This is a genomic window from Corynebacterium uberis (assembly GCF_020616335.1).
GTDB lineage: Bacteria > Actinomycetota > Actinomycetes > Mycobacteriales > Mycobacteriaceae > Corynebacterium > Corynebacterium uberis.
On record NZ_CP085051.1, the window covers coordinates 1 to 57,671 of the forward strand.

At 63.5% G+C, this 57,671-nt stretch carries 49 protein-coding genes and 3 tRNA genes (1 of these 52 running past the window's edge); 34 read left to right on the plus strand and 18 right to left on the minus strand.

Going from position 1 to position 57,671, the window contains the following annotated elements; all coding sequences use genetic code 11:
* Complete coding sequence (dnaA, locus tag LH390_RS00005; protein ID WP_227281189.1) at nt 1–1,668, plus strand: chromosomal replication initiator protein DnaA; 1,668 nt, start codon at nt 1–3, stop codon at nt 1,666–1,668.
* Between the two features lie 590 nt (nt 1,669–2,258).
* Here the strand turns inward: dnaA and LH390_RS00010 are convergent.
* Nucleotides 2,259–2,930 (minus strand): helix-turn-helix transcriptional regulator, encoded by a 672-nt coding sequence (locus tag LH390_RS00010; protein WP_227281188.1) that lies wholly within the window; start codon nt 2,928–2,930, stop codon nt 2,259–2,261.
* Nucleotides 2,931–3,030: 100 nt separating this feature from the next.
* On the opposite strand from LH390_RS00010, the gene LH390_RS00015 reads away from it, so the two are divergent.
* From LH390_RS00015 to gyrB, 5 genes are all read left to right on the plus strand, one after another.
* Nucleotides 3,031–3,876, plus strand: coding sequence for an alpha/beta fold hydrolase (locus LH390_RS00015; protein WP_227281187.1), 846 nt, complete (start codon nt 3,031–3,033; stop codon nt 3,874–3,876).
* A 736-nt stretch (nt 3,877–4,612) separates the two neighbouring features.
* A complete protein-coding gene (gene dnaN / locus LH390_RS00020; RefSeq protein WP_227281186.1) occupies nt 4,613–5,800 on the plus strand; it encodes a DNA polymerase III subunit beta in 1,188 nt (395 codons plus the stop codon).
* A 225-nt stretch (nt 5,801–6,025) separates the two neighbouring features.
* The gene (recF, locus tag LH390_RS00025) at nt 6,026–7,234 is read left to right on the plus strand and encodes a DNA replication/repair protein RecF (RefSeq protein WP_227337375.1); all 1,209 of its coding nucleotides are present in this window, start codon (nt 6,026–6,028) and stop codon (nt 7,232–7,234) included.
* Nucleotides 7,227–7,883, plus strand: a complete 657-nt coding sequence (locus LH390_RS00030) for a DciA family protein (protein ID WP_227281184.1) — start codon at nt 7,227–7,229, stop codon at nt 7,881–7,883. Before recF ends, LH390_RS00030 begins: the two co-directional genes overlap by 8 nt.
* A 153-nt stretch (nt 7,884–8,036) precedes the next feature.
* Nucleotides 8,037–10,106 carry a DNA topoisomerase (ATP-hydrolyzing) subunit B gene (gene gyrB / locus LH390_RS00035; protein WP_227281183.1) on the plus strand — a complete coding sequence of 690 codons (2,070 nt, stop codon included), beginning with the start codon at nt 8,037–8,039 and terminating at the stop codon, nt 10,104–10,106.
* A 517-nt stretch (nt 10,107–10,623) separates the two neighbouring features.
* Here gyrB and LH390_RS00040 read toward each other — a convergent pair.
* From LH390_RS00040 to LH390_RS00050, 3 genes are all read right to left on the minus strand, one after another.
* Nucleotides 10,624–11,070: a DUF6918 family protein gene (locus tag LH390_RS00040; protein WP_227281182.1), complete on the minus strand. Its 447-nt coding sequence runs from the start codon at nt 11,068–11,070 to the stop codon at nt 10,624–10,626.
* Nucleotides 11,071–11,255: 185 nt separating this feature from the next.
* Entirely contained in the window at nt 11,256–11,531 is a 276-nt protein-coding gene (locus LH390_RS00045; protein ID WP_227281181.1) for a TetR family transcriptional regulator, read from the minus strand.
* On the minus strand, nt 11,528–11,731 hold the full coding sequence (locus LH390_RS00050; RefSeq protein ID WP_227281180.1) for a CopG family transcriptional regulator: 204 nt from the start codon (nt 11,729–11,731) through the stop codon (nt 11,528–11,530). The genes LH390_RS00045 and LH390_RS00050 overlap by 4 nt, the downstream gene beginning before the upstream one ends.
* Nucleotides 11,732–11,832: 101 nt before the next feature.
* Between LH390_RS00050 and gyrA the strand changes: the two genes are divergently transcribed.
* The 10 genes from gyrA (at nt 11,833) to LH390_RS00100 (ending at nt 19,705) form a co-directional block, all read left to right on the plus strand.
* On the plus strand, nt 11,833–14,436 hold the full coding sequence (gene gyrA / locus LH390_RS00055; RefSeq protein WP_227281179.1) for a DNA gyrase subunit A: 2,604 nt from the start codon (nt 11,833–11,835) through the stop codon (nt 14,434–14,436).
* A gap of 64 nt (nt 14,437–14,500) precedes the next feature.
* Entirely contained in the window at nt 14,501–14,836 is a 336-nt protein-coding gene (locus tag LH390_RS00060) for a DUF3566 domain-containing protein (RefSeq protein WP_227281178.1), read from the plus strand.
* Between the two features lie 68 nt (nt 14,837–14,904).
* Nucleotides 14,905–14,981: transfer RNA gene (locus LH390_RS00065), tRNA-Ile, on the plus strand.
* Nucleotides 14,982–14,990: 9 nt separating this feature from the next.
* Nucleotides 14,991–15,063, plus strand: a tRNA-Ala gene (locus LH390_RS00070).
* Nucleotides 15,064–15,217: 154 nt separating this feature from the next.
* On the plus strand, nt 15,218–16,108 hold the full coding sequence (locus tag LH390_RS00075; RefSeq protein ID WP_227281177.1) for an ABC transporter ATP-binding protein: 891 nt from the start codon (nt 15,218–15,220) through the stop codon (nt 16,106–16,108).
* Nucleotides 16,105–16,863, plus strand: a complete 759-nt coding sequence (locus LH390_RS00080; protein ID WP_227281176.1) for an ABC transporter permease — start codon at nt 16,105–16,107, stop codon at nt 16,861–16,863. The genes LH390_RS00075 and LH390_RS00080 overlap by 4 nt, the downstream gene beginning before the upstream one ends.
* Entirely contained in the window at nt 16,847–17,974 is a 1,128-nt protein-coding gene (locus LH390_RS00085) for a sensor histidine kinase (protein ID WP_227324320.1), read from the plus strand. Before LH390_RS00080 ends, LH390_RS00085 begins: the two co-directional genes overlap by 17 nt.
* Entirely contained in the window at nt 17,971–18,588 is a 618-nt protein-coding gene (locus tag LH390_RS00090; RefSeq protein ID WP_227281174.1) for a response regulator transcription factor, read from the plus strand. The genes LH390_RS00085 and LH390_RS00090 overlap by 4 nt, the downstream gene beginning before the upstream one ends.
* A 173-nt stretch (nt 18,589–18,761) precedes the next feature.
* Nucleotides 18,762–18,986, plus strand: a complete 225-nt coding sequence (locus LH390_RS00095) for a hypothetical protein (protein WP_227281173.1) — start codon at nt 18,762–18,764, stop codon at nt 18,984–18,986.
* Between the two features lie 29 nt (nt 18,987–19,015).
* Entirely contained in the window at nt 19,016–19,705 is a 690-nt protein-coding gene (locus LH390_RS00100; RefSeq protein ID WP_227281172.1) for a hypothetical protein, read from the plus strand.
* 70 nt (nt 19,706–19,775) lie between these two features.
* Here the strand turns inward: LH390_RS00100 and LH390_RS00105 are convergent, their stop codons facing one another.
* A complete protein-coding gene (locus LH390_RS00105) occupies nt 19,776–20,798 on the minus strand; it encodes a zinc-dependent alcohol dehydrogenase family protein (RefSeq protein WP_227281171.1) in 1,023 nt (340 codons plus the stop codon).
* Nucleotides 20,799–20,924: 126 nt separating this feature from the next.
* Here LH390_RS00105 and LH390_RS00110 point away from each other — a divergent pair, with 126 nt between their 5' ends.
* From LH390_RS00110 to LH390_RS00125, 4 genes are all read left to right on the plus strand, one after another.
* A complete protein-coding gene (locus tag LH390_RS00110) occupies nt 20,925–21,944 on the plus strand; it encodes a zinc-binding dehydrogenase (RefSeq protein WP_227281170.1) in 1,020 nt (339 codons plus the stop codon).
* A gap of 88 nt (nt 21,945–22,032) precedes the next feature.
* Nucleotides 22,033–23,046 carry a substrate-binding domain-containing protein gene (locus LH390_RS00115; RefSeq protein ID WP_399524925.1) on the plus strand — a complete coding sequence of 338 codons (1,014 nt, stop codon included), beginning with the start codon at nt 22,033–22,035 and terminating at the stop codon, nt 23,044–23,046.
* Nucleotides 23,043–24,008 (plus strand): ABC transporter permease, encoded by a 966-nt coding sequence (locus LH390_RS00120; protein WP_227337376.1) that lies wholly within the window; start codon nt 23,043–23,045, stop codon nt 24,006–24,008. Before LH390_RS00115 ends, LH390_RS00120 begins: the two co-directional genes overlap by 4 nt.
* Nucleotides 24,005–24,778 carry an ATP-binding cassette domain-containing protein gene (locus tag LH390_RS00125; protein ID WP_227281168.1) on the plus strand — a complete coding sequence of 258 codons (774 nt, stop codon included), beginning with the start codon at nt 24,005–24,007 and terminating at the stop codon, nt 24,776–24,778. The genes LH390_RS00120 and LH390_RS00125 overlap by 4 nt, the downstream gene beginning before the upstream one ends.
* Nucleotides 24,779–25,462: 684 nt before the next feature.
* Here LH390_RS00125 and LH390_RS00130 read toward each other — a convergent pair.
* Nucleotides 25,463–26,467, minus strand: a complete 1,005-nt coding sequence (locus LH390_RS00130; RefSeq protein ID WP_227281167.1) for a hypothetical protein — start codon at nt 26,465–26,467, stop codon at nt 25,463–25,465.
* A gap of 87 nt (nt 26,468–26,554) precedes the next feature.
* Between LH390_RS00130 and LH390_RS00135 the strand changes: the two genes are divergently transcribed.
* Nucleotides 26,555–27,085 carry a peptidylprolyl isomerase gene (locus LH390_RS00135; protein ID WP_227281166.1) on the plus strand — a complete coding sequence of 177 codons (531 nt, stop codon included), beginning with the start codon at nt 26,555–26,557 and terminating at the stop codon, nt 27,083–27,085.
* 117 nt (nt 27,086–27,202) lie between these two features.
* Nucleotides 27,203–27,880: a rhomboid family intramembrane serine protease gene (locus tag LH390_RS00140; RefSeq protein ID WP_227281165.1), complete on the plus strand. Its 678-nt coding sequence runs from the start codon at nt 27,203–27,205 to the stop codon at nt 27,878–27,880.
* Nucleotides 27,881–28,265: 385 nt separating this feature from the next.
* On the opposite strand, the gene crgA is transcribed toward LH390_RS00140, so the two are convergent.
* The 8 genes from crgA to LH390_RS00180 all read right to left on the minus strand — a co-directional run bounded on the left by crgA (nt 28,266) and on the right by LH390_RS00180 (nt 38,380).
* A complete protein-coding gene (gene crgA / locus LH390_RS00145; protein ID WP_227282680.1) occupies nt 28,266–28,541 on the minus strand; it encodes a cell division protein CrgA in 276 nt (91 codons plus the stop codon).
* Between the two features lie 128 nt (nt 28,542–28,669).
* Nucleotides 28,670–30,733: a Stk1 family PASTA domain-containing Ser/Thr kinase gene (gene pknB / locus LH390_RS00150; protein WP_227281164.1), complete on the minus strand. Its 2,064-nt coding sequence runs from the start codon at nt 30,731–30,733 to the stop codon at nt 28,670–28,672.
* Nucleotides 30,734–30,737: 4 nt separating this feature from the next.
* Nucleotides 30,738–32,480: a serine/threonine-protein kinase gene (locus LH390_RS00155; protein ID WP_227282679.1), complete on the minus strand. Its 1,743-nt coding sequence runs from the start codon at nt 32,478–32,480 to the stop codon at nt 30,738–30,740.
* Between the two features lie 133 nt (nt 32,481–32,613).
* Nucleotides 32,614–34,053 (minus strand): peptidoglycan D,D-transpeptidase FtsI family protein, encoded by a 1,440-nt coding sequence (locus tag LH390_RS00160; RefSeq protein WP_227281163.1) that lies wholly within the window; start codon nt 34,051–34,053, stop codon nt 32,614–32,616.
* Nucleotides 34,050–35,471, minus strand: a complete 1,422-nt coding sequence (locus LH390_RS00165) for an FtsW/RodA/SpoVE family cell cycle protein (RefSeq protein ID WP_227281162.1) — start codon at nt 35,469–35,471, stop codon at nt 34,050–34,052. Before LH390_RS00165 ends, LH390_RS00160 begins: the two co-directional genes overlap by 4 nt.
* Nucleotides 35,472–36,986: a PP2C family protein-serine/threonine phosphatase gene (locus LH390_RS00170; protein WP_227281161.1), complete on the minus strand. Its 1,515-nt coding sequence runs from the start codon at nt 36,984–36,986 to the stop codon at nt 35,472–35,474.
* On the minus strand, nt 36,983–37,453 hold the full coding sequence (locus LH390_RS00175) for an FHA domain-containing protein FhaB/FipA (RefSeq protein ID WP_227281160.1): 471 nt from the start codon (nt 37,451–37,453) through the stop codon (nt 36,983–36,985). Before LH390_RS00175 ends, LH390_RS00170 begins: the two co-directional genes overlap by 4 nt.
* A gap of 27 nt (nt 37,454–37,480) precedes the next feature.
* On the minus strand, nt 37,481–38,380 hold the full coding sequence (locus tag LH390_RS00180; RefSeq protein ID WP_227281159.1) for an FHA domain-containing protein: 900 nt from the start codon (nt 38,378–38,380) through the stop codon (nt 37,481–37,483).
* Nucleotides 38,381–38,774: 394 nt separating this feature from the next.
* Here LH390_RS00180 and LH390_RS00185 point away from each other — a divergent pair.
* From LH390_RS00185 to bsaP, 5 genes are all read left to right on the plus strand, one after another.
* Nucleotides 38,775–38,859, plus strand: a tRNA-Leu gene (locus tag LH390_RS00185).
* 262 nt (nt 38,860–39,121) lie between these two features.
* Nucleotides 39,122–39,442 carry a CHY zinc finger protein gene (locus LH390_RS00190; protein ID WP_227281158.1) on the plus strand — a complete coding sequence of 107 codons (321 nt, stop codon included), beginning with the start codon at nt 39,122–39,124 and terminating at the stop codon, nt 39,440–39,442.
* Between the two features lie 480 nt (nt 39,443–39,922).
* Entirely contained in the window at nt 39,923–40,366 is a 444-nt protein-coding gene (locus LH390_RS00195) for a hypothetical protein (protein ID WP_227281157.1), read from the plus strand.
* 194 nt (nt 40,367–40,560) lie between these two features.
* Nucleotides 40,561–41,556 carry a biotin synthase BioB gene (gene bioB / locus LH390_RS00200; protein WP_227281156.1) on the plus strand — a complete coding sequence of 332 codons (996 nt, stop codon included), beginning with the start codon at nt 40,561–40,563 and terminating at the stop codon, nt 41,554–41,556.
* Complete coding sequence (gene bsaP, locus LH390_RS00205; protein ID WP_227281155.1) at nt 41,556–41,840, plus strand: biotin synthase auxiliary protein BsaP; 285 nt, start codon at nt 41,556–41,558, stop codon at nt 41,838–41,840. The genes bioB and bsaP overlap by 1 nt, the downstream gene beginning before the upstream one ends.
* Here bsaP and LH390_RS00210 read toward each other — a convergent pair.
* Nucleotides 41,800–43,167 carry a M20/M25/M40 family metallo-hydrolase gene (locus LH390_RS00210; RefSeq protein WP_227281154.1) on the minus strand — a complete coding sequence of 456 codons (1,368 nt, stop codon included), beginning with the start codon at nt 43,165–43,167 and terminating at the stop codon, nt 41,800–41,802. The two genes, bsaP and LH390_RS00210, sit on opposite strands and share 41 nt — an antisense overlap.
* Nucleotides 43,168–43,192: 25 nt before the next feature.
* Between LH390_RS00210 and LH390_RS00215 the strand changes: the two genes are divergently transcribed.
* Nucleotides 43,193–43,696, plus strand: coding sequence for a DinB family protein (locus tag LH390_RS00215; RefSeq protein WP_227281153.1), 504 nt, complete (start codon nt 43,193–43,195; stop codon nt 43,694–43,696).
* A gap of 602 nt (nt 43,697–44,298) precedes the next feature.
* Here the strand turns inward: LH390_RS00215 and LH390_RS00220 are convergent.
* Together LH390_RS00220 and LH390_RS00225 are read right to left on the minus strand one after the other, a co-directional pair.
* Entirely contained in the window at nt 44,299–45,792 is a 1,494-nt protein-coding gene (locus LH390_RS00220; RefSeq protein ID WP_227324323.1) for a peptide MFS transporter, read from the minus strand.
* A gap of 261 nt (nt 45,793–46,053) precedes the next feature.
* Entirely contained in the window at nt 46,054–47,643 is a 1,590-nt protein-coding gene (locus LH390_RS00225) for a succinic semialdehyde dehydrogenase (RefSeq protein WP_227281152.1), read from the minus strand.
* 122 nt (nt 47,644–47,765) lie between these two features.
* On the opposite strand from LH390_RS00225, the gene LH390_RS00230 reads away from it, so the two are divergent.
* The 5 genes from LH390_RS00230 (at nt 47,766) to LH390_RS11630 (ending at nt 54,365) form a co-directional block, all read left to right on the plus strand.
* Nucleotides 47,766–48,518: an SDR family oxidoreductase gene (locus LH390_RS00230; RefSeq protein ID WP_227281151.1), complete on the plus strand. Its 753-nt coding sequence runs from the start codon at nt 47,766–47,768 to the stop codon at nt 48,516–48,518.
* Nucleotides 48,519–49,153: 635 nt separating this feature from the next.
* Complete coding sequence (gene amn, locus LH390_RS00235) at nt 49,154–50,608, plus strand: AMP nucleosidase (RefSeq protein WP_227281150.1); 1,455 nt, start codon at nt 49,154–49,156, stop codon at nt 50,606–50,608.
* A gap of 207 nt (nt 50,609–50,815) precedes the next feature.
* Nucleotides 50,816–52,030, plus strand: coding sequence for a hypothetical protein (locus LH390_RS00240; RefSeq protein WP_227281149.1), 1,215 nt, complete (start codon nt 50,816–50,818; stop codon nt 52,028–52,030).
* A gap of 1,822 nt (nt 52,031–53,852) precedes the next feature.
* Entirely contained in the window at nt 53,853–54,038 is a 186-nt protein-coding gene (locus tag LH390_RS11625; RefSeq protein ID WP_353057200.1) for a hypothetical protein, read from the plus strand.
* Nucleotides 54,039–54,251: 213 nt separating this feature from the next.
* Nucleotides 54,252–54,365 (plus strand): transposase, encoded by a 114-nt coding sequence (locus LH390_RS11630; RefSeq protein WP_227288309.1) that lies wholly within the window; start codon nt 54,252–54,254, stop codon nt 54,363–54,365.
* Between the two features lie 119 nt (nt 54,366–54,484).
* On the opposite strand, the gene LH390_RS00255 is transcribed toward LH390_RS11630, so the two are convergent.
* Nucleotides 54,485–55,156, minus strand: coding sequence for a hypothetical protein (locus LH390_RS00255; RefSeq protein ID WP_227326830.1), 672 nt, complete (start codon nt 55,154–55,156; stop codon nt 54,485–54,487).
* A gap of 2,426 nt (nt 55,157–57,582) precedes the next feature.
* Between LH390_RS00255 and LH390_RS00260 the strand changes: the two genes are divergently transcribed.
* Nucleotides 57,583–57,671, plus strand: partial view of a transposase gene (locus tag LH390_RS00260; RefSeq protein WP_227281146.1) — the beginning only. Its footprint extends 169 nt past the window's final position; 89 of the gene's 258 nt are visible here — the first part of the coding sequence; it begins with the start codon at nt 57,583–57,585; its stop codon lies beyond the right edge, outside the window.

Genomic DNA, 57,671 nt, shown 5'->3' on the forward strand with positions numbered 1-57,671 from the left:
GTGGCGGACCACCAAGACCCGGTTGACCCTCTCCACCAAACCTGGGCACACGTCGTCGACGAACTCCTGCGTCGCTCCAACGACCCCGCCTCCGACGTACCCCCCGTCAGCCACCGCATGCTCGCCTTCCTGCGCCTGGCCCAACCCATCACCATCGTCTCCGGATACGTCGTCCTGGCCACCCCACACCAGATGGCCAAAAACGTCGTCGAAGTCGAACTCGGCCCCCACATCGCCCACATCTTCTCCGAGCAGATGGGCCAGCCCTGCGGCCTGGCCGTCAGCATCGACCCCAACGCCGGCCAACACCCCGCAGCAGCTACTGCACCCGCCACACCGCCCGCCAACCCAGAACCGGACAACCCACCCGCACCGCTGCCTCCCGCCGTCACCACCCAGACCGCCGAAGCGCCGGCACCGAGCGTGACCCCCGGGGCGTCGATAAGCCAACCCGCACCACAACTGCCCGCCCAACCCGTCATCGATGCCGAACCCGCCGTTCCCGCCTGGGCCACCACCCACGGGCCCGCGCAACCCGCCGACGACGACCAACCCACCCCCAGCCAACCTGACCTGCGGCCCGCCAGGCGCATGCCGCGCGAACAACCCGCGCACGACCCCAACCGCCAAACCTCACTCAACCCGAAATACACCTTTGAGACCTTTGTTATCGGCTCCTCCAACCGCTTCGCCAACGGCGCAGCAGTAGCAGTCGCCGAAAACCCCGCCCGCGCCTACAATCCACTGTTCATCTCCGGAGGATCCGGGCTAGGCAAAACCCACCTCCTCCACGCCGCCGGACACTACGCCAAACAACTGCAACCCTCGCTGCGCATCCAATACGTCTCCAGCGAAGAATTCACCAACGACTACATCAACTCCGTGCGCGACGACCGCCAGGAATCCTTCAAACGGCGCTACCGCAACCTGGACATCCTCATGGTCGACGACATCCAATTCCTCCAAGGCAAAGAAGCCACCCAGGAAGAGTTCTTCCACACCTTCAACGCCCTACACCAAGCCAACAAACAAATCATCCTGTCCTCCGACCGGCCCCCCAAAGAACTGACCACCCTGGAAGACCGCCTGCGCACCCGCTTCCAAGCCGGCCTCATTGCCGATATCCAGCCACCAGACCTGGAAACACGCATCGCCATCCTGATGAAAAAAGCCGAAGCCGACGGCACCCGTGTCGAACGCGACGTCCTCGAACTCATCGCCTCACGCATCGAATCCTCCATCCGCGAACTCGAAGGCGCCCTCATCCGCGTCTCCGCATTCTCCTCACTCACCCACGAACCCATCACCATGGCCATGGCCGAAGCGGCACTCCACGACATCATGCCGGACGCCGATGACGTAGAAATCACGCCCAGCACCATCATGGAAACCACCGCCGACTACTTCAACATCACCCTAGAAACCCTGTGTGGCCAGGGAAAAACCCGCGCAGTCGCCCACGCTCGCCAGCTGGCCATGTACCTGTGCCGCGAACTAACCGACCTGTCGCTGCCGCGCATCGGCGAACAATTCGGCGGCAAAGACCACACCACCGTCATGTACGCCGAACGCAAAATCCGCAAAGAAATGCAAGAAAAGCCGGACACCTACAACGAAATCCAGCGCCTGACCCAGACCATCAAGACCCGGGGGCGCACCGGCGCCTAGAAACCACGGGGCTGGTGCGGCGCTGCGGTGCTGCGCCTGTGTTGCGGCCGGCGCTGCGGCGCTGCGGTGCTGCGGTGCCTGGCTGCGGTGCCGGAATTTTTCGAACATGTCGTAACCTGCCGCGGAAACTAAATTCTGACCTGCGAAAACGCCGGCGCCGAAAAATCCGTGCAGACATCAGATGACCGCATGACCGCAGTGCCGCACGTTGTGCTGGGTGCGGCGGCCGGGGCGGCGTCGATATGCGGCAACCCGGCACAACAGCCGCCGCGCAGTGCCAGATATTCGAACATGTCGTAACCTGCTGCGGAAACTATTTTCTGACCTGCGGAAACGCCGCCCCCGGAAAATCCGTGCAGACATCAGACGACCGCATGATCACAGTGCCGCACGTTACGCACGGTGCGCAGCCCCGGGGCGGCGTCGATAAGCAGAAAAGCGACCGCGCGCCGTGGCCGACCGTGACCGGTGAAAACAGTTATCCACAGTCTCCACAGGTTTGTCCACAACTGTGTAATTACACAAATGTGACTACATGTTGCACGTCGCCAACGTGGCTCCTGCACTACGAAGAAATGCGCGCCCACAACTCACCGCGAAACCTCCTGTGCACTGCGCGCACCCGCAGGTGGAACGCCAATTTCTGCGATGCTGTGGCCGGCGCAGTGCACCCGGGTAACTGCCGCTGCGCGCACTCGCGACAGAGCGAACCAGCGGATGGCGTTGCGCATGCGACACCACGCGACGAGGTACCAGCACCCGCCGGTGGCGGCAAAGATGATCGGCTCGACGTCGCGGCGGGATTCTTCGCCGGCGGCGGTGGTGTATTCGATGCGTGCTACGCGCTGATCGGTCATCGCTTGTTCCAGCGCGGAGCGGATCACGCGGGGGCATGCCGGGCCGGGGTCGACCCAGACTCGGTGCGCTAGTTGTTCGGCCTGCCTGCGGGTGTGGGGGTCGAGGGCGGCCAGTATTGTGGCGGCCCCTGCCGCGGCGAGGTCGGCGTAGGGGGCGTTGGCGGCTGCTGTCACCGCCGCTACCAGGGCCATCGCTTGGGCGGGTGTGAGCCGGATCGGGGGTAGTTCGGCGCCTGGTACCAGGACGTATCCGCCTCCGGGTCCGGGCCGCGACCAGATGGGTAGGCCTGCGGTTTCTAGGGCGGCGATGTCGCGTTTGATGGTGCGCACGGATACCTCGAAACGCTGGGCGAGCTGTTCGGCGGTCATTCCGTAGGTGCCGCGGCGGCGAAGGGCTTCTGACATCGCGTGGAGTCGTTCGGATCGCTTCACACCCATACCGTGCCATAATTCATGCCATAAATAGTGACATACCGCTGTCCACCGTGTCTGGCACCATCGCGCTATGACTTCCCACAGGCACGCACACAAGCACACGCACAAGCACACGCACAGACCCCCAGCGCTCATCCTTGTTGCTGGTCATTGGCTCGGCGGGTGGGCATGGCAGCAGGTTGTCGATCACCTCACCAACGCCGGCCTGCAGGGCGTTGCGCTGACCTTGCCTGGCCTCGACGCCGCCGATCCGGCGCGGGCAACCAGGACGTTGGCCGAGCAGGCCGACGCCATCGCCGAGGTGGCCGCGCACCTTGCCGCCGAAAACATCGAGAACACCGAGAACACCGAAAACGCCGCGAGCGCCAAGCCGATCCTGGTGGCCCATAGCGGTGCGAACGGCCCGGCGAGCATCGCCCTGGATCGCCGCCCTGATCTTTTCGGCCGGGTCGTGTGGGTGGATTCCGGCCCTGTCTCGCCGGGCGGCGTCTTCGATCCGACGTTTCCCGATTCCGCTGAGCAGCTAGCCCTGCCCGCTTTCGACGTCTTAAGCACGCGCGCCAGCCTCGCCGGGCTCTCCGCCGCTGATCTGGAGCGTTTTCGCCGCCACGCCGTCCCCGAGCCGGGTCCTGTGATTCGCGGGGTCGTTGAATTGCACAATCCCGCCCGCCGGCACGTGCCCAGCACGCTGGTGTGCTGCTCGATTTCCGGCCGCCAGCTCATGGCCATGGCGCATGCGGGTCATCCCATGTTTGCCGAGGTCACCACCCTGACCGACCTGACCATCGTGGACCTGCCAACGGGTCACTGGCCGATGTGGAGCCGTCCCCGCGACCTGGCACGCCTGCTTATCGACGCCGCCGTGCCCACCCCCGCACCCTCCAGCACCGCGAGCACGCCGCCCCCGGGCCTGTGACCTGTCTGGTGCAGGGTAACGCGAATCCTGACCAGGCAGATCGCGGTTATCCACACTTTCCACAGGGTTGTCCACAGACGTGTAATTACAAGAATGTAACTCAGTGTTCTTACTCTCAAAAACGGCGTCATCCGCGCGCGGCGGGCCGCCCCGCAGCCGCGCAACGCACCCCCGCACTCCCCGAACCCAGGGCTCCTGTGACCGCCTCTAGCTACGAAAGAAAATAACAAAACCCCAGGTCAGCCCTGTGGAGGGTGCTGTGAGACACAACGGTTGGATGGTGGACAGCCTGTGGACAACTCGACAAGCCCACGAGTTATCCACAACCCCCCGATGTTGTCCACCGGTTGTCCACACTCCATCCACACGACGAATCGCCGAGCCGAGCAGCATCGATACCCCCTGCTCCACAGAGTGCACAGGACTTACTGCCGTTACTAAAAATTTTCCTGAACTTAACTAAGAAAGACAGGGCGTGTGGACAGGTTGAACGCGACGTCGCTAAGCAACGAACACGAAGTGAGCCGATCCGAGCGCCTGCGGGCGCCCCGGTGACCGGCGAATCACACAACTTGGCAAACCCGTAGGCTGTGCCGGTACCTTGGAGTTGTTATTTGATCCACGTCCGTGGCGGGCAGCGGTGACCGCGCAGCCGCGCCAGTGTGTGGGTTGCGCACCGTGGGTTGTGTTATTTGGTCAGTTAGTTACCGTTTTCGGCGCGAGGAGCTTGAAACACATGGAGTCAGGGCACATCTCTTTCCGGGTTGCCAAGGATGACCTGGGCGATGCGGTTGCGTGGGTGGCCCGCAACCTCCCCACAAAAGTTGCGCAGCCGGTGCTGCGCGCCATGCTCATCACGGCCGACGATGAGGGCCTAGAAATCGCCGGCTTTGACTACGAGGTCTCCACCAAAGTTCGGCTGTCCGCCCAGGTCAGCCAGCCCGGACGCATCGCCGTAGCCGGCAAACTCATCGCCGAGATTTCCAACACCCTGCCAAACAAGGACGTGGAGATCCGCGCCGACGGCTCCGTGGCCGTCATGGTGTGTGGTTCCTCCCGCTTTGAGCTACCCATGATCCCGCTGGATGACTACCCGCAACTTCCCACACTGCCCGAGGTCACCGGCACCATCGACCCGAAGCTGTTTACCCGGGCTGTCACCCAGGTAGCCGTGGCCGCCGGCCGGGATGACACCCTGCCCATGCTCACCGGCGTGCACATGGAGGTTTCCGGAAGCAACGTCGAACTGGCGGCCACGGACCGTTTCCGCCTGGCGCTGCGCACCTTCGAGTGGAATCCCGCTTCCCCAGACGTGTCAGCCAACCTGCTCATTCCGGCAAAGACGCTGCTGGAAAACGCGCGCACGCTGGACCCGCAGACTTCTGATCCGATTGACATTGCGGTGGGTACCGGCGACCAGATTGGCCGCGAAGGACTTTTTGGTGTTCATACCGATAATCGGGAAACCACCACCCGCATGCTCGACGCGGAATTCCCCAACATCAAGCCGCTGCTGCCTAAAGTGCACACCTCTGTGGCAACGGTAGAAATCGCGCCCCTTTTGGAAGCCATCCGCCGTGTCTCGCTGATGACGGAACGCAACGCGCAAATTCGCATGCAGTTTTCAGAAGGACAAGTCATCCTGTCCGCCGGTGGTTCGGATTCCGGCCACGCGGAAGAACCCCTGCCCTGTGCTTTCACGGGTGCAGATGAACTCCTCATCGCCTTTAATCCCAGCTATTTGAAGGACGGCCTGGGTGTCATTGACACCGACCGGGTGGTCTTTGGGTTCACCGAGCCCTCCCGCCCGGCCATCCTGGTGCCCGAACCCGATGAGCTGCCGGAGGCCAACGCGGACGGGACGTTCCCAACGCCGCAGACGGACTTCACCTACCTGCTCATGCCGGTGCGACTTCCGGGCTAACCAGGGCCCACCCAGGCGAACCCAGGGGCTCACCTGGGGCTAACCCTGACCCGCAAGAGCTCAGGCCTCACCTGGGCTAACCAGCTCAATCAGGGGGTGCGCGGGGCGCAGGCCAGCGGATTCCCTGCGGAGTGGAGAAAACAGCAGCTAGGTGCCCTGATCGCGGCCGTACCCACAGTCGCGCACGGGACCTATGAGGAGACCCACGAGGAGAGGTGTTCTGGGTTGTATGTCAGCCACTTATCGCTGCGGGACTACCGGTCCTGGGCGCAGCTGAGCATCGACCTGGAGCCGGGGGTGACCCTGTTTGTTGGCCGCAATGGCTTTGGCAAAACAAATATTGTTGAGGCCTTGGGGTATGTGGCGCATTTGAGTTCGCACCGGGTGTCGTCGGATGCGCCTTTGGTGCGTGAATCCGCCCCGAATGCGCGGGTGTCTGCCACGGCTATTAATCAGGGCCGCGAGCTGACCTCGCACGTGTTAATTAAGCCGCATGGGGCAAATCAGGCGCAGATTAATAGGACGCGTTTGCGTTCTGTTCGTGAGGTGTTGGGGGTGGTGCGCACGGTGTTGTTTGCGCCGGAGGATTTGGCGTTGGTGCGTGGGGAGCCGGAACAGCGGCGTCGTTATGTTGATGACATTATTGCTATGAAGTGGCCGCGTTTGGCGGGGGTGAAGGCTGATTATGACAAGATTGTGCGGCAGCGCAACGCGTTATTAAAAACCGCTTCTGGCGCGCTGCGTCGTGGTTATGATTCGGAGTCCGGCGCGGATGCGCTGGCCACGTTGGATGCCTGGGATGGGCGTTTGGCGGCACTGGGTGCCCAGGTGATTGTGGCGCGCAGGACGCTCATTGATGCGCTTCGTCCGCACGTTGAGCAGGCGTATGCGGCGTTGGCGCCGGAGTCGCGCCCGGCGGGTATTGCCTATCGTTCCAGCGTGGAGGGGGAGGATTGTCGGGATGTTGCGGAGGTGGAGGCGCAGCTGCTGGCGGGGCTGGGTGCTGCGCGTCCGCGGGAGATTGAGCGGGGGTTGAGCCTGGTGGGCCCGCATCGTGATGATGTGGAGATCACCCTGGGCACCCAGCCGGCTAAGGGTTTTGCTTCGCATGGGGAGACGTGGTCGTGCGCGATTGCGTTGCGTTTTGGGGAGTTGGAGTTGCTGCGGGAGCAGGGCTCGGATCCGGTGCTCATTTTGGATGATGTCTTCGCGGAGCTGGATGCGCGCCGCCGGGAGAAGTTGGTGGCGCTGGCTACGAGCGTGGAGCAGGTGCTCATCACTGCGGCGGTGGATGAGGATTTGCCGGAGAACTTGGAGGACAAGATCATCGCCCGGCATGTGGTGACGGTGGCTGATACGCCGTCGGGCCGGGTGTCGGTGCTCGGGGAGCAGGCGCCTGAGCCCGGCGCCACGGGGGATGGCCAGGATGACTGACCAGTCCGACCCGATTGACCAGGCGTTTGCCGCGATGCGGGCGGCGGCGAAGCGGCGCGGCGGCACGGTGCCGCGGCTGGGTAGTAAGCAGGGCAGCCAGCGTCGGAAGCGCTCGGAGGGGCAGCTGTTTGCCGCGCTTTCCGACGCCCCCTCTGCCGCGCCGTCCGCACCCATCTCCGGCACTGCTGTCACGCCTGGCGTGACCATCCCTGGGGTGCAGGTGCCTGCCGGTTCTCGTCGGCGCCGGGGACGGGGGATGCCCACCGGCCGTGACGGGCGCAGGATTCCGCGCAGTAGGGACGTCGATAAGCTGGGTGCGATCCTGGGTGCGGAGATTTCGCGGCGCGGCTGGGGGCGCGGCATTGCCGGCGGGTGGGTTGCCGGGCATTGGGAGGAGCTGGTTGGGCCGAAAATCGCTGCGCACGCGACGGTGGAGATGATTAAGGGCACGACGCTGTTTATCACCTGCGATTCCACAGCGTGGGCGACGAATTTGCGGCTCATGCAGCGCCAGATTTTGCAGACCATTAGGGGCAAGGTCGGCGCGGATGTGATCACGGAGTTGAAGATTTTTGGGCCGAAGGCGCCGTCGTGGCGCAAGGGGCCGCTCCACGTGAAGGGCCGCGGACCGCGCGATACCTACGGCTAGGATCCCGCCAGCCGTCGGCGACGTACCGGCCGCTGCGCTAGGCGCGACGTGAAGGGGCCATCAGCGTTCCAAAGCCCCTGCCGCGTGGGGGGTTACGTACGTGTAGAATGAAACGGTCTAACACTGATTCACATAGAGGAGTGCACGTTTCACGTGGCTACTACCGAACACGAATATGGCGCCTCATCGATCACCATCCTTGAGGGGCTAGAGGCCGTACGTAAGCGGCCGGGCATGTACATTGGGTCGACCGGTAAGCGCGGCCTGCACCACCTGGTGTGGGAGGTCGTGGACAACTCGGTCGATGAGGCCATGGCCGGCTACGCCTCCAAGGTCGTTGTCACCCTGCTCGCCGACGGCGGCGTGCAGGTTGTTGATGACGGCCGCGGCATCCCCGTGGAAATGCACCCCTCCGGGGCGCCGACCGTCCAGGTGGTGATGACCCAACTTCACGCCGGCGGCAAGTTCGACTCCGAGTCCTACGCGGTCTCCGGCGGTCTGCATGGTGTGGGCATCTCCGTGGTCAACGCCCTGTCCACGCGTGTCGAGGCGGACATCAAGCGCGACGGCAAGCACTGGCTACAGAACTTCAACAACGCCGTGCCCGAGCAGCTGGTTGAGGGCGGCAACGCCCGCGGAACCGGCACCACCATCCGGTTCTGGCCGGACCCGGAGATCTTTGAAACCGTCGAGTTTGACTATGAGACGATCTCCCGGCGCCTCCAGGAGATGGCCTTCCTGAACAAGGGCCTGACCATCACGCTTATCGACGAGCGCGCCACCGACGAAGAGCTCGAACTCGAGGCACTCGCGGAGGCCGGCGACACCGCCACCTCGCTCGACCAGATCGACGATGCCGCCGACGCCGCCGACATGGAGGTCGTGGACCCCGACGGCGACGGCCCCGCCCCGGCGCACCTGAAGAAGAAGGAAAAGAAGCGCGTCTTCCACTACCCCAACGGGCTGGAGGACTACGTCAATTACCTCAATAAGAACAAGTCTCCCATCCACCCGTCCATCGTCGCCTTCGACGCCAAGGGCGAGGACCACGAGCTTGAGCTGGCCATGCAGTGGAGCACCGGATACAAAGAATCCGTCCACACCTTTGCCAACACCATCAACACCATCGAGGGCGGCACCCACGAGGAGGGCTTCCGCTCCGCGCTGACGTCCTTGATGAACAAGTACGCCCGCGAACACAACCTGATGAAGGAAAAGGACGGCAAGCTCACCGGCGAAGACTGCCGCGAAGGCCTGTCCGCCGTCATCTCCGTGCGCGTCGGCGACCCCCAATTTGAGGGCCAGACCAAAACCAAGCTGGGCAACACCGAGGTCCGCTCCTTCGTCCAGAAGATGACCAACGAGCACGTCGGCCACTGGCTAGAGGCCAACCCCGCCGAGGCGAAGGCCATTGTTAACAAGGCCATCTCTTCGGCCCACGCCCGCCAGGCCGCCCGCAAGGCCCGCGAACTGGTGCGCCGCAAATCCGCCGGCGACATGGGCGGACTGCCCGGCAAGCTTGCCGACTGCCGCTCCAAGGACCCCAAGGCCTCCGAACTGTTCATCGTGGAGGGCGACTCCGCCGGCGGCTCCGCCAAACAGGGCCGCGACTCCATGTACCAGGCGATCCTCCCGCTGCGCGGCAAGATCCTCAACGTGGAAAAGGCGCGCCTAGACAAGGTGCTCAAAAACGCCGAAGTCCAGGCCATCATCACCGCGCTGGGCACCGGCATCCATGACGAGTTTGATATTGCCAAGCTGCGCTACCACAAGATCGTGCTCATGGCCGACGCCGACGTGGACGGCCAGCACATCGCCACCCTGCTGCTGACCCTGCTGTTCCGCTTCATGCCGGACCTGGTCGAGGAAGGCCACGTCTACCTGGCCAACCCGCCGCTGTACAAGCTCAAGTGGCAGAAGGGCGAGCCGGGCTACGCGTTCTCCGACGCCGAGCGCGACGAGCAGCTTGCCGAAGGCCTGGAAGCCGGCCGCAAGATCAACAAGGACGACGGCATCCAGCGCTACAAGGGCCTGGGCGAGATGAACCCGAACGAGCTGTGGGAGACCACCCTGGACCCCACGACCCGCATCCTGCGCCGCGTGGACCTCCACGACGCCCAGCTTGCCGACGAGCTCTTCTCCATCCTCATGGGCGATGACGTCACCGCCCGCCGCTCCTTCATCACCCGCAACGCCAAGGATGTCCGCTTCCTGGACATCTAGCTGGCTGGCTACTGCTGAACACACCCCGGGCCGCGCGGCTCGGGGTGTTTTTGTGCGTTTATCGCCTGCTTTTCGCCTGCTTATCGACGCCCCGCGTCCCCCCGCGGTTGCTGCGCCTCACCGCGCGGTTGCTGCGCGGGGCTGTGCGGCCGGCTGGTATTCGAACATGTCGTAACCTGCCGCGGAAACTAATTTCTGACCTGCGGAAATGCCGGCGCCGGAAAATCCGTGCAGACATCAGACGACTGTATGACGGCGGTGCCGAACGTTACGCACGGTGCGGCGCTCCGGGGCGGCGTCGATATGCGGCAACCCGGCACAGCGGCCGCCGCGCGGTACCAGATATTCGAACATGTCGTAACCTGCCGCGGAAACTAAATTCTGACCTGCGGAAACGTCGCCCCCGGAAAATCCGTGCAGACATCAGACGACCGCATGATCGCGGTGCCGGACGTTACGCTGGGTGCGGCGCCCCGGGCGGGCGTCGAGAAGCAGGAAAACGACGCCCGGCTCGCGCTTACTTGGCGTGCTTTTCAATAACCTCGCCGAGCTCGGGGAGCACGGGGGTGACAATCTTCTCGGCCTTGCCGCGCAGGGACTTGTACACGCCGGCTACGGGGCCGGGGAGGTTGTCGGTGTTGCGGTCGGCGACGTTGAGGAGGGCGTCGCGAGCTTCTTGGTCGTGCGCGGCCAGGTAGTCGCCGAAGTTGCCTGCGGCAGCGGCGTCGTCGTTGGTGTAGCCGTTCCACAGAGGCGCCAGGGACTCGAGGAACTGGGGGAGGAGCTTGTTGATGCCGCGCTCGATGAGGGATTCATCGACTTTTGTGGCTCCTTTAACGGCGGTCTTCAGGGCGGTGCCGGACAGGCCGCTTTGGTTATCGATGGTCTTCTGGGTCAGCGCGGCGAGGTCGGCGACGAGGGCATCGCGGCGGTCTGGTTGGGTCAGTTCGTTGAGGTCAGTCATGGTTTCTCCTTGCGTTGAGTGGGTAGGGGTAGAGAAAAAGGGACTTTCATGGCCTGCGCGTTTGGGGCGCGCGGGTGATGAAAATCCCTCAAGATGTTGTGGCTCTTCCGCCACAGGAGTTAACTGTAACCACAACAGTCACATACTGTACCGGAAGTGCCTGGCGCGTCGCCACATCGGGCACCTTACCGCGTGGCAGGCTCGTATAAGTCCCGAAGCACGTTAGTTGCCACAGTTGCCATCAGATCGTTATCCGCGTCGAGGGGGCGCAGGGCAAGGATCTGTCTGCGCAAGCATGTGGCCTGACTATCGACGTCGCGGTGCACCGGGACCCCACGCAGGCGTGCGGTTGTCGCGGCGGCGCATGCGGCGAGGTCGGCGTAGGTGCGCACGCGGGCTCCGGTGTGGGCGCAGACGGCGTCGGCAATGGTGACCAGGTCGTCGAAGCTGAGTCCGGTCATGGGTGGAGGCGTGTTTCGGCGTCGCGGTATTCGGCGAGGTTGTCGTGGGCGAGTTGGGCGACGTGGGCGTCGGAGAGTGTGCGGGCTGCTTCGGCGATGATGGCGCGGAGGGCGGCTTCGTGTTTGGAGCAGCCGTGTGCGGTGGCGAGGAGGCGCAGGGCGCGGTCGGTGGGGGCGTCGAGACGCAGGGTCATGGCCATGGCGCACATGGTATCACGGTGATACCGCCTCAGCCCGGGGAAAGTCGCAGACGGCTATTATGGGACTGTCTGATAGCCACATCGAGCATTGAGGTGACAATTTGAGCGACAACACCGGTGGCACCGGCGAGGACCTCTTCGACCGCATTCATCCCATCGATATCAATGAGGAGATGCAGTCGAGCTACATCGACTACGCCATGTCCGTCATTGTGGGCCGCGCGCTGCCTGAGGTCCGCGATGGCCTCAAGCCCGTCCACCGGCGCATTTTGTACGCCATGTTTGACTCGGGCTACCGCCCGGAGCGCGGGTATGTGAAGTCGGCGCGCCCTGTCTCGGACACGATGGGCCAGTTCCACCCGCACGGCGACTCGGCGATTTATGACACCCTGGTGCGCCTGGCCCAGGACTGGAATATGCGCTACCCGCTGGTAGACGGCCAGGGCAACTTTGGTTCGCGCGGCAATGACGGCCCGGCCGCCATGCGTTATACGGAGTGCAAGCTCACTCCGTTGGCTATGGAGATGGTGCGCGATATCCGCGAGGATGCCGTCAATTTCTCCCCGAACTATGACGGCAAGACCATGGAGCCGGACGTCCTGCCGGCGCGGGTGCCTAACCTGTTGATGAACGGCTCCGGCGGTATTGCCGTGGGCATGGCCACCAACATTCCGCCGCATAACCTGCGCGAGTTGGGCGAGGCCATTAATTGGCTGCTGGATAACCCGGACGCGAGCGAGAAGGAGGCCCTGGAGGCGTGCATGGAGCGCGTCAAGGGCCCGGATTTCCCCACCGCGGGGCTGATCATTGGTGATCAGGGCATCAATGATGCCTACACCACGGGACGCGGGTCGATCCGGATGCGCGGCGTGACCACCATTGAGGAGGTGGGCAATCGCCAGACCATCGTGATCACGGAGCTGCCTTTCCAGGTCAACCCGGATAATTTGGTCTCCAACATCGCTGAACAGGTGGCTAGCGGCAAGCTGGCGGGCATCTCCAAGATTGACGATGAGACCTCGGATCGCGTGGGCCTGCGCATTGTGATCACCCTCAAGCGCGACGCGGTGCCGCGCGTGGTGCTTAACAACCTGTTCAAGCACTCGCAGCTGCAAACCAATTTCGGCGCGAACATGCTCTCCATTGTCGATGGGGTGCCGCGCACCCTGCGCCTGGACCAGATGCTGCGCTACTACGTCGCCCACCAGATCGACGTCATCGTGCGGCGCTCCCAGTTCCGCCTGAACAAGGCGGAGGAGCGCGCCCACATCCTGCGCGGCCTGGTCAAGGCCCTCGACGCCCTCGATGAGGTCATCGCGCTCATCCGCGCGTCCGCCACCGTGGACATCGCGCGCAGCGGGCTCATGGAGCTTCTCGACGTCGACGAGGTACAGGCCGATCACATCCTCTCGATGCAGCTGCGCCGCCTGGCGGCCCTGGAGCGGCAGAAGATCATCGACGAGTTGGAAGAGGTCGAGGCAGAAATCGCCGACCTGAAGGACATCCTGGCCTCCCCAGCCCGCCAGCGCGCCATCGTGCGCGACGAGCTCGGCGAGATCGTGGAGAAGTACGGCGATGAGCGGCGCACCCAGATCGTCGCCGCCACCGGCGACGTCTCCGAGGAAGACCTCATCGCCCGCGAGAACGTGGTGGTCACCATCACCTCCACCGGGTACGCCAAGCGCACCAAGGTGGACGCCTACCGCAGCCAGAAGCGCGGCGGCAAGGGTGTGCGCGGCGCGGAGCTGAAGTCTGATGACGTGGTGCGCCACTTCTTTGTCAGCTCCACGCATGATTGGATCCTGTTCTTTACCAACTTTGGCCGCGTCTACCGCCTCAAGGCCTATGAGCTGCCGGAGGCCTCCCGCACCGCGCGCGGCCAGCACGTGGCCAACCTGCTGGAACTCCAGCCGGAGGAGCGCATCGCCCAGGTCATCCAGATCCAGTCCTATGAGGACCAGCCCTTCCTAGTGCTGGCCACCGCCCAGGGCCGGGTGAAGAAGTCCCGCCTGGCGGACTATGAGACCAACCGCTCCGGCGGCCTGATTGCCATCAACCTGGCCGAGGATGATCGCCTCATCGGCGCCGCCTTGTGCAACGAGACCGATGACCTGCTGCTGGTCTCTGAAGAGGGCCAGGCCATCCGCTTTACCGCCGACGATGACCAGCTGCGCCCCATGGGCCGGGCCACCGCCGGCGTGAAGGGCATGCGCTTCCGCGGCGATGACCAGCTGCTGGCCATGTGCGTGGTTACCGAGGGCGGGTCCCTGTTGGTGGCTACCACCGGCGGCTACGGAAAGCGCACGGACATGGAGGAGTACAACGTCCAGGGCCGCGGCGGACTGGGCGTGGTCACCTTCAAGTACACGCCCAAGCGCGGCAAGCTCGTTGGCGCCCTGGCGGTCCAGGAGGACGATGAGATCTTTGCCATCACCTCCGCCGGCGGGGTGATCCGCACCCGCGTGGATCAGATCCGCTCCTCGGCGCGGGCGACCATGGGCGTGCGCCTGGTCAACCTGGAGAAGGGCGTGCAGCTGCTGGCTATTGACCGCAACGTCGAAGGTGAGGGTGAAGAAACGGCCGAAGCGGTAGCCACCGGCGCCGTCGATGGGCCCGCCGACAAGGACAAGGGCGCGCAGGCCACCTTCGCGGACATCCCCGGGGTAGAATCTGACGCAGCTTCCGGCGAGCCTGAAGAAAAATAGGCACCAGTACCAGCACGCTCCAGTAGGTACCGTTAGGTACCAGAAGGCAAAGGACTAATCCACGATGGCCCAAAGACAAGTAGTAGTCGCCAGGATCGCCCCGGCCTCAGCCTTTAGAGTTGCCCTGGCGCTATCCCTGGTCGGCCTAGCCGCCTGGATCCTGTGCGTGGTGGTCCTCTACTTCGGCATGGAGGCCGCGGGCGTGTGGGACAAGGCCAACGGCATCATTGGTGGCATCGGCGGCGAGGAGGTCATCTCCTTCGGCATGGTGGTCAGCGTGGCCGCCCTGTTCGGCGCGGTCTTTGCCATCCTGATGACCATCCTGGCGCCCATCGTCGCCCTGATCTACAACGCCGTGGTGGATCTCTTCGGCGGAATCGGGTTGACGCTCCACACCTAGGAAACGGGCGGTGAGCAGGGAATTTGTGTTCACCGCCACGCTCTGGGTAGAGTTACAACTCGTTCCACGGGCCTATAGCTCAGTCGGTTAGAGCGCATCGCTGATAACGATGAGGTCGCAAGTTCGATTCTTGCTAGGCCCACCAAGGAACGATGGGGCATTAGCTCAATTGGTAGAGCACCTGCTTTGCAAGCAGGAGGTCAGGAGTTCGATTCTCCTATGCTCCACAGCATCGTTCACCACAACCCGGTTCGCCACAACACTGGCGCGCCGGGTTTTTGCATAACTGCCTCCACCGGCTCACCACCATGACAGGCGCCACAGCCCACCTATGACTTTTGGCACGGGTGCCCGCCCGCCGGCCCGCGTGTACTGGGTGGCATGAATGCACCGCTGCTGTCACTGCGCACCATCCACCAACGCTTCGGGCCCGTCGTGGCGCTAGACGGGGTGAGCATGGAGGCGTTTCCCGGCCAGATCGTGGGCCTGCTGGGCCCTAATGGTGCCGGTAAATCTTCGCTTATCGACGTCGCCCTCGGCCTCACCGCACCCACCTCCGGGGAGGCCCTGCTGTGCGGGGTTGCCCCGCGTGCGGCGATTCGGGTCGGGCGCGTGGGCGCTCTGTTGCAAAGCGGGGAGTTGGTGCCGGGGCTGAGGGTGCGGCGCACGGTGGAGACGGTGGCGTCGACAATGCGCAGCCACATTGGGGTGGAGGCGGCGCTGGAGGCCGCGGGGATCGCGGATCTGGCGGGCCGGAAGGTGGGCACCTTATCGGGTGGGCAGCGCCAGCGGCTGCGTTACGCGTTGGCGCTGTTGCCGGACCCGGACGTGCTCATTGTCGATGAGCCGACCACCGGGATGGACGCCCAGGCGCGCCACCACCTGCTAGCAGAACTCCAGCGCCAGGCCTCCCGCGGGCGGGTGATCGTCATGGCCACCCACTACCTGGCCGAGGCGCAGCAGGTGTGCGATCGCATCGTGGTGCTCAGCAAGGGCCGGGTGCTCATCGACGGCCCGACTGACCAGGTGCGCGCGCGGGTGAACCGCAAGACGGTGGTGGCGACGGTGCCCACGCACTGGGTGCGTGAGGTGGGCAGCGATGCGCAGGTGGTGGGGGCGTCGACAAGCGACGGGTGGGTGCGCATCCGCGCGCAGGTTGCCGATGGCGACGGTCTAGCAGCGCGGATCCTGCAGGCCGGCGGCCACGATTTAGAGATCACCCAACCCAGCCTGGAAGACACATTTGTGCAGCTCACGGAGGAAGACCAATGACCTTTACCCTGCTGGAAATCCGCCGCATGCTGGCGGATAAGACCACGCTGTTTTTCTCCACCGCGCTGCCGGTGGCGATGTACCTGATGTTCGGTGCGCTCCAGCCCTTTGCCCAGGAGGAACTTGGGCGTGCGAGCGTGGGGGCGCGCGTGCTGGTGAGCATGACGCTCTACGGGGCGCTCGTGGGGGTGGTGGCCACGGTGGGCACGAGTGTGATTGAGGCGAGGCAGGGGTGGGCGCGTCAGCTTGCGCTCACGCCGCTGAGCCCGCTGCACCGCACGCTCACACAGCTGGCGGCGGCGCTGGTGGCAGGAGCTTTCCCGATCGTGGCCACGCTCACCGTCGGCGCGTTAACCGGGGTGCGTATGCCCGGATGGTGCTGGTTCGCCGTCGCCGGGCTATGCCTGATCAGCACGGTGCCCTGGGTGTTCTATGGGTTGGCATGGGCGCTGGCGTGGCCGCGCTCGGCGGCGGTGGCCGTGGCGAGCACGCTCATTGTGGTGCTGGGGTTCGCCGGAAACATGTTCACCCCGCTGCCTGCTGACCTGCTGGGTTGGGCGCGCTGGACGCCCACCTGGGGCGTCAACGTCCTTGCCGGGTACCCGGTGGCCCAAGGGCTGCAACCCATCCAGGATCCTCCCTACCTGGTGGCTGAACAGTGGTGGCCGGCGCTGCTCAGCGCGATCATGTGGACGGTCATGTTCGCGCTGAGCTGCGCAGTAGTGGCATTCTGGCGTCGTGAACACAAGGCTTAAGGGCGCGTGGCTGCGGGAGATCGACTGGTTTTCGGCAGCCATCGCCGGGATCTGGTTGGTCATGGCGCCCGTCATCTCCATCGCCGTGGCACGTAGTGCGGCCCCGGCCTGGAAGGTGTGGTGGTCCGCGCTGAGCGTGGCGCTGTTTTGCGTGGTCTACCTGGCCGCATTCGCGTTTGGGGCCACCCGCCCGCGCCGGGTTCCGCGCCACGCCCGTTGGTGGGTGTGGTGGTTGGCGCTCATCGCGGTTGCGGCGCTGAGCAGCGTGGGCGTGGGTTTCCGGGTGATCTACCTGAGCAACTTCCTGGTCGCCTTCGTGGCGTTCCAGGCGCCCTTCTGGTGGGCGGTGGCGGGAACGGCGGCGTGCATGGGGCTGTCGCTGGTGATTAGCTTCGCGCATTCCTGGGGTGAGACGGAACCCGGTTCGGTGCTCATGGGGCTGGCCATTCCCGTCATCCTGCTGGTGATGGGGCGGCTGATCGTGCACCAGACGCGCCTCGAGGAGCTGACCCGCGAGCTGGAGCTTGCCCAACAGCGCGAGGCCATGGCCCGCGACGTCCACGACCTGCTGGGGCACAGCCTGACGGTGATCAACCTCAAGGCGGAGCTCGCGCGGCGTTTGCTGGACATGCAGCATGCCGACGCCGCCCGCGGCGAGGTCGCAGCCATCGCCCAGCTCTCACGCACCGCGCTCCACGAGGTCCGCGAGACCGTCACGGGCACCCGCCAGCCCACACTGAAGGCCGAACTTGCCGCCGCGCGGGCAGCAGTGCAGGCGGCAGGCGTAGACGTGACGGTCACGGACCTGCGCCCCCACGCAACCCCTGTTTTGTCCTCGGCTTCCGGCGAGCCTGCTGCCGAGGGCTTGTTGGCGTGGGCGCTGCGCGAGTCCGTGACCAACGTGGTGCGCCACGCCCACGCCCGCTCCTGTGCCATCACGCTGGGTCCGGGATGGATAGAAATCCGCGACGATGGGCGCGGCGGCGCGCAGGTTGGCGCAGGTACGGGGCTTGCGGGACTCATCGCGCGTTGCGACGCCGCCGGCGCCACCGTGCGCATCACCTCCCCCGCAGGCGGTGGCACGGTGGTACGTGCGGAGGTCGGGCCATGACCATCCGGGTCCTGCTTGCCGATGACCAAGCCCTCGTGCGCGGCGCCCTCGCCGCCCTGCTGTCCATGGAACGCGACATCGAAGTCGTCGCCCAAGTAGACAGCGCCGCCGGGCTTGCCGAACACGCTCAGCGCAGCCGCGCAGACGTCGCCCTGGTGGACATCGACATGCCCGGCGGGGGCGGGTTTGCCGCCACCGAGCACCTGCGCGAGGACTACCCGGCGTGCCGAGTACTCATAGTCACCACCTTCTCCCGGCCCGGATACCTCGCCCGCGCCCTGGCCGCCGGGGCACGCGGCTACGTGGTCAAAGACGCCCCGCCCGAAGAACTTGCCCAGGCCATACGCCGCGTCCACTCCGGACTGCGTGCCATCGACCCAGCACTGGCCGCCGAATCCTGGGCCACCATCGCCTCGCCCCTGACACCCCAGGAAGAGCAAGTAGCCCGCCGCGCGCTGCGGGGCCTAAGCCCCGGTGACATTGCCCAGGACATGGGCATATCTGCCGGTACTGTGCGCAACTACATCTCCGCGATCATTGCCAAGACGGGCGCGGGCAACCGCTTTGAAGCGGTGCGGGTGGCCGAGGAGCGGGGGTGGATTCTCCCGGGATAGGGCGGGTGCTGGTGGCCCGTGGGGGACAGCAAATTTCAGTGCGTCTACCTGCGGGAATCGTGCTCTAAACGTTGATCGATGTTGACGGGTTTGCCAAGGTGATGCATCATTCAACCAAGGGGGCTGAGTGCTCTGTTCCCTATGATGTTCTACCGAATGATGAGGAGTAGGTCATGGAAAACGCAACGCTTAATGAGCACTGGATGACCCACAAGCAGGTCCTGGAGCGGCGAAACTTTATCTCCGAGAAACTTCGAAACCTCGATTATCTTGTGGATGAAGGTGTTCCACTTTCGCGGAAGGATCTTGATGATTTAGCTTCTATTGGTGCGCTCTCGGTGGGGGATCGTCGTCTTTATGATGAACTCTGTGCGCTTGATTTTCTTGTTGAAGACTAAGCACTAGGTATCAGAAGGGGGGCGGCCTGATGAGGCTAAAAGAACTAGTCGATGAGTTTAAAGATCAACTAAAGTCTACACTGATAGATTCGTTTCCATTGGTGGATGTGGAGTTTCATTCCTACGGTGACATCAATGCTGAACGATACACGTTGCAGGTGAATTTCCCCCTCAATTTTAATCCTCCTGGAGGTCCAGCATATCCTTCCGGACTATACTCTGCATTCGTAGTGTACAACCTTTTTCTCAGTGGGCGTAGTAAAAATCTAGCAGTGGCTAGGTCATGTTTTAGCCTAAAAGTTGGTACTGCCCCGGTCTTAAGGTTTGACTACGAAAAAGAAAAAAGCTCTCATCCGGCAGCCCATCTTCACTTTACTGGGGTAGGGAACTGGCTTAGCCCTGCGCTAATGATTAATCGACCGAACAAGGATTCCCGGCAGGGAAAGCTAGAGGCGTTGCATATACCGGTCGGAGGACACCGTTTTCGTCCGAGTATCGAGGAGTTTATCTACTTCCTGATCAGGGAATGCGGATTTGAGGGTAAATTCGGGTGGGAGGAACGTATTGTAGTGACACGGGATTCATGGCGGGACATACAGCTTTGTGCCGCGGTTCGGGATAATCCAGATGTGGCGGCGCAGACACTTAAGAGTATGGGTTATGGGGTGTCATTACCTGAAGGAATCACTCCGCCGAAAAAACGCGATCTTGGCTGGTAAATCGCAGCAGTTAGGTCGGGGCACACCGCCACCAGCATGCCCCGCCCTGCCCCCGCGGCTCACCCCACCGCTACAGCGTGAGCAGCACCTTGGTGGCGCGGCGTTCGTCCATCGCCTTGTAGCCTTCGGCGGCCTCTTCGATGGGCAGCTCGAGGTCGAAGACGCGTCCGGGGTTGATCTGGTCGGTCATGATCAGGTCGATGAGTTCGGGGAGGAAGCGGCGTACGGGGGCGGGCCCGCCGAGCAGGCTGACGGTGGAGTAGAACAGGTCGATGCCGTCGAGTTCCACGCCGTGGGAGACGCCGACGAAGCCGACGTGTCCGCCGGGCCGGGTCACGCCGATGGCTTGGTGCATGGATTGGTCGGTGCCTACGGCTTCGATGGTGCAGTGGGCGCCCAGCCCGTTGGTGAGTTCTTTAACGCGGGCGATGCCCTCGCCGCCGCGTTCTTCCACGATGTCGGTGGCGCCGAATTCGCGGGCGAGCGCCTGCCGGGCGCTGTGCCGGGACATGGCGATGATGCGTTCGGCGCCGAGTTGTTTGGCGGCGAGCACCCCCATGAGTCCGACGGCGCCGTCGCCAACCACGGCGACGGTTTTTCCGGGTTCTACTTCGGCGGCGACGGCGGCGAACCAGCCGGTGCCGAGGACGTCGGAGGCGGCCATGAGGCTTTTAGTTTGTGCGGCGGTGGGGGTGCCGGGGACGGTGACTAGGGTGCCGTCGGCAAGCGGGATGCGTGCGTAGTCGGCTTGGGTGCCGATGGAGCCCATCATGACTTGGTCGACGCAGCGGGATTGGAAGCCGGATTGGCAGATTTCGCAGGTGTTGTCGGAGGCGACGAAGGATCCGACGACCAGGTCGCCGGGGCTGACGGTGTGGACCTCGGGGCCGATTTCTTCGACGACGCCAACGTATTCGTGGCCCATTTGGGCGGGCCCCTGGACGTCTTCGGCGCCGCGGTAGGGCCACAGGTCGGAGCCGCAGATGCAGGTGGTGGTGACGCGGATGATGGCGTCGGTGGGGTCGATGAGCTGGGGTTTGTCGATGTCTTCGACGCGGATGTCTCGGGGTGCGTGGATTCTCACGGCGCGCATGGGGGTCTCCTTCTCATCACAATTAGGTACTACCTTAATTGTAGCCCGGTGGCGCGCCCCCGGCTTCTGTGCGACCATGCGGAAGATACGAGCAGAGCACACGCTACAGAAAGGCCGAGCCTCACCATGCGCGCAATTGTTCACACCGAATTTGGAAACCCCGCCGAGGTCCTGCACGTGGAGGACCGCCCGATTCCGGAGCCCGGCCCCGGCCAGGTGCGCGTCAAGGTGACGCTGGCGCCGATCCACAACCATGACCTGTCCACGGTGCGCGGCACGTACGGCTTCCGCCCGCAGCTGCCCGCCCCTGCCGGCACGGAGATCGTGGGGCTTATCGACGCCCTCGGGGCCAACGTCGCGCACTTGCGTCCCGGTCAGCGGGTGGTTTCCGGCACGCACTTTGGCGTGTGGGCAGACTACGCCGTGGTGGATGCCGCAGGGGTGATCCCGGTGCCGGACCAGCTGGACGATGCCACCGCCGCCCAGCTGGTGGCCATGCCCTTTAGCGCGGTGACGCTGCTGGACTTCCTCAACGTTGAGCCCGGCCAGTGGATTGTGGTCAACTCCGCCAACGGCACGATTGGTCGCCTGCTGTCCCAGCTGGCCGCCGCCCGCGGGGTCAACGTGGTGGGCCTGGTGCGCCGCGATGCCGCCACGCAGGGCCTGGACCGGGTGGTCTCCACGCAGCAGGAGGACTGGCGCGAGCAGGTCGCCGCGATCACCGGCGGGGCGGACATTGTGGCCGGGGTGGAGTCGGTGGGCGGTCCGGCGGCCAACCAGGTGCTCAAGCTCCTGGCGCCTGGGGCCACGCTGGTGACCTTCGGGGCGATGTCAGAAAAGCACATGGAGCTTTCGGCCGGCACGATCATCTTTAAGGACATCACCGTGCGCGGCTTTTGGGGCAAGCGGGTGGCCGAGCAGATGCCGCAGGACAAGAAGATGGCGCTGATCGGCGAGGTTATTCAGCGCGTGGCGGAAGGCTCCGTGACCCTGCCGGTAGACCAAACCTTTGCGGCCGACGATGTTCAGGAGGCCGTGCGCGCGAGCCTGGCGCCGGGCCGCAGCGGCAAGGTGCTGTTGCGCTTCTCATGTGGTGACGGTGAGGGCGGGGGCATGACGGTTACCCCCGCCTACCCCCGTCGATAAGCGCAGGACAAGGCGACTTAATCGATCAAGAAGCGCACATACCCGTTTGACCAGGCGCATTGACCTGCGGTTATCTGGCTGAGTGAACCTGCACAAACCTGTCTACACATTCGTGGCGCTGCTGACCGCACTGACGACGCTGACGGCGCTGACGGCGTGCTCGGCAACCGGGGGCGCACCGCGGACGGACCCCAACGCGGCCGGCGGGGGGACCGTGGACACCCCCCGAATGACGGTGGCCATGATCAGCCACGGCGCGCCGGGCGATACGTTCTGGGACCTCGTGCGCAAGGGAGCTGAAGACGCCGCCCGCAAGGACAACGTGGAGCTGCGCTACAGCGCGGACCCGCAGGCACCCAACCAGTCCAACCTGGTGGATTCGGCCGTGGACGCCGCCGTGGACGGCATCGCGGTGACCCTGCCCAACCCGGACGCCATCGGGCCGGCGGCGCGCCGGGCGGTGGACAAAAAGATCCCCGTCGTGGGACTTAACGCCGGGATGAGCCGCTACCAGGATTACGGGCTGTCCGCCTTCTTCGGCCAGGACGAGGCCCTGTCCGGGCAGCGCGCCGGCGAGCGGCTGGCCAAGGACAACGGCGGCAACCCGGGCAAGGTGCTGTGCGTCATCCATGAGCAGGGCAACTCCTCCCAGGAGGATCGCTGCGCGGGGCTGCGCAAGGGCCTCGGCGGGGCCGGGCAGGTGGATATCCTCTACGTCAACGGCATGGACCTTACGGCCACGCAGGCGACCATCCAGGCCAAGCTGTCCCAGGACAAGCAGGTGCGCTGGCTCATGGGCCTGGTCGCCCCGGTGGCGCTGCGCGCGGCGGACGCTAAGGATGCCGCCGGGCGCGGGGACGTGCACATTGCCACCTTTGACACCAATGCGGAGCTGGTCGCGGCCATCAAGAAGGACCGGATCGCCTTCGCTGTGGATCAGCAGCCCTACCTTCAGGGCTACCTGGCGGTGGATGCGCTGTGGCTGGCCAAGCGCAACGGCACCACGGTGGGCGGCGGCCAACCGGTGCTCACCGGCCCGAGCTTTGTAGACAAATCCAACGTAGACCTTATTGCGGATGCCGCGAAGGCAGGGCTGCGATGACCCAGCGCAATCTCAAGGGCCTGCTGCGCCGCCCGGAGCTGGCCAGCCTCATCGGCGCGGTGGTCATCATCGCCGCGTTTAGCATCGTCGCCCCGCCGTTTCGCTCCTTCGAGGCGGCCTCCACGGTGCTCTACGCGTCCTCGACCATCGGGATCATGGCCCTGGCCGTGGGCCTGCTCATGATCGGCGGGGAGTTTGACCTCTCCGCCGGCGTGATGGTGACCACCGCGGCACTGGCCGCCACCATGCTCAATTACAACCTGCACCTTAATAGCTGGGTGGGCGCCGGAATTTCGCTACTCATCGCCCTGACCATCGGGGCGCTCAATGGCTTTTTGGTCACCCGCACAGGCATCCCCTCATTCCTTATTACCCTGGCGGCATTTCTCATGCTCCAGGGCGTCAACCTGGCGGTGACAAAGCTGGTCACTGGGCAGGTAGCAACCCCCATTATTTCGGACATGGAAGGCTTCAACTCCGCCCGCGCGGTCTTTGCCTCCACCATCGACCTGGGGCCGATCAGCGTGCGCATCACGGTGCTGTGGTGGCTGACCTTTGTGGCGCTGGCCACGGTGCTGCTCAACCGCACCCGCTGGGGCAACTGGATCTACGCGGTCGGCGGAAACGCGCAGGCAGCACGCGCCGTCGGCGTGCCGGTGCGCGGGGTGACTATCGCGCTGTTTATGGGCGTGGCCTTCGCCGGATGGTTCGTAGGAATGCACACGCTCTTCCTTTTCGATTCCATCCAGGCCGGCCAAGGCGTGGGCAATGAGTTCCTCTATATCATCGGCACCGCCATTGGCACGGCAATCGGCGCGCTCATATTCGGCGTGACCAACCAGGGCATTGTGTATGCCGGCTGGAACCCAGATTGGTTCAAATTCTTCCTCGGCGCAATGCTGCTTTTTGCGGTGGTCACCAACACCTCGGTGGCGGCCTGGACCAGAAAGGCCCGATCATGACTAAGCCGATCATCCAACTGCGCGACGTCGGCCGCCGCTACGCCACCGTCGAGGCGCTGCGCGGCGTGAACTTAAGCGTGCGCCCCGGCGAAGTGCTCTGCGTGCTTGGCGATAACGGCGCCGGCAAATCCACGCTCATCAAAATCCTCGCCGGCGTCCACCAGCCCACCTCCGGCCAGATGCTCATCGACGCCACCCCCGTGCGCTTCCCCGGCCCCGCCCAAGCACTCGCCGCCGGCATCGCCACCGTCTACCAGGACCTGGCCATCGTCGACGACATGAGCGTGTGGCGCAACTTCTTCCTCGGCCAGGAACTCACCGGCCCGCTCGGCCTGCTGCGCACCGAACAGATGCGCACCCAGGCCGCCGCCGCCCTCCACGACCTCGGGGTAGACCTTAACGACGTCGACGTCCCCGTCTCCGACCTCTCCGGCGGCCAGCGCCAAGTAGTGGCCATCGCCCGCGCCGTACACTTCGGCGCCCGCGTACTCATCCTCGACGAGCCCACCGCTGCCCTCGGCGTGAAGCAATCCGGCATGGTCCTACGCCTGATCGCCAGCGCCCGCCAGCGCGGCGTGGCCGTCATCTTCATCACCCACAACCCGCGGCACGCCTACGCGGTTGGCGACCACTTCCTGGTGCTGGGCCTCGGCGAGGTCATCATGTCCGGCCCGCGCGCCGAGGTAGACATTGAGCAGCTGACAGTACAGATGGCAGGCGGCGCGCAGCTCGAAGAGCTCGACCAACTCGTCGCGGACGCGTCCCGCTAATCGACGCCCCGGCCGCGCGCCGGTGCGCTGGCCCTGCGGCGCCGCCGCCGCGCTGGCTTTGTCGCGTGCTTACGCGTTCCGCCGCACCGTTTCGCGGCGCCGTCGCTCTGCGCCTCGCTCTGCGCACCGTTTCGCGGCGCCTGGCATTCGAACATGTCGTAACCTGCCGTGGAAACTAAATTCTGACCTGCGGAAATACGGCGGCCAAAAAATCCGTGAAGACATCAGCCGACATAGCGTCTGCGGTGCTGTACGTGACGCGGCATGCGGTGCTCCGGGGCGGCGTCGATATGCGGCACAGCAATCCCGCGGGCGCCTGATTTTCGAACATGTCGTAACCTGCCGCGGAAACTAAATTCTGACCTGCGGAAACGCGGCGGCCAAAAAATCCGTGAAGACATCGCGCGCAGTACGTGCGGCATAAGCGACATTCGGGGCGGTGCTGCGGTTGCGGCCGGGTGCTGCGGGTGCGCGGTCGGCTGCTATTCGAACATGTCGTAACCTGCCGCGGAAACTAAATTCTGACCTGCGGAAATGCGGCGGCCAAAAAATCCGTGAAGACATCGCCCCCGGAACCAGCAAGTAAAGTCGATGATGCCGCACATGATAGAACCCCGCCCCGGGCGGCGATCATGCCGCAGGCGGGGCGGGGTGCAGTAGTTCTTAAAAAAGCTAGGCGCGAGCCTACTTCTTCTTGGGGTCGTCGTCGTGGACCTCGTAGGTGGCGTCGATCTTTTCGCCGTTGGTCTCCTGCTCGTCGAGGGTGACCGCGGGGGTGGGGTTGGGCTCGGCGTCGGTCTTGGCTTCTTCGGCGGCGGCGTCGGCGGCGTCAACGTCGGTCTTCGCCTCGGCCTTAGGCGCAGGCTTGGCGTCGCGGGTCACCTGGTGGGATCCGGCGGCGGCCTTTTCCTTGCCTACTTCGGCGCGGTGGCGCTCGAGTTGTTCGTCGAGGGAGGCGGCGAGGTCGTTGGCTTCGGTTTTCGGCGCAGGCTTGGCGGCGTCCTCAGTCTTATCACCCTCCGCAGCCTTCCCAGCCGCGGCATCAGCGCTGGTGGTGGTATAGACCAGCTTGGATTCGCTGGGCTGGCTGGTGGGCCGGGAGTATTCTTCGACGCGCGGCGGGGTGGTGTCTGCGGCTTGTTTGCGGTTGGTCCACCAGTAGTAGGCGGCGCCGATGATGGCGGCGAGGAGGGTAACGATGCCCAGGTTGCCCCAGAAGCCGCGTCCGGACTTGGTGTCCGTCTTCTTCTTGAGCTGCTTCTTGGCGTTCTTGGCGGCTTTCTTCGCGTCCTTGCGGTTGAGCTTGCCTTGTGCCTTGGTGGCGGCCTTGTCGGCGGCTTTTTGGGCGCGCTTCTTGGTGCGCTTGGACAGTTTTTTGGATTTGGCGGTGGCCTCTTCTTGGGCTTCGGAGGCTTGTTTGCCAAAGTCTTGGGCCTTGTCTTCGAGGGCCTTCTTGGCGTTGTCTAGGCGCTTGCGGGCGCGGTTGGTGACTTTGCCGGCTTGGTCTTTGGTGTCTTCGAGGAGCTGGTGGCTTTTGTCTTTGATGTCGTCGGTGACGTCGTCGTAGGAGTCGGCGGCTTCGACGAGCTTGTCGTAGGCTTGGGCGGCCTTGCGGTCGCGGAAGTCGGAGTATTGGTTCCAGGCGCGTCGGGCCGCGGTGAGCCCGACCCTTAGGGTGGTGCTGTTCATGGTCTCCCTCACTGTGGGTCAGTTCTGGTTCCTAGAGTAATCACTTCCTTCGGCGCGCGGGGGCTGGTGGTGGTTAGACTGGTGGGCATGACTGCTAAGACCGCGACCGCTGTGTTGCATACGAATCGTGGCGATATTGCCATTGAGCTGTTTGGAAATCATGCGCCGGTGACGGTGGAGAATTTTGTGGGCCTGGCTAAGGGCACGAAGGACTATTCGGAGAAGAATGCGTCTGGGTCTGCGGAGGGTCCGTTCTATGATGGGGCGATTTTCCACCGTGTGATCAAGAACTTCATGATCCAGGGTGGGGATCCGACGGGCACGGGCATGGGTGGCCCGGGCTACAAGTTCAATGATGAGTTCCACCCGGAGCTGCGTTTTGATCGCGCGTACCTGCTGGCGATGGCGAATGCGGGCCCGGGGACGAATGGTTCGCAGTTCTTCATCACTGTTGCCCCCACGCCGCATCTGAACAACCATCACACGATCTTCGGTGAGGTGACTGATCCGGAGTCGCAGAAGGTTGTGGATGCCATTGCGACGACGAAGACGGATCGCATGGATCGCCCGACTGAGCCGGTGGTCATCGAGTCAGTGGAGATCATCGAGGGCGAGTAGTTCGCTTTTCGACGCCCCCTCAACGCAACCGTAGGCATTCTCAGCGCCGCAGCCTCCCGCACGTGAAGAGCGTGTGGTTGAGCTGCGGCGTTGGTGTTTCTGGGTACGCTGTGGCCCATGAGTTATGTGCGTAGTTTGTCTCAGGCCCCGGTGACGGCGGTGTTGACGGGAATCATCGTGGTGGTGTGGGTGGTCACTGCGGTGCAGGCGGGTTCTGCGATGGAGGTGGCGGGGTCTTCGGTTGCGGAGTCGTGGATTTTGTATGGTCCTGCGGTGGCCACGCAGGGTGCGGGGTTGTGGCGCGTGGTGGGCAACATGTTCATTCACTTGGGCCTGCCGCACATGGTGCTTAATGGTTTCATGCTGGTGGTTATTGGGCCGGTGGTGGAGCGTGCGGTGGGTAGTGCGCTGTTTGGGGCGATTTTCCTGGTCTCCGGGTTGGGGGCGAGTGCGGCTGTGTTGGCGATGAACCCGTTGACGCCGACTGCCGGCGCTTCTGGGGCGCTGTATGGGCTGATGGCCGTGTTGGTGGGCCTGGCGGTGCGTGGCGGCGGGGGCAGCCAGCTGGGTGGGGCGTTGTCCTTGGTGGGTGTGAATGTGGTGTATACGCTGATGAGCCCGGGGGTGTCGCTGTGGGGCCATGCGGGTGGGTTGATCACGGGGGCGGTGATCGCCGTGGTGATTGTGGTGGCGCGTTCGCGGGGGGTGCGCGCGGCTGGCGTTGCGGGGGTGGGCGTTGTGGTTGTGGGGTTGTTGGCCTGGCTGGTGGCTAGCCCGGTTGTGGCGTTGGGGTAGCTGTCCACAGCGTTGTGCACTGTTGTCCACTGCGGGGCTCGGGGGCGAGTTATCCACAGGAGTTATCCACAGTGTGGATAACTACATTTTTGTCATTTACCGAACGTTTCCGCCCTATAAGGTGGGTTCACCAGTCACAACCGGGGCAGCTTCGAACACCCCACCGCCCTGTGGACACTGGGGGAATCCGGGTTGTGCACGTGTGGATAACTCTGTCTCAGGCCCGTGTCCACAGAGTTTCCCCCAGCCTGTGGATAGAACATTTCAGCGCTTGTGCTCAAGCAGCCCGGCTCTCCGCCGCGGCGGCAGGCGGCATGGGTCCAGGCCCGCAGGGCACAAAAAAACCGCCGTTGCGCGCTAGGCAACGGCGGGAAAAGGGGGGTTTCTAAGAACGCCACCCCATGGTCATGAGGAGGCCGATGATAAACAGCCCGAACCCGATGGCGTAGTTCCATTGGGCCAGGTCCACCATGAAGGGGATGGACGGCCCGGCGAGGTAGTTGACAATCAGCCACGCCAGCCCGGCGACCATGAAGCCAAACATGAGCACCTTGTACCACACGGGGGTGCCGCCGCCGTTGATCTTGACCGGCGTGCGGTTGGCCGTGGAGCTCATGGTGGCCAGCGGGGCGGTGGATGCGGAGATCTTGGACTTGGGCATGAAGGGCACCTTCGGTGGGTTAGCGGTTGTAAAGAACTTCGACGTGTGTGCGTGGCGCACGGTCGGGCACAGTCTATCAGGAGGCTGTGCCCGGGGCCGTGCGCTGACCGCTCGTGGGTCAGGGGGACCTAACGGACGAGGTTGAGCAGGTTGAAATCGTACATCTGGACGGTGATGAGGTCGTCGCGGCGCATCTCGGTGCCGGGGCGCGGGGAGACGTGGGCGACGGTGTCGCGCTGGGCGGGGTCGGTGGTGGGCACCGGGTCACCTTGGGCGAGTGCGCTGTCGGGTGCTTTCCAGCCGGCGTCGTGAAGCTTGCGCAGGGCGTCACCGCGGCTGAGCCCGGCGACGTCGGGAAGCACGAACAGTTCCCCGTTGGATACCTGCACGTCCACGGTGGCGGTGTGATCGACGGTGTTGCCGGCCTGGCGTACCGCGACCACGGTGTCCTTGTCCTCGGTGGAGTCGACGTAGACGATCCGCGCGCGCAGCCCCAACCCGTCGAGGGTGGTTTGCGCGTCAGACAGCTTCATGCCGGCCAGGTTGGGCACGGAGACCTGCTTGGGGCCCGAGGAGACGGTGATGGTCACCGGGGAGCCCTTGGAGATGTGCGCGCTGGCCGGCGGGTCCTGGCTGAGCACCAGTCCTTGGGCGGTGGCGTCGGAGGGTTCCTCGGAGACCTGCTCGTTGAGCACCAGGCCGGCGGACTTGAGCGCCTGGGCGGCGCCCTCGATGGTCATGCCCTTGAGGTTGGGCACGTCGGTTTGTTCCTTGCCGGAGGAGACCACCAGTTCCACCGACGTGCCGGGCCGCAGCGCGGAGTGGGCGGTGGGGTTGGTGCGGATGACCACGTCCTGGGCGATGGTGGGGCTGGGCTCTTCCTTGACGGTGACGCTTAAGCCTAAATCTTCGAGCTGCTTTTGGGCGGGGCCGCGTTTCTTGTTGGTCACGTCCGGCAGTTCGATGGTGTCGGAGGCCTGGGAGGAGGAGCTGCCGGAGCCGTCGTTGTTCTTGTTGGAGGCGTAGTCGTAGGCGAAGGCGCCGCCGACGCCGATGACCACCACGGCCAGGATGCCGGCCACCCAGGCGGGCCAGTGGCTGGAGGTCTGCTGCTCCGGGGCGGCGTGCCGGGTGGAGGCGGCGGCCTCGGTGCGGCCGGTGGGGGCTACCTCGCCGCGGGGGCCGCGCTGCTGGGCGGGGCGCTGCTGCGTCGGGCGCTGTTGGCCGGCGGCGCGCCGGGGTCCGGGTTGGGCGGGGGTGACCTGGGTCGGGGCGGCGTCGTTAAACGCCTGCGTGGGCGCGACGCCGCCCGCACCGGTGGAGACGTGGGAGCGGGCCGCCTGGGTGACGGCGTTGCGGGAGAGCAGCTCCAGGTCGGCGGCGAAGTCGACGGCCGTTTGGTAGCGGTCTGCCGGGTGCTTGGCCATGGCGGTGAGCACCACGGAGTCGACGTTGACGGCCGCGGTCGGGGTCAGGTCGGGGATGGAGTGGGAGGGGGCGTCGGGGTCTTCTTGGACGTGCTGGTAGGCCACGGCGAAGGGGGTGTCGCCTTCGAAGGGGGGCCGGCCGGTGATCAGTTCGTAGAGCACGCAGCCCAGCGAGTAGATGTCTGAGCGGGCGTCGGCGTTGCGGCCGCGGGCCTGCTCGGGGGAGAGGTATTGGGCGGTGCCGATCACCGCCGCCGTCTGGGTCATCGCGGAGCTGGTGTCATTAAGCGCCCGGGCGATGCCAAAGTCCATGACCTTCACCGCGCCGGTGTTGGTGATCATGATGTTGGCGGGCTTGATGTCGCGGTGAATGATCCCGGCGTCGTGGGAGGCTTGCAGGGCCTGGGCGGCGGGGATGAGGGTGGCGGCGGCGTCGGCGGGGCTCATGGGCCCGTCTTCGCGCACAATGTCGCGCAGCGTCCGGCCGAAGACGCGTTCCATGACGATGTAGGGCACGGAGATGCCGTCGATCATCGTCTCGCCGGTGTCATAGACGGCGACGATGGCCGGGTGGTTGAGCTTGCCGGAGTTTTGGGCCTCGCGGCGGAATCGTTCCCGGAAGTTGACGTCGCGGGCTAGCTCCAGGCGCAGGACCTTCACGGCGACGCCCCGGCCCAGGAGGGTGTCCTGGGCGGCGTAGACGTCGGACATTCCTCCGGTGCCTATGACCTCGCCGAGTTCATAGCGTTGCGCGATGGTGCTCATCTATTTACCTACCCCCGTCCGTGAGGTTATCTATTGCATCCGCCGCCCCGGAGACCAGGGCACCGGCGGCGTCTTCTGCGCCGCCGTGTCCGGCTGTTCCGGCGCCTTGGCCGGCACCGTGGTCCGCGCCGGCGGGTTGGTCGCCGCCGCGCGCCGGGTTGGTGTCGCCGGAGTTGGCGTCATTGTTGCCGGCGCCGGTGCGAGCGGTGTCGCCGTGGGCGCGGGCGTGGGCGGTGGATCGGGCGGGGTTGTCCTTATCTTTGTCTCTGGCGGCGTCGTTGCGGCGTTGCGACGCCGGTTCAGCGGGGTCGCCTGCTTCGTCGCCGTCGCCTTCATCTACTGCTGCGTCATCCGGGTTGGAGTGCGCGGTTTCCACGATGGTGGTGGCCTGGGTTTCTGTCACGTATTGGGTGACGATGGCGGGTTCGGTGGGCGTGGGGGTGGTGGATGCGGCGGAGTCGCCGGACCCAAAAAAGTCCATGGAGTACAGCCCGTAGCCTACAGCCCCGAGGACGGCGATGGCGGCGGCGATGGCCAGGCCCACGCCGAAGCCGCCCTTCTTCTGGTCCTTCGAGCCCGTGCCAGCGGCGCCGCTGCCCGTGCGGGAGCCTGCGCCACCCGCGGCTCCGGCGGCGCCGGCCCCCGGCGCAGCGGCCTGGGCACCCTGAGCGGCTTGGGCGGCCTGGGCCGCCTCGGCTGCCTGGGCATCACCCGCACCAGCCCCAGCGCCGGCTCCAGCCAGCGCGGCGGCACCCGCAGCGCCAGCCCCGGCGGCGGCCCCCGCGACGGGCGGGTTGGCCACCTGCCCGAGCAGGGCGGTCGCGGAGGTGGGTGAGGGTTCGGGTGCGGGCCCGGCGACGGCGGCGGTGCGCGGTTGCGGGGGGCGCGCGCCTAAGCGCACCCGCGAGATGGCGTTGGCCAGCTCGGAGCCGTCGGCGTAGCGGGTGTTGGGGTCCTTGCGCAGGGTGATGCCAATGAGTTCGCGGGTTTGCGCGGTCACGGCGGTGGGCAGCTGCGGCGGGGCTTGGTTGATGTGGGCGAGCACCACGGAGACGGAGGAGTCGCCGGTGAAGGGGCGGCGCCCGGATAGGATCTCGTAGCCGACCACGCCCAGGGAGTAGACGTCTGAGGTGGCGTAGACCTCTTGGCCTTGGGCTTGTTCGGGGGAGACGTATTGGGCGGTGCCTACCACCATGCCGGTGCGGGTCAGGGGCACGGCTGCGGCGGCTTTGGCGATGCCAAAGTCGGTGATCTTCACCTGCCCGGCCTGCGTGACCAGGAGGTTTCCTGGTTTGATGTCGCGGTGGACTAGGCCCATGGAGTGGATGACGGCGAGCCCGTGGGCGGCTTGTTCCATGACGTCGAGGGCCATGTCTTCGCTCAGGCTGCCTTCGCGGGCGAGCAGGTCTGCCAGGGATTCGCCGCGGACGTATTCCATGACGATGAAGCAGAAGACGGTGCCGGTGGGGTCGGGGACTTCGCGGTAGTCGAAGGTGCGCACGACGTTGTCGGAGTCGATGTGTTCGGCGGCTTCGGCTTCGTTACGGAAGCGCTCCAGGAATTCGGTGTTGTTGGAGAATTCGGGGCGCAGCGCTTTGATGGCTACTTCGCGGTCGTGGGCGACGTCGTCGGCAAGCCAGACGGTGGACATGCCGCCGTGGCCGATGACCCATTGCAGCCGGTAGTCGGGTCCGATGAGTCCCTGGATGCGGTCGCGGTGCGCGTCGTCGCTAGGTGGGGTGCTTATCGACGCCCCCTCGTCCGGCTGTCCTGCCGCTCCTGCGGGTTGTTGGGGCGTGCGGGTGCCGTGGGGGTCGGGCGGCCAGCCGCCCTGTGTCCAACCGGTGGTGTTGTTCTCAGTCATCGGTGTTCTCCTTTACCTACCTGGCTGCCTGCAGGGCCGCGTTGAGGACGGCTCGTCCGATGGGGGAGGCGACTTTGCCGCCGGTGGCGGAGGCGCCGAGCGATCCGCCGTTTTTGACTACCACGCCGACGGCGACGTCTGCGCCGTCTTGAGGGGCGAAGGCAACGTACCACGTATGCGGCGGGGTTCCGGCACCGCCGTGTTCGGCCGTGCCGGTCTTTGAGGCGATGTCTTGCCCCGCGTATCCGGAGGTGGAGCGTTCGGATCCGCGCATGAGTTCCTTAATCTGTGCGGCGATCTCCGGGGTGACCGCCTGGTTGAGCTCCTTGGGCTTGACCTTGGAGACCTCCTTGAGGTCGGGGCTGGTTACCCGGGAGACCAGGTGGGGTTCCATGCGGGTGCCGCCGTTGGAGATCACCCCGGCCATGAGAGCGGCTTGCAGGGCGGTCATGGTCACGTCGCGCTGCCCGATGGAGGACTGGCCCAACGCGCCCTGGTCCGCCAGGTCGCCGAGGGTGCCGGGGGTGGTGGTCACGCCGAGGTCGTAGCTTTCTCCGATGCCAAAGGCGTCGGCGGCGTGGCGCAGCTTATCGGCACCTAAGTCCAGGCCCATTTCCACGAAGGCGGTGTTGCAGGACAGGGCGAAGGCGGTGGCCAGGGTGACGGGCCCGCCTTTGCCGCAGGGCTGCCCGGCATAGTTGGTCAGTGTTTGGGTGGTGCCGGGCAGGGTGATTTCCGGTGCGCCGGTGAGCTGGGAGTTGGCGTTGTATCCGGCTTCCAGTCCGGCGGCGGTGGTGATGATCTTGAAGATGGATCCGGGCGGCAGGGACTCCTGGGCGGCGTGGTTGAGCAGGGGGTCGCCGTCGGAGGTGGTCAGCTCCGCCCAGGCGTTCTCGGCGGTGTCTTGGTTGACTATGGAGTTGGGGTCGTAGGAGGGGGTGGACGCCATGGCCAGGATCTCCCCCGTGGAGGGCCGCAGGGCGACGACCGAGCCTTCGTAGCCGGCGTCGGCAAGCTGATGATAAGCCAGCTCCTGGACCTGGGGGATGAGGGTCAGCTCGACGTTATTGCCCTTGGGCTTGCTGTCGATGAGGTGGTCGAAGAACTGGCTGGCGCCGACCTCGGTGCCGTTGAGCACGCCGTTGTAGCTGGATTCGATGCCGGCGGCGCCGTAGACGTCGGACAGGTAACCCAGCACGTGGCTGAATGCCACCGGGGAGTTGTCATAGCTGCGCTGGTAGTAGCCGTTATCGTCCGGATGCGAGCTGGCCAGGACCTGCCCGCCGGCAGAGATCTGGCCGCGGGGGATGGCCTTGGCCTCGTAGAAGTTGCGCCGGTTGAGCGCGTTGTGGGCGTACTTGTCTTGGGAGAATGCCTGGATGATGGTGAGGTTGATCAGCAGCACCAGGATCATCAGCAGCGCAAAGATGGAGGTGAATCGCAGGGCGCGGTTCATGAGCGTCGCACCGTCCTTCCAGCCGGGGGTTCCGCGGTGACTTGGGGGAACAGTCCGGTCCCGGAGGGATCGTCAGACACTCCGGGATTCAAGGCGGACTGGCCGGAGCCGTCGGTGGCTCCCGGCGGCGGGGTTTGCGGGGTGCGCGCGGAGTGGGAAATGCGCAGCAGGATGCCCAACAGCACGTAGTTGGCCATGAGCGAGGACCCGCCCTGGGACATAAATGGGGTGGTCAGGCCGGTCATGGGCATGAGGGCCGAGATGCCGGCGATGACCACAAAGACCTGAACAGCCAGCGTCAGGGACAACCCGGCGGCGGCGAGCTTGCCGTAGGAGTCGCGCACCTCCATGGCCACGCGCAGGCCGCGGGTGACAAACAGGGCGAAGAGCAGCACCACGGCGCTCAGGCCGATGAGCCCCAGCTCCTCACCCACGGCGGCGAGGATGAAGTCCGAGTGCACCACGGGAATGATGTAGGGGTAGCCCTTGCCAATCCCGGTGCCGGTGATGCCGCCGAAGGACATGCCAAACAGGGCCTGGGACAATTGCAGGCCGCTGCCGTCATAGTTGCCAATGGGGTCAAGGAAGTTGGCCACGCGGGCCTGAATCTTGGTGGAGATGGTGTAGACGGCGGTGCCGCCCACCGCCACCAGGACGGTGCCAATGAGCAGCCAGGAGGCCCGCCCGGTGGCAAAGTAGAGCATGCCCAGCACGGTGGTAAACAGCAGCAGGGCGGGGCCGAAGTCATTGGACCCGGCCATGATGAGGATGGCAATGCCCCACACGGCCAGGATCGGCGCGAGGTCGCGCAGGCGCGGAAAATCCAGGCCCATGAAGCGGTAGCCGGCCACGGTAAACAGGGCGCGCTTGTTCACCAACAGTTGGGCGAAGAAGAGCAGCAGCAGGATCTTGGAGAACTCGCCGGGCTGCACGCTCAGCGGCCCCAGGCTGACCCAGATTCGGGCTTCCTCATTGGCGGGGGAGAACCAGAAGAACAGCGGCAGGATGAGCAGGCCCAGGCCCAGCAGGCCCAGCAGGTAGGAGTAGCGGGTCAGGCTGCGGTGCTCGCGCACGATGGCCAGCACCGAGATGAGCAGGATGATGCCCACCACGGTCCACATCACCTGCCGCTTGGCCATGTTGGTTCCGCCTTCAAGGTCCAGCCGGTAGATGATCACCAGCCCGATGCCGTTGAGGGTGGCGGTAATGGGCAGCAGCAGCTGGTCGGCGTGGGGCGCCAGGAAGCACAGGGCGATGTGTGCGATGGAGAAGATGAGAATAAACCCGCCGATGATCCAGGCGATCTCCTTGCCCAGGGCGTTGCCTTGGGCCAGCTCCAGGTTGGCCAGCAGGGCGGCGACGATGAGCGTTGCCAGGATGAGCAGGCCCATCTCGCGTTTGCGGGACAGCAGCGCCATCTATTTCACCTCCCGGCAATTGACTCCGGGTTTGGCGCGCTGGGAATCGGCCGCATCCTTGGCGGCGTCCTTGGCTTCCTTCGCCGGGTCTGTGGGGGCGTTCTTGGCGGCATCCTTGGCGTGTTCCTCTGGGGTTTCGCCGGTGCGGGTGACGCAGACGGGCAGGGCCTGGTCGGCGAGGCGGCGCAGCTGGCTTGTTACTTCGTCGTAGCTGGCTGCGGGCATAGACTCCGCGGAGTCGCGGACGGATTCCGGCAGGTCGTTGATGCTAAAGGGGTGGCAGTTCGCGTGGTTGACGTCGGCCATCTGAATGGCGGCGTCTTTGCTCAGGCAGGCTACTTGGTAGGGGCTGTGGAGGTCGTGGCCAAAGACGGTGTAATTCAGCCCGTGGTGGACCACCAGGTCGTGGTGGTCGTCGGTGGCCAGGAAGTAGGTGTGGTTGGCGGTGCTAAAGACCCACCAGCCGCCGCCGATGGCGGCGATGGCCAGCACGAGGGTGGTGATCAGGGCGCCCCAGCGCAGGCCGGAGCGGCGGGAGGACCCGCGCGAGTCTGCCGCGGCTGCTGACTCCGCGTCGGCGTCGGCCTGCGGGTTCGCGCCGGCAGGCCCTGGCCCCGCAGGCCCCGCCCCGGCAGCCCCGGCAGCACCAGCACCGGCTGCGCGGGCCTGGCGCAGCGCTGCGGCGCGCCCGGCGGCGGTGTCGGGGTGGGTGGCTTCGGCTTGCTCGCCTTGGAGGGCCCCTGCGGTGGCGGGGACGGTGGGCAGGGCGGCGCGGGCGGCGTCGGAAAGCGAATCCTCGTCGACGACTTCGGCGACCACGACGGTGACGTTGTCCGGGCCGCCGGAGCGCAGGGCCAGTTCGATGAGCCGCGCGGCGGCGTCGTCGGGGCTGCCCTGGCCGAGGGTGTCTTCGATGGTGGAGTGGGTGACGGGGTCAGACAGGCCGTCGGAGCACAGCAGGATGCGGTCGCCGACACGGGCATCCAGGGTGGTCAGGGTCGGTTCGACGGGGCGGCCGGTGTAGGCCTTGAGGATCAGCGAGCGCTGCGGGTGCGTGGACACGTCCTCCGGGTTGAGGCGGCCCTCGGCGACGAGCGATTGCACGTAGGTGTCGTCGATGGTGATCTGGGTCAGCTCACCGTCGCGCAGCCGGTAGCCGCGGGAATCGCCGACGTGGCACAGCCCAAATTCGTGGCCGTCGAAGGCCAGCGCAGTCAGGGTGGTGCCCATGCCCTGGGTTTCGGGGCGGCGGGTGATTTCTTCGGCGATGGCGGCATTGGCGTCGTCGGCAACCGCTGCGAGCAGCGCCAAGACATCATTGTCGCCGGGGTCCGCGTCGAGCTTTTCTAGGTGGGTGATCATGATCTGGGAGGCGACCTCACCCGCGGCGTGCCCACCCATGCCGTCCGCCAGGGCCAGCAGGTGCGGGCCCGCGTAGGCGGAGTCCTCATTGTTGCCGCGCACCAGGCCACGGTCAGAGGCGACGGTGTAATTGAGCTTCAGGTGTGCGGTCACGGAACCAGCCTCACAGTCGTGCGCCCAACGCGTATCGACGTCCCCGTCGCCACGCGCTCAGGCTGATCAATCCGGGTGCCCGCGACGAACGTTCCGTTGCGGGAGTCCAAGTCTTCAACAAACCAATCAGAACCGCGCCGGAACAGCCGGGCGTGGCGGCCGGACGCAAAGTCATCGCCCAGCACAAAATCACAGTCCGGGCTGCGGCCCATGACCACTTCCCCGATCGTGGAAATATCCATGTACGAGCCCTGGAGCGGGCCCTCGACGATGGTGATCTGGCGTGCAGGTGCCTTACGCGTATGGGCGGCGCCGTCGCTGGCCCCGTTGCGGGCGCGCCGCTGCCCGCCACCGAACCCGGACGCCGCGTTGGTATCGCGCCCCATCGAGCGCAGGGCAACCAGGATGAACAGCCACAGCAGCACTAATACGCCGATGCGGAAACCCGTGAGGGCCAGTGAGTCCATGATGCTCCTAAAGAATCGTCTGACAGGCTACGCGCCCTGGGGCCAGACTATGCGGACCTCGATGTGAGAGTGGCCGATAGTGATGACGTCGCCATCAGCAAGCAGCCAGTTGTCCACCGGGGTGTCATTAACCGTGGTGCCATTCGTGGACTGTAGGTCCGTGAGCACCGCGTCTTGGCCATCCCAGGACACCTCAGCATGCTGACGAGACACCCCAGTATCCGGGAGCCGGAAATCGGCGTCATTAGACCTGCCGATGATGTTGGAGCCCTCCTGAACGAGGTACGTGCGCGACGAGCCATCCTGGAGCAAAAGGCTGACCGTCGGAGACACCGGCGCCGGAGGGCGCCGGCCTAGCGAACCAGTATTGGACTGCCCCCGCGACGGGGACTCAAAAAACTCCGTGCGAGCAGAGTCATGCTGATAGGGGTCGTAGGAATTCATCTCTCCACCTTCATCACGGCCGGACGTGGCGTTGCTAGCTGCCGGTGCATTCGCCTCCCGCGGCGGATACGCCGCGATGGCATCAAAACCGCTATCTAACTGCGGGTCCGCGTCCTGATACGACGACACCCGCAACTGGCCCGTCCGCAGCCCAGACTCCTCAGCAATGCGCACCACCACCGGGCCGGGCAACGCCCACCCATGGTTACGACAAAACCGCGTCATCTGGTCAGCAAAATCCTGGGCCAGGTAGGCGTTGGTCTGCGACAAGTTCTCCAAATCCTTACCGCTAACCCCCACCTCAAAGACATTGGGCGCCTCCGGGCGCCCACGAGGAAACTCCAGATTGTCCTCGATCTCCTGCTTGAGCAGCTCCTCGATCTCCGCCGGGACCAGGCGGCCACCGAAAACCAAGGCAAAGCTGTTGTCAAGGCCACGCTGGAGCGCACTATCCATCTTGGCCAGATTGCCCAGTAGAGACATCGGCAACCTCCTTTCCACAACACCTCGACCAATCTTGCACCAACAGACCCGACACACCACGACGCCTGCGCAGCTGGAGCGTTGCAGCTCTGCTGGGCTGCTGGAGCGCTCGCGTTGCTGCGCTGCTTGAGCGGTGCTGTGCTGCTGCACTGCTGCGCTCTAGCGTTGCAGCGTTGCTCTCGCGTTGCCGCGCCGCGGTTTCGGGGATGCGGAATTATGCGAGTCTAATCGCTCCACGGCAACGAAACCACACGTGCACCCCAGTATAGAGGGGTGCGCTACCCACCTACAGGACGTGCACTGGCTGTCGTCGCTTATGCGCGTGACCTTGCGATTTGTACTTCGCAGCGCGGTGGTATAAATTCTGGGGAGTCGCAAGCGCGGCCACTTGTTTGGGCGAGTGGCGGAATTGGCAGACGCGCTGGCTTCAGGTGCCAGTGTCCTTTACGGACGTGGGGGTTCAAGTCCCCCTTCGCCCACAGTTTGAACCAGGATCAGTCTCCTCGTGTAGGAAGCTGGTCCTGGTTTTTTGTTTGCGTGCTGTCTGCGCGCGTGCGGCCGTGCGTGACTGCGTGCGGGAGGCGGGGCGTCGTTAAGCCTGGGTTTGGCGACACTGCGGCGGCGGGTATTCGAACATGTCGTAAGCTGCCGCGGAAAGTAAATTCTGACCTGCGGAAACGCGGCGGCCGAAAAAACGATGAAGACATCTGCCGGTCGGCGGCGGCGCTACGCTTAAGTGTCATGGAAGTTACGGGCCGGCCGCGCATCCGTGGGGTGGGGGTGGACGCGCAGGGTCGGTGCGCGCATTATCACCGCGAGGTCGATGTGGTGGCGCTGTGGTGTGTGACGTGCCAACAGTTTTGGGCGTGCCACGCGTGTCACGAGGAGTTGGCCAACCATCGGTTTGGCCGCGCGCCGGTGCGCGGGGTGGCCGCGGTGCTGTGCGGGGCTTGCGGTTTCACGATGGAGGCGGCGCAGTATCAGTGCGTCACGCAGTGCCCGGCGTGCGGGCATGGCTTCAATCCGGGGTGCGCGGCTCACGCGTCGCGCTACTTTATGTAGCTGATGGCAAGCGGTGCGGCGGTGGCCATTCGAACATGTCGTAACCTGCCGCGGCAAGTAAATTCTGACCTGCGGAAACGCCGGAGCCGAAAAATCGATGAAGACATCAGACGACCGCATGACTGCGGTGCCGCACGTTACGCGCAGCGCGGTGCCCCGGGGCGGCGTCGAGAAGCGAAAACCCAGTACAACCGCCTCCGCGCAGCGCCAGTTATTCGAACATGTCGTAACCTGCCGCGGAAACTAAATTCTGACCTGCGGAAACGCCGGCGCCGGAAAATCGATGAAGACATCTGCCGCTCGCAGGCAGGCGGCTACGCGCCAACCCGGCGGCCACCAGCGGCCACCGGCGGCTACGCGCAGCCAGAAGCAGCCGCCGCACGCCGTCATGGCGCGGACAGGGTTAGGCTATGTGGTGAGGTGCGCGAAATCCGGCTTCGCGTGCTCTGTTTCTGCACACGTACGGAAAAGAGGATTCCCATGAACATTCCTTCGATACTGTTGCGCGGTTTTACCGGCGCGTTCATTTTGCAGTCTGGCCTGGGGAAGCGCGGTATGGACGTGGAGGGCTATAAGGGGCTGCAGGAGATGGCGGCGACGGGTATCCCGAAGCTGGGCGAGTTGGATCCGGAGGATTTTGGCGCGTTCATCACGTACAGCGAAATTGGTATTGGTTCGGCGTTGTTGTGCCCGGTGGTGCCTAATAAGTTGGCGGGTGCGGCGTTGGGGGCGTTCAGTGCTGGGATGTTGAGCATGTATTTCGGTAATCCGGCGATGACTCAGGATGATGGTATTCGGCCTTCGCAGGAGGGGACGCCGCTGGCTAAGGATGGTTTTATGGCCGCGATTGCTGCTGCGTTGTTCTTCTTGCCGGGGAAGAAGAAGTCGCTGGGCGATAAGCTGAAGGCGAAGCTGGGTAAGTAGGTTTTTGCAGGTCAGACCGGGCGCGTGGGGGTGTGCGCCCGGTTTTTTGCTTGTCGACGCCCCCTCCTCCCGCATGTGAGCATCCGCCTGCGGGTAACTTCTGTTCGTCAATCACTGAACACCGTTCAAGGCGGCGCGCTAAGTTAAGAGGCGACCAAGGACGTTTCCTTACACACTCCGGAGAGGAACACCCCATGAACGCCGTATTGGACCGCGCCCGCACGCACGCCCTGGACCAGGGCATAGGCATTAACCAAGCAGATATCCAGGCAATTCTGGAGCTGCCCGAACAAGAAGTAGCCCAGGCCCTCGACCTGGCCCACCAGGTGCGGCTGCGCTGGTGTGGCGACATGGTGGAGGTAGAGGGCATTATTTCGCTGAAGACTGGCGGGTGCCCCGAGGATTGTCATTTTTGTTCCCAGTCGGGATTGTTTGAGTCGCCGGTGCGGGCGGTGCGCCTGGATATCGATGAGCTGGTTGAGGCCGCCAAACACACCGCGAAGACGGGGGCGACGGAGTTTTGCATTGTCGCCGCGGTCAAGGGCCCCAATGAGGCGCTGATGCGCCAGGTCATTGAGGCGATCGGGGTCATCGAGAGGGAGGTAGACATTAACGTCTCGGTGTCCATCGGCATCCTCACCCAGGAGCAGGCGGACCGGCTCAAGGAGGCCGGCGCGCACCGCTATAACCACAACATTGAAACCGCTCGCTCGTTCTTTCCCCAGGTGGTGACCACCCACGCGTGGGAGGACCGCGTGGCTACTTTGGAGCGGGTGCGCCGGGCGGGCATGGAGGTGTGCTGCGGCGGGATCATCGGCATGGGGGAGACCATTGCCCAGCGCGCGGAGTTTGTGGCTCAGCTCGCGCAGCTCGCCCCGGAGGAGGTGCCGCTGAATTTCCTGGACCCGCGCCCCGGCACGCCTTTTGCGCACCGGCCGGTCATCCAGCCCCCGGAGGCCCTGCGCGCCATTGCTGCCGCCCGGCTGGCCATGCCGCGCGCCGTCATCCGCTACGCGGGCGGGCGCGAGTTGGCCCTGGGCCCGGAGGGTGCGGAAAAGGGCCTGCTCGGCGGCATTAACGCCCTGATCGTGGGCAATTACCTGACCACCCTGGGCCGGCCGATGGAAACGGACATTGACATGCTGGGCCGCCTGCATCTGCCCATCCAGGCGCTGAGCAAGGTGGTCTAATGAGCCCGGTGCGCTTTGACCCCTTCACCGGCGCGGAGCTGGCTTCGCTGGCTTCGTCTTCTTCGCTTTCCGACGCCCCCGCCGCACGTCCCCTGCACCCCGCCGCCGTCGCCGGCCTGGACGTGCCCCGGTTCTGCCAGCACTGCGGCCGCAAGCTGGTGGTCAAGATCAACCCGTACGGCTGGGAGGCCACCTGCTCGCGCCACGGCAGTGTGGCCGACAGCATCACGGGCGTGCCCAAAGCTAGTACACCATCTTCTCCACCACCGACTGGTAGGCCTTGAGGGTCAGCTTCAGGTCGGCCAGGTAGAGCTTTTCATCATGCGAGTGCAGCTCGGCGTTGACCTGCGCCAGATCGCGGGCGCGCTCGTGCAGGGCAAAGCCGTAGCCCACCCCGCCGAGGCGGCGGGCAAAGCGCAGGTCAGACCCGCCGGTGGCGTGGACGGGCACGATCGCGGCGTCGGGGAAGTGCTCCTTGATCGCGCTCGACATGGCCTCCCACAGGGGCCCGGATGCGGGGGATTCGGTGGCGGGTTCGCTGATCAGGCGCTCGATGCGCACCGCGTCGGCCAGGGGGCCCAGGGCATCGCGCAGCATGTCATCCACGTCGTCTTGGGTCACGCCTGGCAGCGGCCGGATGTCCATCTCGAGGTAGGCGTGCGAGGGCAGCACGTTGATGGGCCCGCCGGCGCGCAGCACGGTCTGCGCGATGGTGGTGTGGGAGGCGGCGTGCGCGTAGGGCGCCAGCGTGCCCAGCGTCGTGTAGTCCTGCCCGGTGCGCGCGGCGTCGGCAGCCTGCGGGGCAAGCCCGAAGGCGTTAACAAAACCGTGCCACACATCTGAGTCGGCGACCGGGGACTGGCACGCCGCAATAGCCTGCGCGACCTGCCCAATCAGCGCGATGGCAGACTCGCGCCCATAGGGTGCAGAACCATGCCCGGCGTCCCCGGTGACGTGCAAGCGGCGCTGCGCCGCGCCCTTCTCGCCGGTGTAGATGACTATGGCATCCGAGCCGTCGGCGGTAGGCAGATGGGAGCCGCCAGTCTCTGACAGACAGTTGCGCCAGGAGAACGCGTCCGGGTGGTGTTCTGCCAGCCAGCGCGCCCCCAGGCCGCCGCGGGCCTCCTCGTCGGCGCAGGCCACGAAGGTCAGGTCCGCCTTCGGCGGGGTGCCGGCCTGGGCGCGCCGGGCGGCCTGGCGAGTCACCGCGGCCATGGTGGCGGTGATAAAGAGCATGTCTATCGCGCCGCGCCCGTAGAGGATGCCCTCGGGGGTGATCTCTGCGGCAAACGGGTCGTGGGTCCACTTATCGACGTCGACGGGGACCACGTCGGTGTGGCCGAGCAGAGTCAGCGGCTCGGCGCCGGAAGCGCCGGAGCCGCCATCGCCGGCGCCGCCAGCGGCATCAGAGCCCCCAGAACCGCGCACCGTGAACGCTACCGACACCCGCCCGGGCTCCGGCTCGAAGCGCTGCACCTCCACGCCGGTGCCGGCAAAGAAGCGCTCCAGGGTCTGCGCGTTGCGTACCTCTTGCCCGGAGCCGGGGGTGAAGTCGTTGACGCACGCGTTGCGGATCATCTCGCGGAGCAGTTCTACGGTCTCTTCGTACATGTGCCCCAGGGTATAGCCTTGGGTCATGTTCGCTTCGCTGATTGAGGATCTTGCTTCCCGCCCCGCCGCGAGCCTGGACGCCCTGCCGGCTTTGAGCCTGGAGCAGTTGGGCGCGCACCCGGCGGGTCACGCCAATTCGATTGCCTGGCTGTTGTGGCACACGGGCCGCGAGCTGGATATGCAGACCGCGGAGCTGACCGGTGGGGAGGAGATCTGGACCGCCCGGGGTTTCCGGGAGCGCATGGACCTGGGGGAGCTTGGCGATTCGATGGGCTACGGCCACACCCCGGAGCAGGCCGCGCAGATCGTGTTTGCGCAGGCCAGCGACCAGCAGGTGGCGGCGGACTACATCCGCGCCTGTGCGGAGGCGCTGGGGGAGTATGCGCGGGGTTTGAGCCCGCAGCAGTGGGAAGAAATCATCGACGACAGCTGGGATCCGCCGGTCAGCCGCGGGGTGCGCATTGTTTCTGTGCTTGTCGACGCCCTCGAGCACCTCGCCCAGGCAGCCTACGCCGCCGCGGTGGTCTAGGAGGCTAAAGTCCGCCGCCGCGCTGCCGCCGCACGCCGCGCGAGCAGCGTTGCATTCGAACATGTCGTAACCTGCCGCGGAAACTAATTTCTGACCTGCGGAAACGCCGGACCGGGAAAATCCGTGAAGACATCAGACGACCTAATATCTGCGGTGCTGTGCGTGACGCTGCGTGCGGTGCTCCGGGTCGGCGTGTGCGGTAGGCGAGGCGTCGTAATGTAGGAAGCGGGAGACTCTGCGGTTGCGACTATTCGAACATGTCGTAACCTGCCGCGGAAACTAAATTCTGACCTGCGGAAATGCCGGACCGGGAAAATCCGTGAAGACATCAGATGACCTAATGTCTGCGGTGCTGTGCGTGACGCTGCGTGCGGTGCTCTGGGGCGGCGTGTGCGGGAGGCGGGGCGTCGTTAAGTATGCGACAGGCGACTCTGCGGTTGCGACTATTCGAACATGTCGTAACCTGCCGCGGAAACTAAATTCTGACCTGCGCAAATGCGGCGGCGAAAAAATCGATGAAGACATTTTCGAATGCGGCGCCGCCGCCGCACCGCCGCCGCGCGGGAACAACCGCCGCACCGCCGCGGCGTCGATAAGCAGTGCTAGCGCACGTCGACGAACTTCTTGAGCACCCAGCCGCGGGCGGCGAAGATGATCAGGCCGAGGACGATCGCCCCGATGCCGGTGGTGAGGAAGAACGTCCGTTCGGCGGCGGCGCCGGCGGTCATGGCGGCCTCGTATTTGCCGCCGAGGATGCCGGACAGGGAGCTGCCCATGGACACGCCCATGAGCCAGGCTGCGAACATGCGGGATTTGAATGCTTCGGGGGCGACCTTGGTGGCCAGCGAGTTGCCGATCGGGGAGAGTAACAGTTCGCCCATGGTGAACAGGAAGAGCAGCAGCACCATCATCAGCAGCGGGGTGGACTTGGGGCCGCCGCCGACGTAGGGGAGGAACAGGAACAGGGAGGCGCCGATGATGCACATGGCGACGGCGAATTTGACGGGGCTGGACCATTGGCGTTCGGCAAGCTTGGTCCATGCGGCGGCGAAGATGCCGGAGAAGATGACAATGAACAGCGGGTTGATGGATTGGATGAAGTTGGGGCTCAGGGTGCCTTCGACGAATCCCAGGTTGATGTCCAGGTTGACGCGCTTGTCGGTGTAGAGCGCCAGGACGGTGAACTGGGATTGGAAGATGGCAAAGAAGAGGACGCAGCCGACCATGAGCGGGATGAAGCCGAGGACGCGGGAGCGTTCGACGGCGCTGGTCAGCTCGGAGGTGCACATCTGGTAGATCATGACGATGGACACGGCGAGTGCGATGAGCGTCATCACCCAGGGCAGCTTGTCCAGCGGCAGGATGCCGGAGGTGAGCACGCCGACGGCGACGGCGATGATCGCCAGGGCGCCGATGATCCAGGCCATGTAGTGGCTGCGGGGCAGCGGGGACGGCACGGTTGCGCCCGCGACGCCGATGGTGGTCTTGCGCATGAGCACGTATTGCGTCAGGCCGAGCGCCATGCCGATGGCGGCTAGACCAAAGCCGCGGTGGAAGTTTTCAAAGCCCCACGCCCAGCCGGTGAGCAGGGGGCCGAACAGGGCGCCAATGTTGACGGCCATGTAGAAGATGGAGAAGCCGGAGTCGCGCTTGGGGTCCTCGCGGGTGTACAGGTCGCCCAGGACCACCTGGGCTGCGGTTTTGACGCCGCCGGAGCCCAGGCCCACGCACACCAGGCCCAGGGTCAGGCCAAAGAAGCCGGGCAGCAGCGCCAGGGCGATGTGGCCGACCATGACCAGGATGGCGGAGTAGAACAGGGTGCGTTCGGGGCCGAGGATGCGGTCGGAGATGAAGCTGGCGACCAGGGCCATCATGTAGACGAAGCCGCCGTAGGCGCCGACGATGGCTAGCGCGGTGCCTTCGTTGACGCCTAGTCCGCCTTCGCCGACGGAGTAGTAGAGGTAGAAGGCGAGCAGGGACTGCATGCCGTAGAAGCTGAAGCGCTCCCACATCTCTACGCCAAAGAGGTTGGCTAGCCCCCAGGGTTGGCCTAAGAAGGTGCGCTCGCGCGAGGGGGTCTCGGTGGGCTGTGTCATGGTTTGTATTATTGGCCTTCCCCACGGTTGGTGTGCACTTCGCCGCGGCTTATGCCCCCTCACCTGCGGCAGAAGCGCAGGCAGTGCCCTATTGTGATCTGCAACACACTAGCTGCTTATCGACGCCCCCGCGTCCCCCCGCTACCGCGCGCCCGTCGCCGTTTGGCGGGTGGGCGGGCGCCGTTTGGCCCCGGGGTGCTGCCTGTGGGCGGCGCGGGCGGGGTGGCCTGGTGCGGCCTGTTGCTCCGGCTGCGCGCGGCCTCAGCGCAGGATCCGCTTGCCCGCCTTGAGCAGGCTGGTCATGGTGCGCGCCTGCGCGGCGGCGCCGGTGCCGGTGAGGTTGGTGATCGGCATGAGCCGCTGCTGGGCCACCGTGCGGGTTTCGGTGTATTTGAGCAGCCCGGCGTCGCCGTGGCGGCGGCCCTGCCCGGAGCGCTTCCACCCGCCCATGGGCGCGCCGGTGGACGCCCACGCGGCGGCGAAGCCTTCGTTGATGTTCACGGTGCCGGCGTGGAGCTGCGTGGCGATGGCCCGCCCGGTGGCCGGGGCGGCCCAGACGGAGGCGTTGAGGCCGTAGTCGGTGTCATTGGCGTGGGCGATGGCCTCGTCGATGCTGGCCACGGCCTGGATATAGACCACGGGGCCGAAGACCTCCTCGCGGTGCAGGCGGGCGGTGGCGGGGACGTCGGTAAGCACTGTGGGGGCGTAGAAGGCTTCGCCGAGCTGCGGCAGGGGGCGGGCCCCGGTGAGCACGCGGGCGCCGCTGTCGATGGCGTCGCGCACCAGCTCATCGACGTGCCGGGCGTGCTCGGAGGAGATCAGCGAGCCCACCGCGGTGGTCCACTCGCGCCCCGGCCCGATGCGCAGCGCCTTGGTGGCGGCGACGAACTGCTGGGTGAACTCCGCGGCCACCTCGGCGTGGACGTAGATGCGCTCAATGGAAATGCACAATTGTCCGGTGTTGGCAAAGCAGGCAGAAATGGCGCCGGGAACGGCGCGGGCGAGGTCCGCATCCGGGGCAATAATCAGCGGGTTTTTACCGCCCAGTTCTGCGGAATAACCAATCAGGCGCCGCCCGGCGGTGGCGGCCAATTCCGCACCGGTAGCAGAAGAGCCGGTGAACATGAGGAAGTCACAGTGCTGGGCAATTGCCTGGCCCACCACTGTGCCGCGCCCGGTGACGGGGATGAACACGTCGTGCGGCACGCCGGCCTCGTAGAGCAAGTCCAGGGCCTTGAGCGCAGTCAGCGGGGTCTGGGAGTCCGGCTTGAGCACGGCGGTGTTGCCCATGGCCAGGGCGGCCAGGCCGTCAGAGACCGCCAGGGTCAGCGGGTAGTTCCAGGGGGCGATGATGCCCACCACGCCGACCGGCTCGCGCTGGATACGCGTGCGGGTCAGCAGCGGCAGGGCCGCCCCACGGATGCCGGCAGAGCGTTCCCGCAGCAGCCGACCTGCGGCATACGCGCAGTGCCGAGCGGTAATAGCCACGTCCATGACCTCCTCGAACGCGCTCATCCGGGACTTGCCGGACTCGTCCTGGATGAGGTCTAACAATTCGTCTTGGCGGTCTAAGACGAGGTCGTGGTAGCGCAGCAGGATCTCCCGGCGCCGGCTGATGGGCAGCGCAGCCCAGGCGGGTTGGGCGGCGCGCGCCCGGGCAAACGCAGCTTGGGTGTCTTCCTGGGTGTGAGCGGGCACCGTGCCCAGGACCGCGCCGCTGGTCGGGGAGGTCACGGTGATGGCGTCGGGGCTTTCCGGGGCGGCTTCCGGGGCGGCTTCCGGGGCGGCGGCTGCGCTTTCCGCGGCGCCGCCGGCTGCTGCTGAGTTTTCTGGGCCTGCCGGGTTGGTCATGGGTGCTTCTTCCTTCGGCGATGTGGTGCTGTGTACTCTACCTGAGCAGATACTTTTGGGCAGCTAACTTGTTGCTGGCTGAACTGTGCCGTATTTTTTTGGACGTTTGAGGGAGACCAACTATGCCGAACACCATCTTCATCTCCGGGGCCGCCCAGGGCATTGGGGCTGCTACCGCGCAGCGTTTTCTTCAGGCGGGCTGGAAGGTGGGCGCTTACGATATCGCCCCCGTGGATTACGGCCACCCGAACCTGCGCGCGGGCTACCTCGACGTCACGGATGCCGATTCCTGGGACGCCGCCCTGGCCCAATTCGCCGACTTCACCGGCGGCACATTGACCGCCCTGGACAACAACGCCGGCATCATCACCGACGGCCCGCTGGCCCACGCCGACCCGCATTCCGTCGCCGCGGTCATCGATGTCAACTGCCGCGGCGTGGCCTTAGGTGCGCGCGCCGCCCACCCCTACCTGCGCGCCACCAAGGGCGCCCAGCTGGTCAACATCTGCTCGGCATCTGCGATCTACGGCCAGCGCGACGTGCTGGTCTATAGCGCAACCAAGTTCTTTGTCAAAGGCTTCACGGAGGGCCTGCGCCTGGAGTGGCGCAAGGACGGTATCCGCGTCGTCGACGTCATGCCCCTGTGGGCCAAGACCGGCCTGGCGCAGGTGGAGGCCAAGTCCACGCGCACCCTGGGCGTGCACATCACCCCGGAGCTGGTCGCCGATACTGTGTTCAGCGCCGTCACCCCGCGCGGGCCCTGGCAGCGCGGCAAGATCCACTACGGAGTCTCCGCGCCGGACAAGCTGCTGTACTGGGCGCGCTCCGTCAGCCCGGACCGGATCTCGGAGCTGGTCAACCGCTGGATTGTCTAATTTTTTGCTTATCGACGCCCCCGGCTGCGCGGTTCGCGCGCCGCCCAGCCCGGCGCCGCTCGCCGCGCCCAGCCCCGCACTACTCGCCGCGCGCCGCCCAGCGCCGCGCGCATTCGAAAATGTCTTCATCGATTTTTTCGCCGCCGCGTTTCCGCAGGTCAGAATTTAGTTTCCGCGGCAGGTGACGACATGTTCGAAAGCAACCGGGGTAGCGCCCCACTAGTCTGAGGCTTCAACGGCCCCGGCAACCGAGACAGACGGAGATGCAATGATGAACCGAGACAAGTTCACCGCAGCGTATATGGCCGTCGGTGCTTTCCTGTGCTTCATGTCGTGCGCCGTGGCAACTTCCCGGCAGCGCCCCGTGCTGGAGTGCGTGCTCTCGTTCGTTTGTGGAGCGTTGTTGGTGTTTGTGGGCTACAGGGCGCTGCGGCGTTACCAGCGCGAGCAGCACGACACCGGCGGGGATGCTTCGCACCGGTCTGCGGGCACACGCGCTGACGCAGGCGCGGATCCAGCGGCGGATTCAGACGCGGGCTAGACCGCCGGCGGAAAGCCGCACAGCCGCACAGCCGCGCACCCGCACACTCGCGCACCCCTGCCGCCTAGCCTCCCCTGGGCTACCCTTATGTTCCATGAGCTCAGGCACGAAAAATCCGCAGGCAGGCACGCCGCAGAACCGGGACGATTCCCTGACCCCCGCCCAGGCGGTCGCCAGTCTCTGCGACCTCTACGACAACGCCGCGGCCACTGCCCGCGAGATTTTCGCCACGGGTGATTATGAGCGTTACCGCCAGGTGGTCTACCCGCGCCTGACGGTGGAGATCCATGATTGGCATCCGATCGATCGTTCGCAGCCGTTTGGCTACGTGGATGAGGCGGGCACGTATGCCGCGGAGTTGTCTAAGCCGCATCTGCTGCGCGCCTACTTGACCGAGCAGCTGACGCACCTGGCCAACAATTACACGTGCACGATCTCGGTGGGGCCGTCGGACAGCCGCATTCCGCCGGAGTACATCGAGGGCCTGGGTGATGTGGGGGAGGCGCGCCGGGCCGGCGATTTGGGCGATGCGGTGCCGCGCCCGACGCTCGATGAGGTCCACGATGCGATCATCGACGCCGATTGGGCTACCTTCCACGCCCCCGTGCGCCCGCTGTTTCACTTCGGCCCCCAGCGCTTTGACATCGCGTGCGCGCGCATTGAGCATTACACGGGCATCGCCCCGGATTCGGTGCAAAAGTACATTTTGTTTACCAACTACGCCATGCACACTCGCGAGTTCGTGGCCTTCGCGCTGGAGCAGCTGGCCACGCCGGGCTCGCGCTACAGCGCCCTGCAATTGCCCAACGGCACGTGCCTGCGGCCGCACGATGAGCTGCCTGCGCAGGCGGATATCGACGTCGATTCGCGCACCCAAATGCCCCGATTCGACCTGGTCACCCCGGCTGGCGATGGCATCACCATGATCAACATCGGCGTCGGCCCGTCGAACGCCAAAACGATCACCGACTGCCTGGCCGTCCTGCGCCCGGAAGCCTGGATCATGATTGGCCACTGCGCGGGCCTGGACGGGCGCATGCGCATCGGCGACCTCATCCTGGGCAATGCCTACCAGCGCCAGGATGCGCTTCTCGACGCCCCCATCCCCGCCGATGTGCCCATCCCTGCGGTCCCGGAGGTGCAAAGAGCACTAGAGGCCAGCGTGGAAGCCATCTACGGCGAGGACAACACGCTCATGCGTACCGGCACTGTCTTAAGTACCGGGGACCGCAACTGGGAATGGCGCACCCCCCAAGAGCTGTGGGAATGGCTGCGCGGCTCCACCGCCGTGGCCGTAGACATGGAATCCTGCACGCTAGCCGCCAACGGCTACCGCTACCGCATCCCCTACGGCACACTGCTCTCGGTTTCCGATCTCCCCCTCCATGCCGTGCCCAAACTACCCGCCCAGGCACAGGCTTTTTATTCAAACAGCAAGAAAGCACACGTCATGTGCGCGGTTCGTGCTGTAGAGTATCTGGCACAGAACCCGGCTCGCCTGCGCACCCGCAAGCTGCGTAGGACGATCGGGGAGGTGGCGTTTAGGTAGTGTTTGCCGCTAAAGGTAAATTACGATAATCAATATTTGGAGAGCGAACAGAAGATTGAATAGTCCTCAAAAGATGGCCGTTACCGCACAAGGAATCTAAAAAGAGATTTGGACGGATTCGAATATCTTGAACTTTGAGACAAAACCCAACTAGCAAGCGTCAAGGTAAATTAAGTAAGGCCAGCTTAGCCGGTGGAAGGTTGTAGTATGATCGCTACCTTTAGCGCATTAATATCCCCGATAATTCAATCAATTGACTTCATATCCAAAAGGCAGGAACGGAGAGATAACAAGCTAATTCAAGAACGCGAGATAAGATACCACAATGCTCTATTAGCTAAAACCGAATTGGAGATCCGCAGACTCTTTGATAAAGGATTAATAGATGCTTTAACACTTTTGCGATCACCCAAAAGTATAGAGCGGGTGATTGGGATAGACAGATTGGCACATTGCGCTGATGAGAATCCTACACAGAATCAACACATAGTAACCGTCATCTGCGATGCTTTGTCATCTGAGGAAAATCGTAGCGACTACTTAGTTCAACGAGAAGTACTCCAACAAATAGCTTTTCGGACTCGACCCAAATCTTCTGAAGATAACGACCTGTCACAAAACTCGTGGATACAGTGTGAATTTGAATTCCGAAACGTAGAATTCCAGGAAGAAGCACTGTTTGAAGATATGGAAGCGTCGAAGCTTAGCTTTGTGGGGTGTAAATTTAAGTCACTCTTTACAGTGTTCAACACTAAAATCGATAACAGCTTTGAACTTCGAGATTCGAAATTTTACAACGTTGCAATGATATCTAACTCACGATTCGGCAACTTGAAGGCTAAAAATAACGAATTCAACAAATCTACCTTCTTTTCGACGATATCATTTGAAGACAACTTTTCTTTTAAACAAAATCAAGCGCACATGGCTTGTAGTACATTTTCTTCCATCTCTGGAACAGGAACGTTAAGTATGGTGGAAAATAATTTTGAGACTCTACAGATGTATGATATTCTGGCAAGGGAAGGGATAGAAATAGTCAAATCTACCATCTGGGGAATGATGCTCATGCGGGGCGTACGTTCGGGAGGGCGAACGTCAATTAGCAATACGAGTACCTTTAATATAATCGCGATACATGGTTGCAAATTTCCATTTTTCGAATTGGATAATAATGCAATTCTGGGCGGTGTATATATGGTGCAATCCGATTTGCATACAACATCTGGTTTCCAGCAACTTAAGAATTGTAACACGGTAGCTCTACATCACGTGGTGATTCGAGAAATTGATGCGGAAATAGTAGTTCCACTAATATTTACAAATGGGGTTGCGGGGCATGGGAGTCTGGAAGATATAGCAAAATTTAAGAAATGGGGCATGGATAAAATTCCCGATAGTGCTGTTACTATCACTTTGTAAATTATTATTCTTTGGCGACTGCCTTAAGGATCTCGATGACCGCTATGAATCGGAACATACCTTGTTCGCGGTTTGGCTGGTTCTATTCATTGCCATCCTGGTCAAGGGGTCGTTCACGGAATTTTATGGGATCTTGATGTCTCGCTTCCAAAGCCGAAGCATTGACTTAAGGATACACTTATTCTTTTGGGCCTGGACGCCCGATGGCCATTTGAAAGGGAAAGCGTAAGGCGGCTAGACTACACAAGGATCGCCAGACTTCTTTACTATGGCAGCTTTATGACGTGCGGCTTCCAGTTCAAATCTTCGGCTTGCTCATGTCGATCAATGTGAAATAGCACTCGACGCGGCCGTGTGTCGGTGTCGTTTGAGATTGACTTATGCTCTTGCTTCGCCAGTAATCTTCCGAAAACAGCTAGCCCCGAAAGTCCGTTTTGAACTATTAAATCATCGTGCTGAATTATGGGATCTGCCGAGTACGCCCTCTAAGGTGAAAAGGTCTTATGGCGGGTACAGGTTTAAATTTGATTCACACTGATGTACCGGCAGATCTTTATTGGACGGTAAATGGTCCGCTCGAAAGGGCCGCGCTCAGCTCTTCGTTCTTGCTAATATTCTGCGCAGAGGCTAGTCTCTGACTATTTATAAAAGATTTAGACTAAGTATAGTAGATCTCGAAAAGAGGTGCTACGCAACAAGATGGCTTTCCATGGCGAATATGTTATATCCTTTCGCAGATCATAAATTTGTTTGCTAGAGCCACGAGGCAATACAGATATACCGGGGACCCGGACTGGGTTCGCAGTCATTTGCGGAGCAACCCTCGACTGGAGAATGCCACTAAGCCTAATGCGGACCTCAGGTCCGTTCGGCGATAACTGCAACACCTTCGAAATGACACAGGTCCTTAATGGTGCCGCCACGGTTCAGGGACAAGCCTCTTTTTCGCGAAACCAGTTGACTTCGGCTCTCACTAGACGGTATATCGTGATAGAAGGCAAAACGAGGAATGTAAGGAAATATGTATGGCTATTGGGAAATTGGTGTGTAGGCCTGCGGGAACGACGCTTGGCGTGAGGGTGGGCTCGACGGGTCCAGGCATGCCAGGATAGGGCTGTTTTAGTTCATTTACCGTTGAGGCCTTCACGTGTCCTACCTACGTGCTCGACCCCCTAGTTTGATGGCTTTTCTAGGCGTTTAAAAAGCGCAGTCCTGTTCGTTGGGGGCAGCGCATCGACGCTGATCATGCCTATTTAAAGTGTCGGCAGGCAACGCGTGACCCATGGGTCTTGCGTGAGGGAAACAAGGGGTAAGCCGTAGAAGTGTTTTTCGCAAATTGACGCACGTCCCGTTAGGTGAACGCCGAACAACTCTGGTCGCGTGTGTAACGCGCTGCAGATTCGATGAGTGTGCCAGGCCGTGGCGGCAAGAAATGAGCCGGGCCGCTCTAGCCTGGTGTGTTTGTCTCGCGCCACGGTGGTGTGGGGACTGAAATGCGCTCGTCATAGTTAGGACGAGCAGGAAGCAGACCGCCAGTCATCTTGATGTTGATTGGTATACCGTGAACACTGCTGCTGGTGAGGCTACGCGCAGGTTATTGATAAATACCGGTACGGCCGGCAGGAGTGAGGATGATCGGTGTCGATGAGCATGTCTGGCGCCGCAGAGGTGCAAATAAGTACGTCAACGTGATTATCGATCTGACTGCTGTGAGCAACTGGACGGGACTGGCATGACTCCTGGATAAGGTATCTGGAGGTTTACAGGCTGTTTTCGCCCGCCGGTTCTCCGCTCACAGTGATGATTAGAACCACGAGTCGAAATCGTCGAGATGAGGGGACTAAGCGAATTTGAAATCGAGAAGGTGGAGAAGCTACCTGATGCACAGTCTGTGATGGACCCTTCTCACGTGGTTCAGGTTGCCGGTAGTGTCCTCGAGCAGTGCCTACAACGCATTCAGCAAGAAACCCTAGGGCACCGAGACTGCAAAATGACGCGTTCTGTGTGACTCGATGAAGACTGCTGACAGGTGCTCGCCTAGCCACCCCAATCCAAGAACATCGTACCACCGTCCAATTCGACCACCTACCGAATGTATGCGTTGAAGCCACATTGGGTGTCTACTAACCCCATCACGAAATGGTGTCGCGCAGACCGCCAACGAGTAAAATCGTATTTCTAAGGTCTGGTCACAACGATCACCCAACACGTCCCAGCCGAAATTGCTGATATACGCAAACTGGGACCCACCTTAAAAAGACACTACAACGACATCTTGGCCTACTTCGACCACTCCAAAACCAGCAACGGACCTACCGAAGCCATTAACGGGTGACGCGAGAGCATGCAGGATTCCGCCATTGGATTCTTCAATATCCACAACTACATCACGCAAAGCCCCCCGAATGAGGTGGCTTCAGGTAGAAAGCACACCCTTAATTCCGAAGAGCCTCTTTAGTCTTCCTTGTTACAAGAAACATCTAAGTACTCCTGCGAGGCAACATCAACCAATTTTCTAAGTGAGTCCTCCATCTTTGGGCCTATCGCATTCGTTCCCATAGCGATCACCCCGACGGGATCTTGCCCCTCACCCTCAGCGTTTAGTAATTCCCCGTATTCCTCGTTAGTACTTTCCCTTAAATTGCGAACGGCAGTCCTTACTCGCGCGTTAGAAATCTCGAGGTCCGCAAAATCAAGCCCGCGTATAATTGCGCGATAAAATCCTAGTAGTTGTTCGCCTTTAACAACATATTGTCTAAATTTAGAACCGTCTTCATCTGGGTCGTTGACTGGAATGCCCACTCGTAAGTTACCAAGTTCGGGAAATTCCTCCTTGAAAACATTTATACATTCAGCCACCGCCCGGCGTTGTCGTGTCAAATCCTCACGTTGTAGTTGATCACGGCGTTCCTGCTCACGTCGGTCGTCGTCGGCCTTACGCCTAGCGTCCTCGGCCGCTTGGTCAGCCAGGCGTCGTTTGTCGGCCGCCGTTTGGTCAGCTCGGCGTCGTTCGTCGGCCGCGCGATTGTTCCACCACGTAGTGACAAGCACACCACCCAGGGCAATGAGGGCAACCAACAACGACACGCCAATTTGAGATGTGAACCACGAAGAAAACGCTTGCACAAAGCAAGTATAGAGGCGTTGGCCCCTACCCACGTACCACCGGCACCCGTTCAACGCCACGAATCGCATTTTCCATCTGCGTGTTTGCAGCCCAAGGCGGCGGTGATGGTGGCTACCGACTCACCTCGACGGGGGTCTGCTGCTCGTTTAGGTGACAGTTTGTAGTCACGCCGCCAGTGCGGCGGCCGCGTTGATGATGGTTTCGAATTCCAAGGCAGTCAACCAGCCGGATCGGCTTTGGCGGCGTCGACGGTGTTAGGCCCGCTCAAACCAGATGAACACCGCGCCGCGCAGTTACCCACGGGAGTCCAGCAGCGGCAGTCGAAGGCTGTACTTCTGCAGCACAGCGAAAAACGATTCCATGGTCGCATCGTCGCCGTTCGAACCCACCCTGCCCATGAGAGCCGACCATGTCGTGAGCAGTCAGGCCCCGCAACAACTACCGACTGCGACAATGGATACTCCTAGCGGAGTAGTCGATGCAGCCGGTGACCTCGCTGCGCATCGCGGGTGGCATTATCGACTGCTTCAGCAGCAAGGCGGGCCTTTATCGTAGAATCGATGGACTAGCTTACGACGTCGCCGCCTGAAGGCGTCGTTGATGGCACAGCAGGAGGAGAGTTTTGTCTCTGCGGTGTTGTCTTCGCTGATGTCCACCAGTCAGAGTTCGTCGGGCGGATTGGCAGCGAACAAGTAGCGCGTGCGCCCGTCCTAGGTGGACCACGGCGCAGAAAGATCGTCATGGGCCGGCGGAGCTGGCTTCTTGCCGTTGGTGCTGAGCTTCTTGTCGAACGCACTCCACCAGCTGTTTTCCAGACGCGGTTGTCCACGCGATTCGATTCGGTCATCGTCTCACCCGCCTTACGGGCTTCGTCGGTGAGGAGCTAGGACCCGAATTCGGGGTCGTCGCGGTGTGTGTCGAACAGCGCGTTCGCACGTTACGCCTCGACGAAATCGCGGGGCGTGGTGGGGACTGCCAACTACCGGTAGTAGGGCCGGCGGGCGGCCTTTTAAATATCCGGCACGACACCCTGCCGGCAACCGCGTCAGCGGCGAGTTCGGCAACGAGCAAGTATACATCGTTGTTATGACAGGATTGTTTGCGCCAGATACGCCGCTGCACACCGCACGAACTCGTTATCCTACTCGAGGAGCCGGTTGCGCTTCTTTAACTCACGGATCCGCACTTTTTCAGTTCGTGACTGGATGGGCCGGGTGGCCTGGTGAAATGTCGGCGCGCCGGAGCCGCCTTGTAAGCGTCACGGGGTGGGCACCAAAAGCTTTCGCGGTATTTTCGATCGTTACTCTCAGTTCGCGGTTGCGGGCGACACGCACGACATCATCGTGAAAACTAATAGGGTTACGGCTTGCCATGAGGATCAACCTTCCAGGCCTGGGCCTGCCAGGCAAGCACGATCAGATGTCACCTAAACGTGCGGCAGACGCTTAAGCCGACCTTCACAGGCGTTGCAATTAACAAGGACTTCACGGACATCTACACCGATCCCATTGATGTTCATCCTCATTGCCCCGCCTATAAGCTAGAAAACAAGTACCGCGATAAAGGTCAAACGCTGCTCGACAGCTCTACCACAAGCTGGCTACCCAATACTGCTCCACGTCAGTATTCTTCGTTTCAGCTGCACAGCCAGCAATGCGGTCGCTAGATCTTCCAGGCGAACCTTTCCCGCACGGACCCTGGTGCCAGAGTCACAAAGCGTATGGCGTACTGGACTCAGCAGCGGTTATGTATTTGCGAGGTAGGAGTCAGCCACGTTGGCCAAGGCCTCGGCCTTGACTGTGGCATGTGGCGTCTGACCTGATCAAATTCAAAGTCAAAAACCCACCTACCGAAAAGATCCACTACCGGATCGATCAGGTAGAACTGCTCGAGGCTGATTGCCTTGCATGGAGTCATACCTGCAGGCTAAGGGCGCTTATCGAACTATATGATCGTAGTTGGTGATCTGACTGCGGTGATCAACCAGTCCGGGTCAGCCAAGCTGGTTGGCCCAGTGCTCGGAAGATCTGATGACGTGCTCAGATAGTGGTTTGAACGGCACATTGATCAGCGAGCTTAAAGAAAGTCACACAACCTGTTGATCGACGGGTTTACCGGCTACGCATCAGTTGTCAAAGAAAATCTACCGGGTACAATACGAATTATGGATATGTTCGAAATGGTCGCACGTGCAGGGGAGGGGTTCATCTCTTCAAGCAACGCGTGGCAATTGTGGCACACCAATAAATCTACTCAATAAGAACCGCACGGTACTCTTACCCGATATTGGTTGCTGGCGAAGATGGAAAAAGTCGTCCTGGCTTCCTATGGGTCACCGATTCCAGTGATATCCGCCTGCACGGGGCCCGGCGGTATTACCAAGCAGCTACAACGACCCTAACCGCGCACACACGGTGGGACCACAATGACCCAGATCATCAACAATCTACGGACAGGAGTGCCTGATGGAATGGACGAACTACGCCAGCCGGGGCGTTCCCTCCATCGTCGCCG

Excerpts from the sequence above, each read along its gene's own strand:
- LH390_RS00010 (WP_227281188.1), bottom strand. The coding sequence starts at position 2,930 with ATGTCAGAAGCCCTTCGCCGCCGCGGCACCTACGGAATGACCGCCGAA.
- LH390_RS00015 (WP_227281187.1), top strand. The coding sequence starts at position 3,031 with ATGACTTCCCACAGGCACGCACACAAGCACACGCACAAGCACACGCAC.
- dnaN (WP_227281186.1), top strand. The coding sequence starts at position 4,613 with ATGGAGTCAGGGCACATCTCTTTCCGGGTTGCCAAGGATGACCTGGGC.
- LH390_RS00030 (WP_227281184.1), top strand. The coding sequence starts at position 7,227 with ATGACTGACCAGTCCGACCCGATTGACCAGGCGTTTGCCGCGATGCGG.
- LH390_RS00040 (WP_227281182.1), bottom strand. The coding sequence starts at position 11,070 with ATGACTGACCTCAACGAACTGACCCAACCAGACCGCCGCGATGCCCTC.
- LH390_RS00045 (WP_227281181.1), bottom strand. The coding sequence starts at position 11,531 with ATGACCGGACTCAGCTTCGACGACCTGGTCACCATTGCCGACGCCGTC.
- LH390_RS00050 (WP_227281180.1), bottom strand. The coding sequence starts at position 11,731 with ATGGCCATGACCCTGCGTCTCGACGCCCCCACCGACCGCGCCCTGCGC.
- LH390_RS00060 (WP_227281178.1), top strand. The coding sequence starts at position 14,501 with ATGGCCCAAAGACAAGTAGTAGTCGCCAGGATCGCCCCGGCCTCAGCC.
- LH390_RS00075 (WP_227281177.1), top strand. The coding sequence starts at position 15,218 with ATGAATGCACCGCTGCTGTCACTGCGCACCATCCACCAACGCTTCGGG.
- LH390_RS00080 (WP_227281176.1), top strand. The coding sequence starts at position 16,105 with ATGACCTTTACCCTGCTGGAAATCCGCCGCATGCTGGCGGATAAGACC.
- LH390_RS00090 (WP_227281174.1), top strand. The coding sequence starts at position 17,971 with ATGACCATCCGGGTCCTGCTTGCCGATGACCAAGCCCTCGTGCGCGGC.
- LH390_RS00095 (WP_227281173.1), top strand. The coding sequence starts at position 18,762 with ATGGAAAACGCAACGCTTAATGAGCACTGGATGACCCACAAGCAGGTC.
- LH390_RS00100 (WP_227281172.1), top strand. The coding sequence starts at position 19,016 with ATGAGGCTAAAAGAACTAGTCGATGAGTTTAAAGATCAACTAAAGTCT.
- LH390_RS00105 (WP_227281171.1), bottom strand. The coding sequence starts at position 20,798 with ATGCGCGCCGTGAGAATCCACGCACCCCGAGACATCCGCGTCGAAGAC.
- LH390_RS00110 (WP_227281170.1), top strand. The coding sequence starts at position 20,925 with ATGCGCGCAATTGTTCACACCGAATTTGGAAACCCCGCCGAGGTCCTG.
- LH390_RS00120 (WP_227337376.1), top strand. The coding sequence starts at position 23,043 with ATGACCCAGCGCAATCTCAAGGGCCTGCTGCGCCGCCCGGAGCTGGCC.
- LH390_RS00125 (WP_227281168.1), top strand. The coding sequence starts at position 24,005 with ATGACTAAGCCGATCATCCAACTGCGCGACGTCGGCCGCCGCTACGCC.
- LH390_RS00130 (WP_227281167.1), bottom strand. The coding sequence starts at position 26,467 with ATGAACAGCACCACCCTAAGGGTCGGGCTCACCGCGGCCCGACGCGCC.
- LH390_RS00135 (WP_227281166.1), top strand. The coding sequence starts at position 26,555 with ATGACTGCTAAGACCGCGACCGCTGTGTTGCATACGAATCGTGGCGAT.
- LH390_RS00140 (WP_227281165.1), top strand. The coding sequence starts at position 27,203 with ATGAGTTATGTGCGTAGTTTGTCTCAGGCCCCGGTGACGGCGGTGTTG.
- crgA (WP_227282680.1), bottom strand. The coding sequence starts at position 28,541 with ATGCCCAAGTCCAAGATCTCCGCATCCACCGCCCCGCTGGCCACCATG.
- pknB (WP_227281164.1), bottom strand. The coding sequence starts at position 30,733 with ATGAGCACCATCGCGCAACGCTATGAACTCGGCGAGGTCATAGGCACC.
- LH390_RS00160 (WP_227281163.1), bottom strand. The coding sequence starts at position 34,053 with ATGAACCGCGCCCTGCGATTCACCTCCATCTTTGCGCTGCTGATGATC.
- LH390_RS00165 (WP_227281162.1), bottom strand. The coding sequence starts at position 35,471 with ATGGCGCTGCTGTCCCGCAAACGCGAGATGGGCCTGCTCATCCTGGCA.
- LH390_RS00175 (WP_227281160.1), bottom strand. The coding sequence starts at position 37,453 with ATGGACTCACTGGCCCTCACGGGTTTCCGCATCGGCGTATTAGTGCTG.
- LH390_RS00180 (WP_227281159.1), bottom strand. The coding sequence starts at position 38,380 with ATGTCTCTACTGGGCAATCTGGCCAAGATGGATAGTGCGCTCCAGCGT.
- LH390_RS00190 (WP_227281158.1), top strand. The coding sequence starts at position 39,122 with ATGGAAGTTACGGGCCGGCCGCGCATCCGTGGGGTGGGGGTGGACGCG.
- LH390_RS00195 (WP_227281157.1), top strand. The coding sequence starts at position 39,923 with ATGAACATTCCTTCGATACTGTTGCGCGGTTTTACCGGCGCGTTCATT.
- bioB (WP_227281156.1), top strand. The coding sequence starts at position 40,561 with ATGAACGCCGTATTGGACCGCGCCCGCACGCACGCCCTGGACCAGGGC.
- bsaP (WP_227281155.1), top strand. The coding sequence starts at position 41,556 with ATGAGCCCGGTGCGCTTTGACCCCTTCACCGGCGCGGAGCTGGCTTCG.
- LH390_RS00210 (WP_227281154.1), bottom strand. The coding sequence starts at position 43,167 with ATGTACGAAGAGACCGTAGAACTGCTCCGCGAGATGATCCGCAACGCG.
- LH390_RS00215 (WP_227281153.1), top strand. The coding sequence starts at position 43,193 with ATGTTCGCTTCGCTGATTGAGGATCTTGCTTCCCGCCCCGCCGCGAGC.
- LH390_RS00220 (WP_227324323.1), bottom strand. The coding sequence starts at position 45,792 with ATGACACAGCCCACCGAGACCCCCTCGCGCGAGCGCACCTTCTTAGGC.
- LH390_RS00225 (WP_227281152.1), bottom strand. The coding sequence starts at position 47,643 with ATGACCAACCCGGCAGGCCCAGAAAACTCAGCAGCAGCCGGCGGCGCC.
- LH390_RS00230 (WP_227281151.1), top strand. The coding sequence starts at position 47,766 with ATGCCGAACACCATCTTCATCTCCGGGGCCGCCCAGGGCATTGGGGCT.
- amn (WP_227281150.1), top strand. The coding sequence starts at position 49,154 with ATGAGCTCAGGCACGAAAAATCCGCAGGCAGGCACGCCGCAGAACCGG.
- LH390_RS00240 (WP_227281149.1), top strand. The coding sequence starts at position 50,816 with ATGATCGCTACCTTTAGCGCATTAATATCCCCGATAATTCAATCAATT.